Annotated in this window: 54 protein-coding genes, 2 tRNA genes and 1 pseudogene (2 of these 57 only partly in view); 33 read left to right on the forward strand and 24 right to left on the reverse strand. The window is 31.4% G+C overall.

Features of this window, described 5'->3' with window-relative positions; genetic code table 11:
• The 3 genes from ABD011_RS15005 to ABD011_RS15015 all read right to left on the reverse strand — a co-directional run.
• On the reverse strand, positions 1-1,950 hold the 5' portion of the coding sequence (locus ABD011_RS15005; protein WP_343799577.1) for a serine hydrolase. It extends 78 nt beyond the left edge of the window; the window shows 1,950 of its 2,028 coding nt (coding positions 1-1,950); its start codon is at positions 1,948-1,950; the stop codon falls past the left edge of the window.
• 35 nt (positions 1,951-1,985) lie between these two features.
• The gene (locus ABD011_RS15010) at positions 1,986-2,798 is read right to left on the reverse strand and encodes a hypothetical protein (protein ID WP_343799579.1); all 813 of its coding nucleotides are present in this window, start codon (positions 2,796-2,798) and stop codon (positions 1,986-1,988) included.
• 301 nt (positions 2,799-3,099) lie between these two features.
• On the reverse strand, positions 3,100-3,867 hold the full coding sequence (locus ABD011_RS15015; RefSeq protein WP_343799581.1) for a DUF6597 domain-containing transcriptional factor: 768 nt from the start codon (positions 3,865-3,867) through the stop codon (positions 3,100-3,102).
• 269 nt (positions 3,868-4,136) lie between these two features.
• On the opposite strand from ABD011_RS15015, the gene ABD011_RS15020 reads away from it, so the two are divergent.
• The gene (locus ABD011_RS15020) at positions 4,137-5,048 is read left to right on the forward strand and encodes a PAS domain S-box protein (RefSeq protein WP_343799583.1); all 912 of its coding nucleotides are present in this window, start codon (positions 4,137-4,139) and stop codon (positions 5,046-5,048) included.
• 3 nt (positions 5,049-5,051) lie between these two features.
• On the opposite strand, the gene ABD011_RS15025 is transcribed toward ABD011_RS15020, so the two are convergent.
• From ABD011_RS15025 to ABD011_RS15040, 4 genes are read right to left on the reverse strand one after another with little or no spacing between them, the layout of a single operon-like run.
• Positions 5,052-5,399 carry a hypothetical protein gene (locus ABD011_RS15025; RefSeq protein ID WP_343799585.1) on the reverse strand — a complete coding sequence of 116 codons (348 nt, stop codon included), beginning with the start codon at positions 5,397-5,399 and terminating at the stop codon, positions 5,052-5,054.
• 60 nt (positions 5,400-5,459) lie between these two features.
• Positions 5,460-6,038, reverse strand: a complete 579-nt coding sequence (locus ABD011_RS15030) for an RNA polymerase sigma factor (protein WP_343799587.1) — start codon at positions 6,036-6,038, stop codon at positions 5,460-5,462.
• The gene (locus tag ABD011_RS15035) at positions 6,025-6,357 is read right to left on the reverse strand and encodes a DUF6249 domain-containing protein (RefSeq protein WP_343799589.1); all 333 of its coding nucleotides are present in this window, start codon (positions 6,355-6,357) and stop codon (positions 6,025-6,027) included. Before ABD011_RS15035 ends, ABD011_RS15030 begins: the two co-directional genes overlap by 14 nt.
• 28 nt (positions 6,358-6,385) lie before the next feature.
• Positions 6,386-7,411, reverse strand: a complete 1,026-nt coding sequence (locus tag ABD011_RS15040; protein WP_343799663.1) for a serine hydrolase domain-containing protein — start codon at positions 7,409-7,411, stop codon at positions 6,386-6,388.
• Positions 7,412-7,794: 383 nt separating this feature from the next.
• On the opposite strand from ABD011_RS15040, the gene ABD011_RS15045 reads away from it, so the two are divergent.
• The 14 genes from ABD011_RS15045 to ABD011_RS15110 all read left to right on the forward strand — a co-directional run bounded on the left by ABD011_RS15045 (position 7,795) and on the right by ABD011_RS15110 (position 24,495).
• Positions 7,795-8,559 (forward strand): LytTR family transcriptional regulator DNA-binding domain-containing protein, encoded by a 765-nt coding sequence (locus ABD011_RS15045; RefSeq protein ID WP_343799591.1) that lies wholly within the window; start codon positions 7,795-7,797, stop codon positions 8,557-8,559.
• A 105-nt stretch (positions 8,560-8,664) separates the two neighbouring features.
• Positions 8,665-9,369: an MBL fold metallo-hydrolase gene (locus ABD011_RS15050; RefSeq protein ID WP_343799593.1), complete on the forward strand. Its 705-nt coding sequence runs from the start codon at positions 8,665-8,667 to the stop codon at positions 9,367-9,369.
• 632 nt (positions 9,370-10,001) lie between these two features.
• A complete protein-coding gene (locus ABD011_RS15055) occupies positions 10,002-10,511 on the forward strand; it encodes a hypothetical protein (protein ID WP_343799595.1) in 510 nt (169 codons plus the stop codon).
• 121 nt (positions 10,512-10,632) lie between these two features.
• Positions 10,633-10,896, forward strand: coding sequence for a helix-turn-helix transcriptional regulator (locus ABD011_RS15060; protein WP_343799597.1), 264 nt, complete (start codon positions 10,633-10,635; stop codon positions 10,894-10,896).
• 1 nt (position 10,897) lies between these two features.
• A complete protein-coding gene (locus ABD011_RS15065; RefSeq protein ID WP_343799599.1) occupies positions 10,898-12,166 on the forward strand; it encodes a type II toxin-antitoxin system HipA family toxin in 1,269 nt (422 codons plus the stop codon).
• A 5-nt stretch (positions 12,167-12,171) separates the two neighbouring features.
• On the forward strand, positions 12,172-13,821 hold the full coding sequence (locus ABD011_RS15070) for a class I SAM-dependent DNA methyltransferase (protein WP_343799600.1): 1,650 nt from the start codon (positions 12,172-12,174) through the stop codon (positions 13,819-13,821).
• Complete coding sequence (locus tag ABD011_RS15075; RefSeq protein ID WP_343799602.1) at positions 13,808-15,232, forward strand: restriction endonuclease subunit S; 1,425 nt, start codon at positions 13,808-13,810, stop codon at positions 15,230-15,232. Before ABD011_RS15070 ends, ABD011_RS15075 begins: the two co-directional genes overlap by 14 nt.
• The gene (locus tag ABD011_RS15080) at positions 15,219-16,898 is read left to right on the forward strand and encodes a restriction system-associated AAA family ATPase (RefSeq protein WP_343799604.1); all 1,680 of its coding nucleotides are present in this window, start codon (positions 15,219-15,221) and stop codon (positions 16,896-16,898) included. Before ABD011_RS15075 ends, ABD011_RS15080 begins: the two co-directional genes overlap by 14 nt.
• Positions 16,891-17,943, forward strand: a complete 1,053-nt coding sequence (locus ABD011_RS15085) for a hypothetical protein (protein WP_343799607.1) — start codon at positions 16,891-16,893, stop codon at positions 17,941-17,943. The genes ABD011_RS15080 and ABD011_RS15085 overlap by 8 nt, the downstream gene beginning before the upstream one ends.
• Positions 17,944-17,947: 4 nt before the next feature.
• On the forward strand, positions 17,948-18,739 hold the full coding sequence (locus tag ABD011_RS15090; protein WP_343799609.1) for an HNH endonuclease: 792 nt from the start codon (positions 17,948-17,950) through the stop codon (positions 18,737-18,739).
• 4 nt (positions 18,740-18,743) lie between these two features.
• The gene (locus ABD011_RS15095; protein ID WP_343799611.1) at positions 18,744-20,030 is read left to right on the forward strand and encodes a hypothetical protein; all 1,287 of its coding nucleotides are present in this window, start codon (positions 18,744-18,746) and stop codon (positions 20,028-20,030) included.
• Between the two features lie 9 nt (positions 20,031-20,039).
• Positions 20,040-21,641, forward strand: a complete 1,602-nt coding sequence (locus ABD011_RS15100; protein WP_343799613.1) for a hypothetical protein — start codon at positions 20,040-20,042, stop codon at positions 21,639-21,641.
• On the forward strand, positions 21,625-23,292 hold the full coding sequence (locus ABD011_RS15105) for a hypothetical protein (protein ID WP_343799615.1): 1,668 nt from the start codon (positions 21,625-21,627) through the stop codon (positions 23,290-23,292). Before ABD011_RS15100 ends, ABD011_RS15105 begins: the two co-directional genes overlap by 17 nt.
• Before the next feature lie 726 nt (positions 23,293-24,018).
• The gene (locus ABD011_RS15110) at positions 24,019-24,495 is read left to right on the forward strand and encodes a hypothetical protein (RefSeq protein ID WP_343799617.1); all 477 of its coding nucleotides are present in this window, start codon (positions 24,019-24,021) and stop codon (positions 24,493-24,495) included.
• An 88-nt stretch (positions 24,496-24,583) separates the two neighbouring features.
• Here ABD011_RS15110 and ABD011_RS15115 read toward each other — a convergent pair whose 3' ends face one another.
• Complete coding sequence (locus tag ABD011_RS15115; protein WP_343799619.1) at positions 24,584-25,093, reverse strand: hypothetical protein; 510 nt, start codon at positions 25,091-25,093, stop codon at positions 24,584-24,586.
• 188 nt (positions 25,094-25,281) lie between these two features.
• Here ABD011_RS15115 and ABD011_RS15120 point away from each other — a divergent pair, with 188 nt between their 5' ends.
• On the forward strand, positions 25,282-26,205 hold the full coding sequence (locus tag ABD011_RS15120; RefSeq protein ID WP_343799621.1) for a hypothetical protein: 924 nt from the start codon (positions 25,282-25,284) through the stop codon (positions 26,203-26,205).
• A 224-nt stretch (positions 26,206-26,429) separates the two neighbouring features.
• Positions 26,430-27,203 (forward strand): annotated as a pseudogene (locus ABD011_RS15780) (recombinase family protein); the annotation flags it as partial.
• A gap of 733 nt (positions 27,204-27,936) precedes the next feature.
• Here ABD011_RS15780 and ABD011_RS15125 read toward each other — a convergent pair.
• The 3 genes from ABD011_RS15125 to mutS form a co-directional block, all read right to left on the reverse strand.
• Positions 27,937-28,020, reverse strand: a tRNA-Leu gene (locus ABD011_RS15125).
• Positions 28,021-28,043: 23 nt separating this feature from the next.
• Positions 28,044-28,115, reverse strand: a tRNA-Gly gene (locus tag ABD011_RS15130).
• A gap of 102 nt (positions 28,116-28,217) precedes the next feature.
• Positions 28,218-30,830, reverse strand: a complete 2,613-nt coding sequence (mutS, locus tag ABD011_RS15135; RefSeq protein WP_343799623.1) for a DNA mismatch repair protein MutS — start codon at positions 30,828-30,830, stop codon at positions 28,218-28,220.
• A 299-nt stretch (positions 30,831-31,129) separates the two neighbouring features.
• On the opposite strand from mutS, the gene ABD011_RS15140 reads away from it, so the two are divergent.
• Positions 31,130-31,666 (forward strand): RNA methyltransferase, encoded by a 537-nt coding sequence (locus ABD011_RS15140; protein WP_343799625.1) that lies wholly within the window; start codon positions 31,130-31,132, stop codon positions 31,664-31,666.
• A gap of 63 nt (positions 31,667-31,729) precedes the next feature.
• Positions 31,730-32,503: a hypothetical protein gene (locus ABD011_RS15145; protein WP_343799627.1), complete on the forward strand. Its 774-nt coding sequence runs from the start codon at positions 31,730-31,732 to the stop codon at positions 32,501-32,503.
• A gap of 131 nt (positions 32,504-32,634) precedes the next feature.
• On the opposite strand, the gene ABD011_RS15150 is transcribed toward ABD011_RS15145, so the two are convergent.
• Positions 32,635-33,018, reverse strand: coding sequence for a GyrI-like domain-containing protein (locus ABD011_RS15150; protein ID WP_343799629.1), 384 nt, complete (start codon positions 33,016-33,018; stop codon positions 32,635-32,637).
• Complete coding sequence (gene folK / locus ABD011_RS15155) at positions 33,008-34,141, reverse strand: 2-amino-4-hydroxy-6-hydroxymethyldihydropteridine diphosphokinase (protein WP_343799631.1); 1,134 nt, start codon at positions 34,139-34,141, stop codon at positions 33,008-33,010. Before folK ends, ABD011_RS15150 begins: the two co-directional genes overlap by 11 nt.
• Positions 34,142-34,213: 72 nt before the next feature.
• On the opposite strand from folK, the gene ABD011_RS15160 reads away from it, so the two are divergent.
• The 3 genes from ABD011_RS15160 to rpsU all read left to right on the forward strand — a co-directional run bounded on the left by ABD011_RS15160 (position 34,214) and on the right by rpsU (position 38,078).
• A complete protein-coding gene (locus tag ABD011_RS15160) occupies positions 34,214-34,918 on the forward strand; it encodes a queuosine precursor transporter (RefSeq protein WP_134200765.1) in 705 nt (234 codons plus the stop codon).
• A gap of 216 nt (positions 34,919-35,134) precedes the next feature.
• Positions 35,135-37,783: an AsmA family protein gene (locus ABD011_RS15165; protein ID WP_343799634.1), complete on the forward strand. Its 2,649-nt coding sequence runs from the start codon at positions 35,135-35,137 to the stop codon at positions 37,781-37,783.
• A gap of 100 nt (positions 37,784-37,883) precedes the next feature.
• Complete coding sequence (gene rpsU, locus ABD011_RS15170; protein ID WP_129761159.1) at positions 37,884-38,078, forward strand: 30S ribosomal protein S21; 195 nt, start codon at positions 37,884-37,886, stop codon at positions 38,076-38,078.
• Positions 38,079-38,089: 11 nt separating this feature from the next.
• Here rpsU and ABD011_RS15175 read toward each other — a convergent pair whose 3' ends face one another.
• On the reverse strand, positions 38,090-38,881 hold the full coding sequence (locus ABD011_RS15175; protein WP_129761160.1) for a DUF2797 domain-containing protein: 792 nt from the start codon (positions 38,879-38,881) through the stop codon (positions 38,090-38,092).
• 42 nt (positions 38,882-38,923) lie between these two features.
• Between ABD011_RS15175 and ABD011_RS15180 the strand changes: the two genes are divergently transcribed.
• The gene (locus ABD011_RS15180) at positions 38,924-40,444 is read left to right on the forward strand and encodes a GH3 auxin-responsive promoter family protein (RefSeq protein ID WP_343799636.1); all 1,521 of its coding nucleotides are present in this window, start codon (positions 38,924-38,926) and stop codon (positions 40,442-40,444) included.
• A 289-nt stretch (positions 40,445-40,733) separates the two neighbouring features.
• Here the strand turns inward: ABD011_RS15180 and clpX are convergent, their stop codons facing one another.
• From clpX to ABD011_RS15205, 5 genes are all read right to left on the reverse strand, one after another.
• Positions 40,734-41,966, reverse strand: a complete 1,233-nt coding sequence (gene clpX / locus ABD011_RS15185; protein ID WP_129761162.1) for an ATP-dependent Clp protease ATP-binding subunit ClpX — start codon at positions 41,964-41,966, stop codon at positions 40,734-40,736.
• A gap of 34 nt (positions 41,967-42,000) precedes the next feature.
• Positions 42,001-42,678 carry an ATP-dependent Clp endopeptidase proteolytic subunit ClpP gene (clpP, locus tag ABD011_RS15190; RefSeq protein WP_129761163.1) on the reverse strand — a complete coding sequence of 226 codons (678 nt, stop codon included), beginning with the start codon at positions 42,676-42,678 and terminating at the stop codon, positions 42,001-42,003.
• Positions 42,679-42,765: 87 nt separating this feature from the next.
• Complete coding sequence (tig, locus tag ABD011_RS15195; RefSeq protein WP_262733532.1) at positions 42,766-44,088, reverse strand: trigger factor; 1,323 nt, start codon at positions 44,086-44,088, stop codon at positions 42,766-42,768.
• Between the two features lie 81 nt (positions 44,089-44,169).
• Positions 44,170-44,523 (reverse strand): phage holin family protein, encoded by a 354-nt coding sequence (locus ABD011_RS15200; protein ID WP_129761165.1) that lies wholly within the window; start codon positions 44,521-44,523, stop codon positions 44,170-44,172.
• A 62-nt stretch (positions 44,524-44,585) separates the two neighbouring features.
• Complete coding sequence (locus ABD011_RS15205) at positions 44,586-44,813, reverse strand: helix-turn-helix domain-containing protein (protein ID WP_343799639.1); 228 nt, start codon at positions 44,811-44,813, stop codon at positions 44,586-44,588.
• Between the two features lie 103 nt (positions 44,814-44,916).
• Between ABD011_RS15205 and ABD011_RS15210 the strand changes: the two genes are divergently transcribed.
• Together ABD011_RS15210 and ABD011_RS15785 are read left to right on the forward strand one after the other, a co-directional pair.
• Positions 44,917-45,357, forward strand: a complete 441-nt coding sequence (locus tag ABD011_RS15210) for a hypothetical protein (protein ID WP_343799641.1) — start codon at positions 44,917-44,919, stop codon at positions 45,355-45,357.
• A gap of 2 nt (positions 45,358-45,359) precedes the next feature.
• The gene (locus ABD011_RS15785; protein ID WP_418744789.1) at positions 45,360-45,779 is read left to right on the forward strand and encodes an RDD family protein; all 420 of its coding nucleotides are present in this window, start codon (positions 45,360-45,362) and stop codon (positions 45,777-45,779) included.
• 43 nt (positions 45,780-45,822) lie between these two features.
• Here ABD011_RS15785 and ABD011_RS15215 read toward each other — a convergent pair whose 3' ends face one another.
• Complete coding sequence (locus ABD011_RS15215) at positions 45,823-46,590, reverse strand: alpha/beta fold hydrolase (RefSeq protein ID WP_343799643.1); 768 nt, start codon at positions 46,588-46,590, stop codon at positions 45,823-45,825.
• A gap of 58 nt (positions 46,591-46,648) precedes the next feature.
• On the reverse strand, positions 46,649-47,362 hold the full coding sequence (locus ABD011_RS15220; RefSeq protein WP_343799645.1) for a pyridoxine 5'-phosphate synthase: 714 nt from the start codon (positions 47,360-47,362) through the stop codon (positions 46,649-46,651).
• A gap of 91 nt (positions 47,363-47,453) precedes the next feature.
• Between ABD011_RS15220 and ABD011_RS15225 the strand changes: the two genes are divergently transcribed.
• The 8 genes from ABD011_RS15225 (at position 47,454) to murI (ending at position 55,633) form a co-directional block, all read left to right on the forward strand.
• Positions 47,454-48,110 (forward strand): CBS domain-containing protein, encoded by a 657-nt coding sequence (locus tag ABD011_RS15225; RefSeq protein WP_129761168.1) that lies wholly within the window; start codon positions 47,454-47,456, stop codon positions 48,108-48,110.
• A 3-nt stretch (positions 48,111-48,113) separates the two neighbouring features.
• A complete protein-coding gene (locus tag ABD011_RS15230) occupies positions 48,114-48,992 on the forward strand; it encodes an NAD kinase (protein ID WP_131508852.1) in 879 nt (292 codons plus the stop codon).
• Positions 48,993-49,080: 88 nt separating this feature from the next.
• A complete protein-coding gene (porG, locus tag ABD011_RS15235; protein ID WP_129761170.1) occupies positions 49,081-49,770 on the forward strand; it encodes a type IX secretion system protein PorG in 690 nt (229 codons plus the stop codon).
• Between the two features lies 1 nt (position 49,771).
• The gene (gene uppS / locus ABD011_RS15240; RefSeq protein WP_343799665.1) at positions 49,772-50,512 is read left to right on the forward strand and encodes an undecaprenyl pyrophosphate synthase; all 741 of its coding nucleotides are present in this window, start codon (positions 49,772-49,774) and stop codon (positions 50,510-50,512) included.
• A 10-nt stretch (positions 50,513-50,522) separates the two neighbouring features.
• Complete coding sequence (gene bamA, locus ABD011_RS15245; protein WP_238155824.1) at positions 50,523-53,066, forward strand: outer membrane protein assembly factor BamA; 2,544 nt, start codon at positions 50,523-50,525, stop codon at positions 53,064-53,066.
• A gap of 169 nt (positions 53,067-53,235) precedes the next feature.
• On the forward strand, positions 53,236-54,243 hold the full coding sequence (locus ABD011_RS15250) for an OmpH family outer membrane protein (protein ID WP_131508849.1): 1,008 nt from the start codon (positions 53,236-53,238) through the stop codon (positions 54,241-54,243).
• Between the two features lie 36 nt (positions 54,244-54,279).
• The gene (locus ABD011_RS15255; RefSeq protein WP_129761173.1) at positions 54,280-54,789 is read left to right on the forward strand and encodes an OmpH/Skp family outer membrane protein; all 510 of its coding nucleotides are present in this window, start codon (positions 54,280-54,282) and stop codon (positions 54,787-54,789) included.
• Positions 54,790-54,853: 64 nt separating this feature from the next.
• Positions 54,854-55,633: a glutamate racemase gene (gene murI, locus ABD011_RS15260; protein WP_343799651.1), complete on the forward strand. Its 780-nt coding sequence runs from the start codon at positions 54,854-54,856 to the stop codon at positions 55,631-55,633.
• On the opposite strand, the gene ABD011_RS15265 is transcribed toward murI, so the two are convergent.
• The 3 genes in view from ABD011_RS15265 to ABD011_RS15275 are tightly spaced (at most 45 nt apart) and all read right to left on the reverse strand, a layout consistent with a single transcriptional unit that may run on beyond the window.
• Positions 55,630-56,148, reverse strand: coding sequence for a gamma carbonic anhydrase family protein (locus ABD011_RS15265; RefSeq protein WP_129761175.1), 519 nt, complete (start codon positions 56,146-56,148; stop codon positions 55,630-55,632). The two genes, murI and ABD011_RS15265, sit on opposite strands and share 4 nt — an antisense overlap.
• Positions 56,149-56,154: 6 nt before the next feature.
• Positions 56,155-56,889 carry a LytR/AlgR family response regulator transcription factor gene (locus ABD011_RS15270; protein ID WP_131508847.1) on the reverse strand — a complete coding sequence of 245 codons (735 nt, stop codon included), beginning with the start codon at positions 56,887-56,889 and terminating at the stop codon, positions 56,155-56,157.
• Positions 56,890-56,934: 45 nt separating this feature from the next.
• Positions 56,935-57,671 carry the final stretch of a histidine kinase gene (locus ABD011_RS15275; RefSeq protein WP_343799653.1) on the reverse strand. It continues 1,432 nt past the right edge of the window, so only the last 737 of its 2,169 coding nucleotides appear in the window; its start codon lies off the right edge, out of view; it ends in the stop codon at positions 56,935-56,937.

Raw genomic sequence — 57,671 nt, forward strand, 5'->3', positions numbered from 1 at the left:
ATTCGTCAGTAAAGCTATGGCTAGGTTGCGTTCAGGATAGAGCAACAATAAAGAACTTGAAGATGGTAACTCTCCTAAATGATAATATACTTTCTCGTCATCTTTGTTTTGACCGATATACCAGCCCAAACCATAGTTAACAGGTTTATTTTTTCCATCTAACTGATTATGGAACATCTCTTTTTTAATTGTTTCATCAAAAATATTGTCATTGATTATTGATGCACCAAACTTTACCAAATCATCCGTTGTTGAAAGTAATCCTCCAGTTGCGTAAGAATAACTTAAATCATACGGTATGGCTTCTTCACCGTCTGGATAATAGAATTTACTCTTATTGGGCATTATACTATCCTTAACTTCGCCAAAAGTATTTTGCATATTTAATGGTTTCCATATATTATGATGCATATAATCTAAATAGTTCTTTTTAGATATATTTTCAATAGCTGCACCTAATAGTGTATAGTTAAATGAAGAGTATAAAAATTTAGATCCTGGTTTTACAACCAATGGATCGTTTTTAAAAATTTCAAGAGCTTCTGATAAACTGTTGTAATGCTTCTGAACAAATATCTCATCTAAACTTTTTCCATAATAATCGCGTATACCTGCTAAATGGCTTGCTACTTGTTTGACAGTAATGGGATGTTCTTTAATTGGAAATTCAGGAACATACTCTTGAATGTTTGCGTTTAAATCCAATAACCCCTTGGAGTAAAGCTGCATAATAGCTGCTGCTGTCATTGTTTTGGATACGCTGGCTATTCGAAATTGAGTTTGATTATTGACTTCTTCCTTTAATTCAACATCGGAATAGCCATAGCCGTTTGAAAAAATGTTATTACTGTTTTTAGAGATTGATAATTGCAAGCCTGTTAGGTTATATTTTTCTTTAAACTCGATTGCCCAATTTTCAATTTGATTCGTTAAATCTTTACCATCAGTGATTTGAGACTTACTACTTTCATTAACCTCTGTAGGGTAATTAGACAAGGTGACTTTAGCCGATAGTATTCCCGATGATCTTTTCCATTCCCCAAAACTATTTGAACGGTAGTAACAAGCAAAATCTTCACGATCCTTTTTAGATTTTGTTACTCCAAATACTGTACCTGCTACAACAGTGCTAACTTGAGGAATTGAGATTTTTTCGTTATTAACTACGACTGTGTCATAAGAAACGCGATTGGGATACTCTTTCATGTATTCTTCATATTTACTAGTAATATACTCACGGTCTTCAGCGTTTAAAATCCATTCAAAAACAAGAAAAAAGGAGCTATCCGTAATATTATGTGGCTCCTTTAATTCAAAATCTAGCCAGCCTTTCTTTATATCAGATATTTTTATAATTTGTTCTTTAATTAAATCTTTACCTGGCTTATTAGTTTGGCTATCTACAGACATTACTCGAAATCTGACTTTAAATTCTGGTGAAAGATTCTTTGCTATATATAATGATGCACTGGTAATAAATTTTAAATCAGAATTCTCTTTAACAATCATTAAAGCCATTGCGCTACCAGCTTTATCCTTATCATAGTGTAGTTGCCCGGATAACAATAAACTTTTACTATTACCATAAGCTTCAAATTGTTTTTTACTCTTTTTAAAAGTCAACTCTACGGCATCTAGTTTGGTAATATCCTCATTAAGTTGAACTACTGTACTCAATTTATCTGAAAACGATGAAACATTGATTGTTTGAGAAACAAAACCGAGTGATGAAAAGGTTATTGATGATGTTAAATTTTCTTCTGGAATTTGAATTTCAAAGCTACCGTCCTCGTTAGAAATTGTACCTACTTCAGTATTAAAAATTCCAATATTTGCATAAGGTATTGCTTCATTTGTGTTAGCATTTATTATTTTTCCTGTAAGCTTTATTTGAGCGTTACTGATTGTTATAAAAACAAATAATGCTAAAAAAGTTAAAAAGTTATTCATATTTTTTTTTGTTTCTATTGGATTTCAAATTATACTTATTCTATTGCTCTATATCTTATTCGCCAAAGCATCGGTTCATAGGTTTCAACATTATACCACACAACCTCAATTGTTTCGGGAAGGTTAAACTCGTTATATTGATAGACCCATTTTGTTCCACTCTCGACATTTTTGGTCATATTGCTTTGGGAGATATTCTTTGCAAAAGTTGCTTCATTACCAAAATATGGTAATGGTTCAAATGGCAACATATCATTAATTCCAAAGTATGGTTTTAATGCATTGTCATATTCATAGTCAAAGTACCTATCTTCAGTTTGACCTCCATCTTCTGGCAAACTGTTTCCAGAACCTAAAAGTTTAACTTGTTCCACATTTTCTGTACTATTATAAAAGAGTGTTACATACTCCAAATCATTATCGTCAATAAGACCTTTCATTTTTCCATCTGGATAGTACACATAATTCTTACTACCCACTAGATTACCATTTTTGAAGGTTTCAGCCTTAATCATTTTACCCTTCATGTTATAATAAATTTTTGTTGAATGACTAAACTGTGGAAAAGAATAATCTGTATAAATTATTCTAGACACTCGATTATTCTCATATTCAAATTCGTAATCTGAACTTTTATTATTAACTGGGTCAGTATCTTTACGCATAATCAATTGATTATTTTCATTGTAAAAATATTCAGCCAGTAAATTGTTGTTATAATCATATACCTTATCCACCAAAAATTGATTTTGGATTGGCCGTAGATTATTATCGTCATTACTTTCACAGCCTGCAAAACATAAAACAATTACTATGATCATTTTACATAATTTGATTTTTTTCTTCATATCAATTCGTTTTAGAGTTAAAAAAATAATCTTAAATAATATTTTTAAAATCGTAAAAGGACATTTCCAAGGATTAAATCTTGCAATGCCCTTTTCTGCTACTAATTAAAGGGAGAAATCATATATTAATTACACTGTTTACTTCGTCCTTTTTTTTTTTACTTAAAACAGTTACTTATTGTGAAAATCAAATTCCTAAAATTTCGTTCTTTATGGCTAATTTTAGAACGAAATGTTATACAATTTTTTACCGCAAACATAAATAGCAGATTATCTTAAAACTTGTAAAAAAAGGACATTTTTAAAATTGCTCACTTAACTTGTAAAAATCTTTAGGACTAAAACCTGTAAAAGTCTTAAAGTCGTGATTAAGATGCGCCTGATCAAAATATCCATTTAAATGAGCAGCTTCTGTCAAAGTTGACCAATTGGTATTGCTTTTAATTACTGATTCAAAACGTACTATTCTATTATACAGTTTTGGGGTAAAGCCAGAAAACTCTTTAAACCGCCTTTTAAATTGTTTTTCTGACAAACAAAATTGACTGGATAACTCATTAATTTTTTTATTACCCCCGCATTTTTTAATTAGCTTAATTGCTTCGGTTATAATCTTATCATCATTTCTCTTGTTCTTTAAAAGTTTTATAAAATAGTTAGATAGAATATTTATACGTTCTCTTGTATTAGACGCTAATGCTATCTTTTCAGTAAGCATATCGCCTTCCTTACCTAACAATGTATTTAGTGATATAAACTCTTTATTGAGTTCGGATGCTGGTAAATTAAACAACAGAGGCAGTGCAAATGAATTTAACGATACTCCAAAAAGATGGTAATATCCTTTAACTGAAAAATGATTTGGCTCATTGGTTTGACCTTGCACAGCAGTGAATAATAACTCTGAATGTTTTTTGTTATCTTGAAATGCAAAGGTTATTTCTGTTAGGCTGTTTGCAACCACCCAATAAGTTTGATTGGCCTGTTTACTTAAATCCAATGTACATACCCAAAAGTAACTGACTATATCTTTTAGTTCGTTAGGTGGTGGGATAATATTATAATGCATTATTCAAATTTTGATATTTCATATTGTAAAATTAGATGTCTATTTTTTCCTTTTCAAAGATTCTTTTTCAAACCGTTAACAAACCGTTAGCAAGTGATAAAATTCTTATTACTCGTAATGCATCACTTACAAAGTATTGGGTAAAAAATACATTAAGCAATACCAAAACTTATGATTAACTTTGCTTTGACCAAAAAGATAAGTTTCATTTAAGATTCTTATTTTGATAGTACTTATTAGAGTTACTCTCATATTTCCACAAATAGCCAATGCATTACAAAACACAGGGACAAGAAACCGAGGCTTTATTAAAGTTAATTGACAATAATAAAAAATTAGATAGTTCTGCTTTATCCAAATTGTTAACAGAACATCGTATTGATAAGTTAAAGTTAATAGCTGAACATACTATTGATGTTGTCTGTTTACATCACCCTGCTGATGGAAGATATTTATATGCTAGTCCTTCTACAGAAAAAATAATGGGTTATACTACTGAAGATTTGGAAGGCAAAGTGCCCTATGATTTTATCCATCCGGATCACTTCGTAATCCTTCAAAAGAATATTTCGGCCTCTACAGAAGGGCTTTCTACTAAACCAGAAAAACTTGAGCTTCTTTTTAAAACAAAACATGAAGGTTATCAATGGTTTGAAGGTTATACCATTCCTTTATATAATCAAAAGGGTGAAGTTGTTTTGGTTTTGAGCTGTACGCGAAATATTCAAGAACGTAAACTGGTAGAAATAGAAAGGCAAAAAAGAGAAATTATTCAGCAAAACTTACTATTATCTTCGGCATTGTTTGAAAAGAAAAAAGCCATTGTAGATAAGATAGAACATAAAATACTCGAATTAGAGCCTAATTTGAGAAAAGAATTGAGAAGTGTTTTAGCCCATATTCAAGAAACTTTAAATCTTGATGAAAGTTGGGACGATTTCTTGATTCATTTTAAACAGATACATCCAGATTTTTATAAAAACATTTCCAAAGCTCACCCTCAATTATCTAAAAAAGACATCAAACATCTTGCTTTTATAAAACTTGGTATGACTTCATCAGATATTGCTAACGCTTTGTTAATGAAAAAAGAAAGTTTGAGAGTTAGTAGAAACCGGTTAAAACATAAGTTAGGGTTAAATCCTTCTCAAAATCTATATGATTTTGTTCAAGATTTTTGATATCTAGCTCTTTTCTTGAAAGTTTGCTAATTGTTGTGTTTTCAAAATATGGTTTGTTCCCAATAATAAAAACAAAGTAGTTACAACCAATAAGGGCATTTTACTTATTTTCAATTGAACATTGAACATGTTTAGTTTTGGTGAAAAATCAAAAAATATCAATAAAAAACAGATTATACCGATTCCAATTGTTCCTATCATAGCAAAGCGAAACATTTGAATATATTGGACATCTGGAAGGCGTTCTGTAGCTTTTTCAGCTTCTAATTTAAGCATTAATTTTTCTGTAAAATCTTCTGATGTATTGATTGTACTTTTTTGGATCATTTTTTTTGCGATGTCTTCTTTCATTTTTATTACCCTATTTTATTTTTTGTCCGTTTATTGATTGATGACGATTTAAAAATCGATTTATAGCAAATCTTTTAATTGATTACCCAGCAAGCCTTTTAGCACGATTTCCATATTCTTTCTTCCACGGTGTAAATCCACTTTAATCTTTGAAGAAGTAAAATTGGTTATCTGTTGAACTTCCTTTAAGCTCATATCACAAAGATAAAATAACCTTAATACTAGTGCTTCATCTGCCTTTAATCTATCTAAAGCTAAAATCACGTATTTTTTTTGTTCCTCTTCCTTAAGATAATGGATTGCTGTTTTGTCATTTGCTAATGATTCAGTAGAGTTTAAGTCATCCAAATCCGAATAGCTTTTATTTCGTTTTAATTCATTGTACGCTGTGTTCACAACAATACGGTACAACCAACTTGAAAAGGCAGATTGATGTTTAAAACTATTTGCTTTTTGAAAAACCTTTAGAAAAGCATTTTGAAGTACATCTTCAGCTTTTTCTTTATCTTTTAAAATTGAGCAAGCCAAAGAAAGGGACACATCCTTATATTTATTTACCAATTGTCTAAATGCTTGTGTGTCGCCTTTCTTTACGCTTTCAATAAGTGCTGCGTCTATGTCGTTTTTATTTGTCGCCAAACTTATTTCTTAAAAAATGTGCAACCACTAAACCTATGGCACCACAAATAAGAATTGTACCCCAAACTAATAAATCGGTTGAATCTTCTGTAAGGTCCATTGTGGTAAAAATGGTAGAAACCATTAGTCCAACTCCCAAGCCACCTACTATGCAACCTATGTCTATATATTGGGCTTTTTTAGAATTTGAAGGTGTAGCGAGGCCTTTTTCAATCATAGCCTTCTTGATCAAGTATGTATATTTTGCAATAATAAATACTACAATAACTACTCCTGACATTAAGAATAATGCGCCAAGTGCTTCTTGATAATTTTCCATGTCTTTGTATTTTTTTATTAAAATTAATTTAAAACTGTGGTCCCAAAACTTTCGATAAGTTTGTTAAGAAAGGGATCATCTTATCACTATTAGTATATACCACTAATCCATAATCCTTTTCAGGGATAAACATTGCATAAGCCTGAAAGTCGTGGTTATTACCTGTATGCATATGCATTGTATAACCCTCTGTTATTTTTTGAGTAAATCCTAATCCCCAGCCAGTTTGTCCTACCTCTTGTTTTAATGGATTATCATCCTTAAAATGCGTATGCTCTTTTAGCATTTCATTAAACGTTTTTTCTTGAAGTCCTTCTTTTTTTAACATAGCAATAATAAATTTTGCATACTCATTTGCTTCACTATGAAGACTTGCGTAAGAGAAAAAAGTAGTTCCATCTCCCGACCCAGCTCGTGGACTATCGTCTATAGGCTTTCCTTCTTTATCATGTCCAAACACCTTGTGTTTTGCTACATAATCATCCCAAACAAAAGTTGAATGTGGCATTTTTAAAGGTACCGTCACTTCGTTTTGAAATAATTCATTTAAGTCTGCTTTATAGCCAACCCCGTTTTGCATCCCAATAATGGCTGCCAAATATTGATAGGCTTCCCCAGAATACATAAAATCTGTTCCTGGCTTAAATGCCAATTTTATAGGTTGGCCATTAGAATGGTTTGGAAAACCTGTTTGATGCGCTAAAACCATTCGAGCGGTTATCAATTTTGCTTTTTCTTGAGATTCAGGAACAATACCTGGGTGTGGAAGATATTCATAAAGTGGTTTGTCTAAATCCAACTTCCCCTTCTCAACCATTTTCATTACAAAATAAGCAAAAATTGGTTTTGATAAGGATGCTGCTTCAAAAATGCTATGGTCATCTACTGCTATTTTGGTTTCCATATTACTCACTCCCATTGCTTCATGATAAACAACTTTGTTATCATTGATTACAGCTATGGAAATAGCAGGGATATTTTCGGATTCCATTATTTCCTTGATTTCAGAGGTAAGTTTGGCCGCTTTAATAGTTTTATCATCTACAGTTGTTATTGTTTCCTTTTGCGCACAGGCAAATAATGTTGTTAAACAACAGACTATTGTAAGTGTTAAATAAATTGGTGTGTTTTTAAAAGTCATCTTATTCTTGATTTATATGATTATAATTTTGTTCGATGTGAATTCACAATTATAAGACAAGATGACTTAAAAAAAGGTTGCAGAAATAATCCAAATTGATTGTATCAATCCATTATTGAAAAAAATTATAGGCTTATTAAATGATTTTGAGTAATCAAAATAATATAAGTTAACCAGTTTTTATAGTTTTGTTTCCAACAATTTAGCGTTTAAATTACCAAAAGCATTAACTCATAAAAACACATTCAGAAAATATTTTGAATTTCTTTAATAATCAGGTCCATTTTGTGTCATCCTTGAGGATTAAACTTGTTATTAGTATAATCATTGGAGTTTTTTTATCGTTTGTGATTATTTTTCTTGAACCTTTTAACACGAATGAATATAAATCTAGTTTTAGAACACTATTACTCATTGGATTTGGTTTTTTATTGTCTTTAGTTTATGTAATTCAAAGTGTTTTTGAAAACATCTGGTATCGTAGATTCAATAAAGTTTGGAAAGTCTATCATGAAATAGTTTCTATATTAGTTTTTTTTGTTGTTTCGGGAAGTGTTATATTTCTGTATAACACTAAAGTTATCAATGGTTTAGATTATTCCATCGAAGCTCATTGGTGGTATTACAAAAATATTGTCTTTGTTTTTATTCCCATTCTTACACCACCATTATTTTACTTACGAAACAAATTAGGGGAACGTATTTTGCCTATAGATAAAAGTATAGTTATCGTAACAGGAGAAAACAAAAAAGATTTTCTAAAACTTGAAAAAAAGAAATTACTCTACATTAAAGCAGTTCAAAACTATATTGAGATATGTTTTTTAGAAAATGACACAAAAGTATCTACAAAAATGTTCAGACAGACGCTTTCTAACGCACACAAACAACTACCCTATTTAGAAAAATGTCATAGGTCTTATCTTTTGAATATAGGTAATATTAAAAAAATAAAAGGTAATTCTCAAAATGCAAAAGTATCTTTTAATAATGTTGAGCAAATGATACCACTTTCAAAAACATATTATAATAAAATAAAAAGTAAATTATTCATTGAGTAAAAGCACAACCTATTCATTAATCAAAATAAGGCTCATTTCGTCACTTTTACTTGAATAGCATACGGTTTGTTATTTTATTTGAAAATCAAATTTAAAACATCTGTTATGTACGACTATCAAAAAACAAAAACCAAATTACTAACTATATCTTTAATTTTTATATCATTCTTTGGGTTTAGTCAATCAAAGGAAATTAACATCGAATTCATTGGTAACTGTGGATTGTATATGACTGATGGATTAACTAATATCTATACTGATTTCCCATATAAATCTGGAGCACATAATTATATGGAGTTCGACGAATCTGAATTGGATAGTGTAAAAGAAAATTCTATATTTATTTTTACTCATAAACACTCTGACCACTACTCAAAAAAGAACTTAAAAAAGATAATTAAAGAAAAAGGAGGAGAACAATTTGGAGTTTCTAACATTTCAGATTTAGAAAAATTGAATAATACAATAAATGATTTTGAGATTAAAGCATTTAAAACTGAACACAAAGTATTTGGAGTTTCATTTAAACACTATTCATTTTTAATATCTTGGCACGGTAAAAGGATATACTTATCTGGAGACACAACTAATCCTGAAACAATGGGGAAAGTTAAAAATATTGATTGGGCTTTTGTCCCTTATTGGATTTTAAACAACGCAAAAGAACAGGGAATCTCAATTGATGTAAAAATGTATTTTATTTATCATTTGTACCCCGAGCAAATTCCAAGTGCGAAAGCACAATTGAAAGAGGTTGAGAACATGCATCCGTTAACAGATCAAGGAGAAATACTCACTCTAAAATATTAAACTAAAAAAAATTGAGTTGGGATTAAATCTTTGAAAAACCAAATAAACAACTTTCTAGAACCATCGTGGTTTTATTGTTGAAACCAAGATACGTCCAAGTTTGGATTCAGAAAAAATCATAAATTGGATATTTTTATTTATATCATGAGAAATTTTTTAAAAATAATATTTTTTGTTTTTGGATTTGCTTTTATTTTTATCGCATATTCAAGTATTATGTTTTCCATCTCAAAGCTCTTATCTGATTCTAATACTGTATTTTACACATTACTGATTCCCAACTTCTTTATAACTATGTTCACTATTATGAAAATGGATGAAACCCGTCATGAAAAGAAATCTATTATAATTATTCTATCTATTATATTCCTGATATTAAATGTCAGATTTTTCTTGTTTAATTTTCATTATATTTTTTAACTGCTTTTAATAATATTTGTTATAAAAGCAAAAAACAAGAACCTGTGTTACTGTCAACTCCAAAGCGAAAGAACTCGAAAAGCTATATAGAGCAGCCGAGTTTATTCCAGAATGCGCCAACTATTCAATTTAACTGCTTTTGATAAAGATAGTGTAGATAAACGAAGTTAATTTAATTAATTTTAACGGTATCAATCATTTTATAAAGCGTTATGAAAGAGTTTGCTTATTCAGTTTATTTAAGCGAAATAGTTTTTCAGGTAAAAATTGCTCAACAAGCGGCAAGCCGTTTACCTGTCGATCCTGGGAATTTTGACCACATTGAAGTTTGGTGTTCAATTCAATCTATTCTTGGGGCAACTGCAAATGTTTCTAAAATACTTTGGCCCAGTTTAAAAAAAAGCCAAGGAAGAGGTGAAGAGTTAAGAAAACTGCTGGGTGTTGATGAAAACAGTGTTATTGCTGATAGAGGTATACGAAATCATTTTGAACATTATGACGAACGCATAGAACGTTTGTTTCAAGGCAAATCAAGTGTTAGTTTTATTGATCTAGCTTTCAACCCTTTTAAACCACAAAAGTGGGAAACGCCAAAATATTATCAAAGGGCGTATAATCAAGTTGATAGAATAGTGACATTTCAAAACGAAACTCTTGATTTAAAAGAAGTTCTTATAGCTCTTGAAAGCATTAAAACAAAATGCAGTGCTTATGTCCTATAAAGTTTATTGCTTTTGAAAAAGAAAGTGTTGAAATGAGAGTGTAACTTCAAATAATTAAATAACCATTATATTGGTTTTTTTAAACTAAAAACACTATATTTGACTGTTTTAATGGTTTTTTATGTTAGATATAGTTACAATAAAAGATGTAAAAGTAAAGTTAGGAGAAATTTGCAAACAACAACGTAAAATTCACGAATTATCACGTGAAGATTTAGCTGATGCATTGGATGTTTCTAGAACAACTATTCAAAATTTTGAAAACGGTAATAATGCAACATTAGATACCGTATTGAAAATTACGAATCATTTTGACCTGTTAGAACCCCTTTATAAATCATTAAAGGATTTAGAAGATACTAATAATTTAAATTCATTGTATTAGTATGTCTAAAAATAATATAATAGAAGTCATAATATTTGGTCAAGAGATAGGAAAACTGGGCTATGATATAGACAAAAGAGCGTCCTATTTTCAATACAACCCAGACTTTTTAGAATCGAACCAATACACGAATATATTTCCCTATATATTTAAGCGAATAAAACCAATACAGGTATTTAAAAAGTTTGAAGGAGAAACATTTAGGGGCTTACCACCAATGATTGCCGATTCTTTACCTGATATGTTTGGTAACATTATCTTTAAGGAATGGTTTGAGACCAAAAATAAAGAATTCAAAAAAATAACCCCACTTGAGCAATTAACCTATGTGTCCAATCGTGGTATGGGTGCTATAGAATACCATCCAACGGCTGAAATACCAAAATCATCAACAATTAATATTGATGAAATTGTTGAAGTATTGAATAAAGTGTTGGATTTAAAAAATGAAACGGCAGCAGAAGAATTGAACGATGCAGCACTGTTAAATATATTCAAAATAGGTACCTCTGCAGGAGGCGCACGTCCTAAAATTTTAATCTCTGAACATAAAAAGACAGGCAAAATTATTCCTGGAGATATTGAATATAGTGAAGACTATAGCCATTATTTGGTCAAATTAAGTATGAATGAAGAATGGGGCTATAACAAAGAAAAGGTGGAATACGCCTACTATCTAATGGCTCAAGAGGCAGGAATCCAAATGATGCCTTCAAAATTAATTGAAAACAAACACTTTGCAACCCTTCGTTACGATAGGCAAAATGGTGAAAAACAACATGTTCTAACAGCGACTGGTTTAACAGGATGGGATTTCAAAAAACCAGACAATGCTAGTTATGAAAACGTATTCAAATTAGCTTTAGATATTAAAGTACCCTACAAGGATATTCAAGAATTGTTCAAGCGGATGGTGTTTAATCTGGTTTTTGCGAACATCGATGATCACTTAAAGAACCACAGCTTTATATACGATAAAGAAACCAATGCTTGGGGTTTGGCACCAGCCTATGATTTAACATATCCGTTAAATATTAATTTCAATTACAATAATATTTCTAGAGCGCTGTCTATAAACGATAAAAGAGCAGATATATCTTTAGAGGATATAATGACAATTGCAGAGACTTATGCAATTAAAAATCCTAAAGGAATTATCAAAGAAGTGCAAACTGTAATAGATAGTTGGGATGCTATTACCAAAGATTTGGAGATCCCTGAAAAGGTGAGAAATGAAATTAAAAAAGAATTTACGAAACTAACAAACTAATTAAAATGTTAACAACCGAAATAAAAAATAAGGTACAGAATTTATGGGATAGACTATGGGCTGGAGGTCTTGCTAACCCTATTACAGCTATAGAACAAATTTCGTATCTGCTTTTTATGAAAAGATTAGAGGTCTTTAATCCTAAAACTAAAAAAGAATTCAAATGGTCTACTTATCACGAATATGAGGGGGAGAAACTTGTCACTCAAGTTAAAGATAAAGTGTTTGAATATATCAAACATGAATTGGCTGAAAAGGATGAACCTTTTGCGAAAGCCATGAAAGACTCGGTGTTTTTAATTAATACACCCTCTTTATTAAAGGATGCAATTGAATTTATTGATTCAATTTATAAAGAAATTGAAAAACAAGAAAAAAATAACAACCAATATTTTCAGGATATACAGGGTGATGTCTATGAGTATCTTTTAAGGCATACAAGTGAAGCAGGTAAAAATGGACAATTTAGAACGCCTCGTCACATCATTCAAATGATGGCAGAAATATTAGATCCAGATACAGACGGTAAAATTTGTGATTTAGCCTGTGGTTCAGCTGGATTTTTAGTTGGTGCTTATCAATACATAATAACGAAATACTCAAAGAAAAAAGTAAAAGACGAAAATGGTCTTGAAAAAGGAATTGATGGTACAAACTTAAGTAATAACCAGAAAAATGATTTAAAGAAAAACATTTTTTACGGATTTGATGTAGACCAAACAATGGTAAGAATAGGAATGATGAATATGATGATGCATGGTATTACCCATCCTAACATAACACATTTGGATACTCTATCCACTAGGTATGAAAAATTTGAACAAGAACAAAACATTGATAATATTCATAATGAGGTTATAATTAAAGGTAGTGTAAAAATTCTTAAGACATCTGAAGCGGATAAGAGTTCTAAAAATAATGACGATAGTTCGTCAGAAAAGTACAAGTATATACTAGCAAACCCGCCATTTACTGGAAAAATTAACAGTGAAACTGTATCAGATAATTTAGATAGGATATATCCAATTACAGAGAATAAGAAAACACAGAAGAAAGGTAGACAAAAAACGGTGCAATCAGAACTTCTATTTTTAGAAAGAATGATTTATATGTTAGAAGTTGGAGGTAGAGCATGTGTAATTGTTCCTGAAGGACTTTTGTTTAATTCATCATCATACCATGTTAAAACTAGAAAGATGTTGATGCAAGATTGTGATTTGCAGGGTGTAATTTCACTGCCTGGTGGTGTTTTTCAACCATATACAGGAGTAAAAACGTCTATATTAATTTTTGAAAAAAGAAAATTAAGAAGCGATGTGTTTCAGGATACTCATGTTTGGTTTTATGAAATGAAATCTGATGGGTATTCTTTAGATACTAATCGAAAAAAATTGAAAGAAAACCCATTACCTAAAACCATTAATAATTGGAGAAACAGATTCAAAAGGAATCAAAGCAATAGAAAATTACAACATTTTTCAATTCCATTTAATGAAATAGAGAGTAATAAGTTTGAAATTAATTTTAATAAATATAAAAAATTTGAATACGAGGCTGAAGAGTACCGCTTGCCAAAGGATATTATTGAAGAACTCGTTGTTTTGGAAGACGAGATTATTAAAAGCCTAAACAATTTGGATTATGAAAAAATATAAACTCACTGATATTTTTGAGATTCAAATTGGCAAAACACCTAGCAGGTCAAATAAGTATTACTGGGGTGATGGAAGTCAGTGGTTATCTATAAAAGATTTGAATAATTTAGAAGAAGGTAAATACATAGCTAAATCAAAAGAAAGTATAACTAATGCTGCCATATCAGACACAAATATTAAAATAGTTCCTCCAGGAACATTACTTTATAGCTTTAAATTGAGTATTGGAAAGGTAGCTATTACTAAAAACTCAATTTATACTAATGAAGCAATAGCAGCTTTCTTACCAAAAAAGAATGTCAATGTAAATATTGATTATCTATTCTATTTATTAAAAAGTACTGATGTTAGCAAACTAGCTCATGATGCTGCCAAAGGGAAATCACTTAACAAGCGAACGCTAGAAAAGATAGTTATTTCGCTACCATCTTATGAGGTACAAAGAAAAAAAGCCGATTTACTTAATCAAGTTCAAAATTCAATTAATAACAGATTAAAAACTATAGAATTATTAGAAGAATATTTCAAATCAGTTTTTCTTGAAATGTTTGGTGATCCAATTATAGATAACAAAGGAATAGGAAAGAAACCTTTATCCTTTTTTGGAGAATGGAAAAGTGGTGGAACTCCTCCTCGATCTGAAGAAAAATATTTTAAAGGTGATATACCTTGGTTTTCTTCAGGCGAGTTAAATCATACATATATCTATGATAGCAAAGAGCATATTACGGATGAGGCTATTGAAAAAACTAGCGCTCAAAAAATAGATAAAGGCAGTCTGTTGTTAGGGATGTATGATACCGCTGCATTGAAAGCTAGCATTACTACAGTTGATTGTTCATGTAACCAGGCCGTAGCTTTTGCTAAATTAAATGAAAAAGTTTGTGTACCAATTTTTATTTATTACAACATAATTTTTGGGAGAGACTTTTTTTTAAATAGAAGAGAAGGCGCGAAACAAAAAAACCTTAATCTAACCAAAATTAAAGAAACAGAAGTACTATACCCTAAAATATCAGAACAGCTAAAGTTTGTTGAAAAATTTGATTTATTTCAAAATCAATTAAGCAATTATCGAAAGTCTCTATCTCTCCTTCAAGAGCTATTTCAATCATTACTATACCAAACGTTTAATCAAATAGATAAAAAAGAAGATGAAATAGATATTTTATTAAATGATGAATTTGAGTTAGAGAGGCTTCTGGAGGAAATAAAAAATGCAAATGAAATTGAAACAACAACTCAATATGATATTTTAAAAGATAGATTGTTTCAGGTACTTGAACGGACAGAAGAAAGAAATTTAGAAAATATGGATTTTAAAAAAGGGATTGTTCAAGTTTTAGATAAAAGCAATGTCAAATTAGAATATAATAAGCTTTATAAATTAAATAATAATGAAGTTAGTTAGATTTAAATTATACTCTAAATTTAGAAGTCTTCCTAAAGATTTTGAGCTCATATTTAGAAATGAACGCGATTTAGAGATTAGTAAACTTAATGAGTTTCATCCATATTGCTTTGCGGGCTTGAATGGTAGTGGTAAGTCCAATGTACTTGAGGCATTATCTCTAATTTTCTTCTATTTGGAATGCTCATTTTCAAAATATCTTCCAGATAAATTTAAAGATTCATTTGAAAAAAAAGATTTTCCATTTGGTTTCGATCTGGAATATTTAATTTTCTTAAAATCGAATAGTTCACCTATTAATATTCGAATAATTAAACCTGAAAATAGACCAGTTGAGTTTTATAGAAAATCTGAAGAAGACAAACAGATAATTAAAGTAAGTACAATACCAATAAGAGAGGGAATAAACAAAAAGAATGCAGTTGCAAAGCAATATTTGCCAGATATTATTATAGGTTACTCTTCTGGTGAAAATGAAATATTGAGCTTACCTTTTTATAAAACTAAATTTGCACATTTTGATAATTATATGCAGTCATTAATGAATGATGAAGTTTATGATGGTAATCCATTAACAAGCCTCGTGTATATAGATTATAGTATGAGTCAAGCAGTTTTGTTAGCTAATTTTTTAATGAACAATCAAGATGATGATAATGATATTTTGTTTTCTATTAAGAAGGAATTGAATATTGAAAAACTTCACAGTTTCAGAATAGTTATAAAAGATTTTGAGGTTAAATCTAAAATTGTAAGCTCTAGAAAAAAACCAAAATTCTTATTATCTCAACTAAAGGATAAGAAATCATCTTTAATAGATAAATTAACTGCTTGTTCAACATGTTCATATCAAAATGGAAATGAATTAATTTTAGATTATTTTGTTAACTCTTCAACATCAAAAGCCTTTCAAAGACATTTTGATAACCCTTATCACCTTTTTAAAGAGCTACAAACATTGTCGGAGCTTAATCTACATTTTGTAGAAGATGAAATTAAAAATGAAATTTATGAGACAGACAGTATGTATGTTTCAGAGAAGCTTCCAAGACCAAAAGGAGAAGAATTGGCTTTTTATTTCAATAATTTTTTGATAAAGAAAAAGGATGTTGAGAAACCTATGCTGGTAAAAAATTTATCTGATGGAGAACATCAATTTTTACACACTATTGGAATATGTTTAATGCTTAAAGATAAGACAGCTCTTTTACTTTTAGATGAACCCGAAACACACTTCAATCCTGATTGGCGATCCAAATTTGTTAGTATTCTTAAAGACAGTTTAGAGAGAGGTAAGAGTAATAACTTGTTAAGGGATATTTTAATCACATCTCATTCACCTTTTATAATATCTGATTGTTTTCCTGACAAAGTAATTGTGTTTGAAAAAGGAGAGAAACCATTAAATGCAGTGGATATGAAATTCAACACTTTTGGCACATCTGTTAACATAGTACTTGAAGAAATATTTAATAAGAAAGAGAGTATCCCCGATTATTCATTATCTGAATTAAATAAAATAAGAGGAAGAAATTTCGAATCTTTAGAAGATATTCAAAAAGCTAAACAAGATGCGAGAAAGCTAGGAGAGTCGCCAGAAAAGGTATTTTTGTTTAGGGATTTAATATTAGCAGAAGAAAAAATAAAAAACAAGAAAAATGATTAAATCCTATAAGTTTATTGAAACAACGCATAGTAAGCTACACAAAAATGTCATTGCATTTTTTGATAGGATTGAAAATGAAACTGGAGTTTATTCAAGTTCTTTTTTTGATAAAGATTTTTATAATAAAATTGTTAAACACCATCCGAATATTTTAGAAGAACCATTAAAAAAAATTCATAATGAATTAAGAACCTGGTTGCAAAAAGATAGAACTGATTTTTGTGAAAAGATTAGAATGAGTAATGATATTAAAAAAATATGTAACAGAGAGGTAGTCCCAACGCTTCTAAATAACACTCCAGATAAATTAAAAGCCATAATCAAAAAATTGTTTTATGACCTATATGTTCAAGTATTAAGTGGAGATAATGTTAAGAATGAATATGGTAGTTTACAACAACACTTCGAAGAGTTTAAATCTCCAAATAAAATATTTAAATGTCCAACATGTGGTTTAATGCCATCAAAATCTAAAACAGAAAGAAAGGATGATTATGATCATTATTTAGCCAAAGATAAATTTCCTTTTTCTTCAGTTAATTTTAGAAATTTGGTGCCAATTTGTACAGATTGTAACTCCTCAAATGTTAAAGGAAATAGAGATGTTTTAAAAATCAATGGTAAACGAAAAATATTTTACCCATTTGATGAAACACATACCGGTATTAAGGTAGAATGTCAATTGAATAATGACAATGATAATGTTAAAGAAGATGACTTGGATTTCTCATTTGAATACACAACAGACGATAATAGAAATGAAGAAATAGAATCTTGGAAGGTTATTTTTAAAATAGATGACCGCTATAAAAAACGTTCAAAAGGTAAAGCTCAATCTTGGTATCAACATTATTGGCAATTCATATCAAAACCAAAATATAAAGGATTAGATATTAATCTAAAAAAAGAATTATATAAGGATTTTTGTTTAACTGATCCTGATATTGAATTTATAAAGCTACCAGTTATTAAGGCAGTTGAAAAATCATCTTTTGCTAAAGCTTTATTAGAATCAAAACTTTACTCAATGGAATTTAATCATTAATTTAATGAGCAAAGTAAACCAACATCAACGAGCAGCAAAAGCATGGGAGGTATTAATAAAAGTTGCAGAAAAGAAAGACTTTGTTAGATACAAGGAACTCGGTGATAAAATTGGTATACACCATAGAGTTGTTAGGTTTGTACTTGCGGTTATTCAAGATTATTGTTTGGAGAATAACTTACCACCACTTACAATTCTTATAGGTGATGAAAATGGAATGCCAGGTAAAGGTTTTACAGCTTGGGATAGAGACAATATTAACCAGGGAAAAGAGGAAGTCTATAATTACAATTGGTCATCACTACAAAATCCCTTTAGATTTGCATTGAAGGGAGAAAGCGAAGAGGATTTAATTACTACGCTTCTTGAGAAACCAGAAAAATCTAAAGAGGTCTATCAAAAAGTAAAAGCACGAGGAATGGCCCAAATCATATTCCGAAAGGCGCTACTAAAGGCATATAAAAGTAGATGTGCAATTTGTGGTTTGAGTTATGACATCGTTCTACAAGCTGCACACATAATACCTTGGTCTAAATGTAATCTTGGACAAAAAATGGATGTGTGTAATGGCTTGCTTTTATGTGCAAATCATCATTGTTTATTTGACAAAGGACACATTAAAATAGACAGTGATTATAATTTAATTATTAATCCAAAACTCAAGCAAATAACAAATCTAGATAAAAATTCAACTAGGAATTTTAATAATCAAAAAATAAGATTGCCTAAAAATAATCTTTGGTGGCCAAATTCAAAATATTTGGCAAGTCATCGAGAAACTAAACCTACATCATAATAGAATGTCTAAAATCAAGAAAAAATTTTATCATCATTTTTGGCATAACCCATCTTGCCAAAATTTATTTCTACTATCAAAAGAAGAACTGCTGGAGACAAAAACTTTTGGTACAGGTAAGAATACATTTACCTTTTCTACGAATAGAATTATTATTTCTAATGTCCAAGAAGGTAACGATGATGTAATGGAAACAGTAAAGTCAAGAAGTGAAATATATAATATTGATTTAGACAGTTCAATAGGCGAAAAAATTGAATATTTCAAACCAATTTTAGAGCAGTTTTTTGATAGTCGTTTCAAAAAATCTTTAGATAAATTGTCAAATGATGTAGAAAAAAAAGGATGGAAGCTTTTTATGAAAGTGGTCAAAATTCTAATTAATGAAGACTCGCGTGAGTCTAATATTATTAAACTATTACAACAATACGGCTTTATCGGTAAGCATATAAATAGTTTCAAGGAAGCAGAATCCAGTTTTGAAAAAATGTTAATTCCCTCAAAAGGTAATGAGTTAATCAATGAAAAAACAATAAGTACGTTTTTTGAAGGCATAAAATTTATCAAAGAATACTATGTAAACAGCTCATATAAAAATTTATATAATACAAATCAAATACTTGTAAATACATTAAATAGCGAAGATAATTTTACTTCAAGGGTTGAGCTATTTGGCAAATTGTATGACGCCAAAATATTAGAACCTAGTGCTGATGATGCTTTTATGGAATGTACGCATTGCGATCCATTAACTTATAGAGGCGTTTTTCAGTTACGTTTAAATCCCAAAAAATTAAAGAGCCTCAAGTGTCCAGTTTGTGCAAAAGAACTAACCTATTTTGTTCCTTATGAATTACATGAAGATATTTATAGCATAGTTAGAGAAAAAGACGGTCTGTTATTAAATGCCTTATGCAATAAATTAGATACTCATAAAATTAAATATCAATTGAATCCAACATTCTTAAAAAACATAGAAATCGATTGCTTATTTAAAACAGAAGAGTCAATATTTATTGTTGAAGCTAAAATGTATAAAATCAATACGTCAAAGGCTAAATTAAAAAGTAAAATACGGAAGCATTTTGGAAAGTTAGTCAAAGACATTACCCGATTAATTGAACTCGAACAGTTTAAAAATCAACCGATAAAACCAATACTTTTACTAAACATTCCAGACAAAGAGTTATTGACAGAAGTTAATCATGAGCTGAAAACAAAGAATCGTGATGCTATTTCACGACAAGTAAATATCATAAATTTAAGTTTATTAAAGTTTAAAGAAGAATAAGAGTTCGATATGAGTATAAGTGATAAATCGTTTTTAGAACGCTTAAATGAGAACCCGGATTACTTTGAATTTTGGCAAGACTTCCATGAATTTTGTATGGATATAAAAATTAATGATAAAGAATACTTTGTCAATTCACTACCAATTATCTTCAAAAAGATTAAAAATGATGGGGCTGGATATGCAATATATCAGGGTTTAAGAAAACTTGCAGTAGAAAAACCATCAGAAGCTATTCAAATTATTGAGCTTATAGAAGAAAAAAATAATAATGAATACCTAAACTTCATTTCTTCTTTGTTAGGTGGGCTATCCCAGAGTAAATCTAAATATACCTATAAAGATAAAATCCTCACACTTATTAAAAGCGAGGAAGAAGCTAAAATAAATAGCGGAGTTAATGCAGCATATCAAGTGGTTATTAGCAATAAGCAAGAAGAATTAAAATTCATAAATGAAGTTAGTCAGAATATTATTCAGACCATTGAAAAAGGAAATATAGAGGATTTGGGTATTATAACTAGATTTTATAATAAACATTTAAACAGTATAAATGATGCAAAAAAAATGGTTGTTCAGTTACTGAATACCAAAAAAGTAGAGGTGCAAAGCGAGGTAGCTAGATCAATCAATGCTGAATTTAATTTTGATGAAGACCCAATACATTTTAAAACTTGTTTAAAATTATTAACACATACTGATTCAAAATACATAGGTATTTACAACACAATCAACTTTAGATTGAAAGATACTATAAAAGAACAGCCAGAGTTAGTTACTGAATTTGTTAATCTATGGATTTTAAATAATAAACGGAACCTTAAAGGAATAACTGTTTTAAAAGAGATAATTGAGGAATTGTATGCATCAGACCCTCATACCATTGAAAGTCTTTTTTTAGAATGGTTAAATTCGGATAAAAGTATTTACAAAGATGCTTTACAGTTTGTTATTAGCGATTTAAGTAATCATATAAATGCTGTTGGGCTTCCAAAAGATAAATTAGAAAAGTTTACCGAGACGGATGCCCTTTATGTTGTCTTTATGATTGTAGGGAACATATTAGACCGTAAATACGCTTCAGAAATGCTCTATAATATTTTAGAGGTACATTTTAATAATGAGCGTATTAGAAATCATATAGCAACACTTTACGCTAAATATTTAATAATTAACTATTATTCTGTTACTGATATTTTAAAAGAAAAAAGAAAAATAGCTAACCCAATAATAACTTCAATAATAGATCAAATAATTGAAGTGTCGGAACAATATTATAAACAAGTAACCGAATTGGAAGTGGTAAATGAATTTGAGCCTTCCGACAAGAGAATGACTTATTTTTTAAAGCAGCAAAATAAGCAAATGCAAGAACTTATGGATGCAACAGAAAATAAGAGAAACTCATTTTTAGATTTTGCAACCAAGATTAGTTTGAAGGCAGGCAAATCATTCTTTTCAAAATACAACGGTCAGTATACTGAAGAGAGAGAAATGCAAAACTTTAGAAGTAGTGTTGAGGTAGCAAGATTACAATATATTGATGAAATAGGTCAAATAAAATCAAGAATAATGTGGCAAAATATGAAGAGAAATGAACTTCCTAACTAGTGAGTATATAGCACTTCTTAAAGAAGATGGTGAACTTGATGCTTTACTTATTGATGTTTTAATTAGTAAAGGGGTAACACCCATTTCTAAACCTCAAAAAGGGAGACAATATGGTGTCGATATAGCTGCGATAGGTAAAGATGTAGATGGAAAGGAAAAATTATTTTTAATCACAGTAAAGCAAGGAAATATTACCAGACAAATTTGGGATACTGGACCTACAAGTGTACGTCAATCTTTAAATGATATAAGAGAAACTTATATTAATATATCACTCACGAGAAGTCAAAAAAAACTTCCCAAGAAAATAGTAGTAGCAACAAATGGTGAGTTAGAACAAACTGTGCAGACAAGCTGGGGGCAATATACTGAAACTTACAAGGCCAAAAAATTAGAGTACCTATTTTGGGGTATTGATGACATTTCTAAAATGGTTTCTGAAAATTTGTTGTCAGAAAGACTTTTTAATGCCGAAATGCGATTGTTATTAAAAAAGACATTAGCATTTTTAGAACTTAAGGACTATGATTTAAACCACTTTGTCAAACTAGTAGACCTAATACTAGACAAACCAATTAAAACAAAAAAACCTCTTTTAAAACGATTAAAGTTATTACAAATTTGTTTAAATATTGTATTTAAATGGGCTGAAGATAGTGGTTACATTAAATCAGCTATATATGCAGCTGATAAAACCATATTAAAATCATTTGATTGGTTAAATACCCAAAATCATTTTGAAAAGAAATATATTCAGATAGAGTTTTATAATATTCATGTATTAAGACGGAAAATTGGAATAGCTTACTTTAATAAAGTAAATGACCATTATTATGTAGAACATAGCATACAACGTTACTCAAAAAATCAAATTGAGTATGGACTAACGCTGTGGCAAGAAATAGGTGTTTTAGGAAGTATTGGTTTAACAGAAATAAAACACTATCTATACCATTTTAATCTTGAGGACAAAAGTTTAGCAAAAATATATGAAGATTCAGTTATAACTATAGCTCAAGCACTTATTTCCTTTATAAAAGCTAATCCACCTTCTCATTATCCTTTATATGATGAACATTTAATAGATATTGAACCAGCAATGAGATTTCTTTATTTATCTGGCTTCAAAGAAGATTGTAAAAAATGGTTACGAATGATAATTGTAGGCATTCACGACGCTAAAATTCTTAAAGACTTTTTTCCTCTATTTAATACTAATTATGAAAACATGGTTGAGTATTATTTAGGCACAAAAAAGCAAAGAGAACAATCATCAATGCTGCTAGCATTTTTAGCAGATTGGTCAGTGATACTAAACTCTAAAGAAGCTTATAATGATTTACATAATATTTTAGAGTTATTTGATAATAAACTTAATCTTCAAATTTGGTTTCCAAAAAAAGAAACTGAAGATATTTATTCAGATAAGGGTTACAGTTTAAAATCGGGAAAGGTGAAGCATTCCATAATGCTTTACGAATCAATTGATGACTATAAAAAAGAGATTCAAGAAGAGTTAGAGCTCTTTTCAGCAGAAAAAGATTTTATTGTTGTTAAGTCTGGTTTCGATTTTATTTTATCAATATCTAGTTTACACCATAGAGATTTACCATTCCCTTTTCTTTGGAGAAGACTTATTAAAACAGAATAGAATTCCCCACAAACCAAAACCCAGTTTATTACTATCGCAACAATCCTCTGTCTTTTGGTTTGTTCCGCTCCCCAACGCTCATGTAGTTTTTGGCTGCTAACCCGCACACAGCACATTGCTTGTTTTGTTTAGAGGAACTATTTGTAAAAATAGGTACAACAAAAAAGCAAAGAGCAGTTTCCAACCCTCACACCAAAAACTACCCCAAGTCATGTTATGTGCGGGTAAGTATAAAAGCAGCAGCAAATTAACACCATACAACACCAAAGCTGTGGTTATAACGCCTTATGTAAAATACTTGTTAGCCTTTATGCTCAAATTAGGACTGAAACTATAATAGTCGGTATTAATGAACACTTCTAAAATAAAAAGAATGATGCGAACTAAATACCAGAAATACAAAGGGATACTTTGATGATGCAATATGGGTTAAAGTCAAATACCTATTCGAGAATTTTTCTCAAGATTCTTGAAAAGGATATGACTTTATTGGCTTTAGCAAACAACCAAAATTTAAGCGAAACATTTAATTTGGGAAAAGGAAATGTGTTAAATTCAAAATTTGCAATAGCATTTTTAACTTGAACTAGATCTCATATACTCTAGAAAAAATTGTTGATGAAATAGGTATAATAATTACTATTCTCCCTAAACCGTATAAGTTGTTCCTCCGGTTCCGATTCAGACGGTTGTCAAACCATTTTCTGCACTAATGGTGGTACTTTTGTGGATTGCGAATGCCAATGTCCTGATGGTTATTCAGGAAACGATTGCTCTACTCAAGTAACGCCCAGCAAAGTAATCATTAACAAAGCTATTGTAAAGGTATTTCCAAACACTGATAATGGTGATAATTGGGATGTTGGCATACCCAATGCTGAAGATGCCTTGCCTGATGTTTATATCACTGTACAAAATTCTGATCTTAACTTAATTTTTGATAGCCCTAGCTTTTATGAGAATGCATTATCTGGAAGTGGAACATTCTATGAATTCAGTTTTAACCCCAATCTTGAAATCACAGACTATGATGATCCCTATTTAATCAGTATTTGGGATTATGATCCCTCCGATACTGATGACTTTATGACTAGTTATGGTTTCTTTGCTTATACATCAAACAATAACTTCCCTAATGTAATTACTGTTGTTAGTCAATCCGATGAAATATTGATTGATTTAGAAGTAACCTATCAGTGGTAATATTCTATAAAGCACTTAGAGAAGTATTACAATCTTAGCTAGGTGCTTTTTATGTCTTTAGAATTGATTTCCTGTATCCTGTTCTTCATCATTTTTTAAAGAGTACAGGTGCAACAATCAGTGCCAATCCCGAAAGTACAATAGAGCCTACAGATCCCATAAGTAGTTTTGTATCAACATTTTTCTTTTCAATAGGCTGATTTGATTTGATTGTTTCATTCAATCTATACATCTCCATGTTAACCGTTTTAAGCTCTTCCCTTAAATCGAATATCGTTTTGTTCAATTTAAACTGTTCCCCTACAAATTTTCGATTGGCTCGTTGTTCCATATCTATTCTGTTATTTGCATTTTCCAGTTCCAAGGTCAGTTTCCTGTTCTCCCTGTTTACTTTTTCAAGCTCCTTTTGAAGCGCCTGTTCTCTTGGAAATGCTTTTCCAATAAAATCGTAATAAGGCATATAGGCATGCACTACGCTTGCTACAAATTCAGATCTTGTTACATTTTTTTCGTTTGCTAATTGCTGCAGCTTGATTTTATCTTCCTGCGTGGTCTTAAAACTTAGGGTTCTGTCCCTTGCTCCTACAATGTTTTCCATAATTTAAGAGTTTTTTTGTTAAGGTATACCTCTTGTACACAGCTAGTAAACCTAGTGTAAACTTTAGGTATACTTATTAATATTGCTTGTAATAATAATCAAATATAGTTCATTTGTGTCGTTTTTTCTAAATGTTTTTAGATTCATTTGTATCAAATTTGTATATTTGAAATATCAAAACATAAAAAATGACAGAACAGGAACTTGTACACATCGGTAATTTAATCTATAGTGAGATTGAGATTAACCCAAGTAAAATTGGTGTGTCAAGTAGACAAATAAACTATTGGATCAGTAAAGGGCTTATTCCTTTTGCTTCTTCAGCAGCAAACAATCAAAAAGACAAAAAAACAAACAAAGGCAAATGGGTGCGGTTAAATGCTTCTCAAGCTGTATGGGCTTGTCTTATTCAAGAGCTTTTTAAATTGAATGTATCCAAGAAAAGGGTACAGGACATCGCTGAAGATATTTGGCAAAAATCAAGGGAGGAAAAATATGCAGATGAAGTTTTTAAAAGACATATTGAAAAGAATCCCCTTAAGTTGTCAAAGCAAAGCATTGAACAATTGGAACATATTTTACAGGATGAGATGCTTATGGAATATTACTACCGTACCATCATCAATCCGTTTACCGATTTAATTAAATCCGCATTCACAAGAAAGGACCTACCCTACTCCTTTATTTATGTTCCCGATACTGGTGAACATGGGTTTAGATACAATGGAAATGATCTTTTAATGGACCTAAATAGTCTTTATCTGCAGCATACCGTAATTTCAATTCCTTTTTTACCCATACTCTCCAGAATCATCAACACTGAATTTAGCGACAGAAAGAAAAAAGACCTCAACTATTTAAATGAAATTGAAAAGCAGATTCGGGATATTGTGGTCTTTAAAAAACCGAAGGTAGTAGAGATTGCTTTTGAAGAAGACAGCATTAAAACCATTGTAGTAACGGAAGAGCATAAGAGCAGGGAAAAACTTGCTGAATATATCCTTCTAAACAAAATAAAGAAGGGTTCAAAGCTACTTATTGACATCCGATCAAACGACAACTATAAGATTACATTGATTAAAAAAGAAGAATCACTTAATACTTTGAAATAATTATGAAACGAAACGTAGAACACAATCAGTCCCTGAAAATACAGCCTGGTTTTATCACTTACAGAGATGGACCAGAAATCAAAATTGTTCGAAGAAGCAAAACAACTATTAAACGATAATGAAACAGAACCGTATTCTGATTCTGAAATCAACGAAATCATTTCTATTTTAGAACTCTACTCCGATATCATATACCTTAACCTGACACAAAATTCCAAACACAAATGAAAAACGCCATTCTATACACTAGAGTCTCTACAGATGAGCAAGCCGACAAAGGGTTTTCACTAAGAGACCAGGAACAGAAACTGTTGAATTACTGTAGCTCCAACGATATAAATGTCATAGCGATTTTCCGTGATGACCATTCAGCTAAGTCCTTCAACCGACCTGAGTTTAAAAAACTGTTTGGGTTTATTAAAAAAAACAGATCAAAAGTAGACCTGCTATTATTTACCAAGTGGGATCGGTTTTCCAGAAACACCAAAGAATCCTACAACAGGATTAAAGACTTTTACGATCTTGGTGTTATTGTCAATGCTATAGAACAGCCTTTGGACCTTTCGGTTCCTGAACAGGGGCTGATGCTAGCGGTCTACCTATCCATTCCAGAGGTAGAAAACCACAGACGTTCATTGAATGTGATATCAGGTATGAGGCGGGCGTTTAAGGAAGGTAGGTATGTTGTCTCTCCACCCAAGGGCTATGATATGGGAAGGGATGGACTGAACAAACCTATTTTGGTTCCTAATAAGGAGGCCAAATTCATAAAACAAACCTTTGAACTCCTTGGCAAGGGAATATATTCCCAGCAGGAAGTATTGGACAGGCTCAAAAAAAGTGGTTTTAAAACCAGTAAGGCCGCTTTTGGACGGATCGTTAGAAATCCTATCTACAAAGGACATATCATACTGAAAGCCTTTCAGGATGAACCTGAACAGCTGATCAAGGCCATCCACGAACCTTTAGTATCTGAGCGTTTGTTTGATAAGGTGCAGGATATCATTAACGGCAAATCCAAGCAGTATAGGGTCTCGCACAAAAAATTAAATGACAAGTTTCCCCTTAAAGGGTTTGTACTCTGCCCAAACTGTTTGAAACCACTAAAAGCAAGCACTTCAAAAGGAAGGTCAAAATACTATTCCTATTACCATTGTTACAAACCTTGTGGCACACGTTATAAAGCTGAAGATGTTGACAAGTGGTTCAATTCGTTTTTAAGTGGTATTTCCCTGAACAAAAACGCACAGAAACTATTGACAAAACTGATCGAACAGCGTATTAAAGCGCAAACGAAAAATGAAAGGTTAAGCCCAAAACACTATACAGAGGTTGAGTCTCTTGAACAAAAATTGATTCGCTTACAGGATTTATACCTAGATGGAGAATTTAGCTCCACTGAATATCAAAATGTCAAAAATCGTATCCAATCCAGACTCAATGAGCTTAAAGATATTCAACTGGCTTTTCAAAAATCCAAAGAAGTAATGGATATCTATAAAAACGGACTTAAAAAACTCGAATCCTTTAACAAACAATTCACCCTTAGTAACTTAGACCAAAAACGACAGCTCATAGGTTCGATTTTCCCTGAAAAGTTCCGATTTGAGGACAACAAAGTTCGAACCGAGGATATCAATCCGATCCTTCTTAAGATTGCCAGTGTTAATGAGGGTTTGAAAAGGAATAAAAAAAGGGACAAATCAAAAAAATCTGATTTGTCCCTGGAAGTACTGAAGGCGGGACTTGAACCCGCACGACCTAATGGTCATTGGATTTTAAGTCCAACGTGTCTACCAATTCCACCACTTCAGCATGGTATTTTTTTCAAGGTTTAGAGCGAAAGACGGGATTTGAACCCGCGACCCTCACCTTGGCAAGGTGATGCTCTACCCCTGAGCTACTTTCGCAATATAGCAATTATTTAAAAGAACGTTTGTTATAATTGCGAGGGCAAATTTAAAACTTTTCTCAGAAACTCAAAGCCTTTTTGCAAAAAAAAAGAAACTTTTTTATGCACGCTTCTTTTTCAGCAACATACGTTTTATCTCATTTAGTTTCATAAGCGCCTCAACAGGTGTTAAGGTATCAATATCAGTATTGACAATTTCTTCTTTAATCTGCTCTAAAAGAGGGTCATCTAAATTAAAAAAGCTTAACTGCATTTCGTTATCCAACGATTTCACCTTATCAGTTAACTCTTCACTAGAATGCGATTTTTCTAGTTGTTTTAATATTTTATTTGCTCTGTGAATAACTTGCTGAGGCATTCCTGCCATTTTTGCAACGTGTATTCCAAAACTATGTTCGCTACCTCCTTCAACCAGTTTTCGTAAAAACAATACATTATCTTTCAACTCTTTTACCGAAACATTAAAATTCTTAATACGTTCAAAAGTTTCGGTCATTTCATTAAGTTCGTGATAGTGGGTTGCAAATAATGTTTTTGCTTTACTAGGATGCTCATGTAAATACTCACTAATTGCCCATGCAATTGAAATACCATCGTAAGTACTGGTTCCTCTACCTATTTCATCTAATAATACCAAACTACGTTCAGAAATATTATTTAAGATAGAAGCCGTCTCGTTCATTTCTACCATAAAAGTAGATTCTCCCATAGAGATATTATCACTTGCTCCTACTCGTGTAAATATTTTATCAACCAATCCTATGTTTGCTGATTCAGCTGGCACAAAACTTCCTATTTGAGCAAGTAAAACAATTAAAGCTGTTTGCCTTAATATGGCTGATTTACCTGACATGTTTGGCCCTGTAATCATAATGATTTGTTGAGCTTCTCTATCTAAAAACACATCATTAGCAATATAAGGCTCTCCATGAGGCAACTGTTTTTCAATAACAGGATGCCTACCATTTTTTATATCTAAAGCAAAAGTATCATCTATTTGAGGCTGAACGTAATTGTTTTCTGATGCTAACTGTGCAAAACCAGACAAACAATCTAATTGAGCGATTAAAGCTGCGTTTTTTTGAACCGGTTGAATAAACAATCCTATCCAACTTACTAATTCGGCAAACAATTGTTGCTCTATCGCTAAAATACGTTCTTCAGCACCTAATATTTTGGCTTCATACTCTTTAAGCTCTTCTGTAATGTAGCGTTCTGCATTTACTAGAGTTTGTTTACGTATCCAGTCTTGAGGAACTTTGTCTTTATGCGTATTTCTAACCTCAATGTAGTAGCCAAATACATTGTTTGATGCTATTTTTAAAGAAGTAATTCCTGTGCGTTCACTTTCGCGCTCAAGCATGTTATCTAGGTATTCTTTCCCAGACGTAGATAAATCTCTAAGTTCTTTTAATTCTGAAGAAAAATCTGAAGAAATCGTATTTCCTTTTAAAATATTTACAGGAGCATCTTCATTAAGCGTTGACTTTATACGTTGCCTCAGCTCTTCACAGGCCTCCAATTGATTTCCTATATGTTGCAATGCCTTATTTTCAGCTTGCATTGTTACTGCTTTTATAGGCACAATGGCTTCAAGTGCATTTTTAAGCTGCACCACTTCTCTAGGTGAAATTTTAGTGGTTGCCACTTTAGATATCAATCGCTCTACATCGCCTATTTGTTTTACATACGACTGTATTTTGGCAAGTATAGCAAGTTCTTTTAAAAAATAGTTTACTACTTCATGTCGTTGCCTTATTTTATCAATATTCACCAATGGCAACGCTAACCAACGCTTTAACAAACGTCCTCCCATTGGAGAGATGGTTTTATCTATAACATCTACTAAAGTTACCGCCTGAGCATTGGTTGACTGATAAAGTTCTAGGTTTTTTATGGTAAATCGATCCATCCACACATGTTCGTTTTGCGTTATGCGTTGAATGGATGTTATATGCTGTAATTTATGATGCTGAGTTTCTCCTAAATAATGAAGCACAGCTCCTGAAGCAACAATACCTTCAAACAAATCTTGTACCCCAAAACCTTTTAATGATTTGGTTTCAAAATGCTTTAACAGTGTTTCATTGGCATAATCGTCTTGAAAGACCCAATCTTCTAAATAAAACGTATGAAAATTATCACCAAAAACTGTTTTAAACTCTTGACGTTTTGGCTTAGCAACCAACACTTCGCTAGGTTTAAAATTTTGAAGTAGTTTATCTACATACTCTGTATTGCCTTGAGAAATTAAAAACTCACCTGTTGACACATCTAAAAACGACACACCAATACTATTTCGACCAAAACATACAGCAGCCAAAAAGTTATTGGTCTTGGAGTGTAAAATATCATCGTTTAGAGCTACTCCAGGAGTTACAAGCTCAGTAACACCACGTTTTACAATAGTTTTGGTTTGTTTTGGGTCTTCCAGCTGGTCGCAAATAGCAACACGCTCTCCAGCCTTAACCAGTTTTGGCAAATAAGTATTCATGGAGTGATGCGGAAAACCAGCTAATTCTATTTCGCTTTCACTACCTGCACCTCGTTTGGTTAAGATAATGTCTAGAATTTTTGCAGCCTTAACAGCGTCTTCTCCAAAAGTTTCATAAAAATCACCAACTCTAAACAACAGCAACGCATCAGGATATTTTGCCTTTATAGCGTTGTATTGTTTCATCAAAGGCGTTTCTTTTTTAGCTTTTTTTGCCAATGGTAAAATGGTTTTTAAATGTTATTTTTGTTCGTATAATTCTCGATACATTTTGAATTACATTCAAAACACTCAAATTGACGTTCTTTTAATTTTATGTCAGTTTGAGTGATTTTCAAAACATTGAAAATTGTATCGAAAACACCTAAAATTAAAGGATTGCTAATGTACTTATATTTTAAGGGTTTTTAAAACCTTGTAACTATAAGTTATTTACAATTATAGCGAGATTTTAACAAGGCTAAGTGCAACTAAATAGAAGGTTTTTTGCTTACGCGGAAACAAAACATAAATTTTTGATGCGAAAACTAAAAAATAGCGAACTAGACAGACTAAGTGTAGACGAATTTAAAGACAGTAAAAAAACACCTATCATTATTGTGTTAGACAACATACGAAGTTTAAACAATATTGGCTCAGTATTTAGAACTAGTGACGCGTTTTTAATTGAAAAAATATATCTCTGTGGTATTACAGCAACTCCACCACATAAAGACATCCATAAAACAGCTTTAGGGAGTACAGACACTGTACAATGGGAGCATGTTAAAGACACGCTTTCACTTATAGAAAAACTGCAATCTGAAGGTGTAAAAGTTTGTGCTATTGAACAAGCTGAACATGCCACTATGCTTAACACCTTTCAACCTGAAGCTAACACTACTTACGCTTTGGTTTTTGGCAACGAAGTAAAAGGTGTTGCTCAAAATGTGGTTAGCAAAAGTGATGTTGTTATTGAAATTCCTCAATATGGCACCAAACACTCTTTAAACATTTCGGTAAGTTGTGGTGTTGTGGTTTGGGATGTGTTTTCAAAGCTAAAGAAGCTAAATTAAAGTTGCGAAACACAATATCTGATATGATTTTAAGTTCAATTTTTAATTGACAAAATATTTACTATGAAAAGAACATCTCTCTTTATTTACCTCGCTCTTTTTATTAATTTTAGTTTTTCTCAAAACAATTCTTCTGAAATCAAAATCAAGAGTATTACTAAAACTGAAACTTACACAAACACTTCTTCCGATGGGAAAAAGTATGTTTTCACATCAGAAATTAATCAAACAACATATAATAGGGAGGGAAAAAAAATATCAAATATTAGAAACACGTACTTTAACGGCAAACCTTACAAAACTCTAATTACAGATTATCAATATGACGATAACGGAAGAATAAAACTTGAAAATAATTTTGTCGTCGAAGATTCTTTAAAATATTTTACCAATTATGATTACCGAAATAATCAGCTAGAAAAAAAAAGTTTTCGATTTATTGAAAATGAAAAAGAAAATGAATTTTTTGAAGCTTACACTTATAATAAAAATCATAAACTGATAAGCAGCCTATATTTTTATTCGAAAAAAGATATAGACTCCGATTTTTATCAAACAAATCTCAAAGTTAAAAGCTTATACAATAAAAATGAAAAATGTGTAGAAATGGATTGGACTAAGTCTGATAGCTCATACAAGTACAACAAATACAAGTATAAGTGGAATAGAAAAAATTTGATCACAAAGGAAAAAGAGTATGATAAAAATGGAAGTTTTATTAAAACAACTTCATATAAATACTCATTTGACCAACACAATAATTGGATAGTAAAAAAACTTTATGTAAAAAAAGAGCTTGTTAAAACTTTCTACAGAGAAATAGAATACTACGAATAAAGGCTCTAAGCATTACTAAATCCAAAACACTACCTTAACCTGATAGGAATCCATACTTCTTCTTCATTTTCAACATTCATAGGATTGTAACTTGCTGGCAATTTTTCAAAATGCGGTCTGTAGTCCAACTCTTAATTATGTTTTGGCAACCAATCGTTTAATACAAACTGCCATACTTTAGGGAAATTTGCCAATGTTCCCTTGTAGTTAATTACTAAGTAATCACCTCCTTTTAAAACTAACGTTTCCATACCATTTGGTACATTGTTAAAATTAGCTACTTCAACTGCAAACCATTTATCAAAAGTAGCTTGAGGTGTTATTACTTTAAAATCTTGTTGTTTATAATCCTGTATCGAAAACGTATGTTCTCCCACCCTATTTAAAACTTCATTCTTCCTAGGCATAAATGTTCTAGCTAGCTTACTCATTTCCATAGACATACTTTGAAATGTTACCGAAGCTTTCATACCAATAACCAAAACATCTTTTGCTGTTATAACCTTACAATCCATTAGAAATCTGCTCTAAAACCCATAAATAATCTTCTCTACTGCTCACAAAATCCTTATCTGAAATATCAATAATCTTTACGTTGAGCTCAGTTTGGTTTTTTAAAAACTCTAAATATCCAGCATTAATTTTTTCGAGATAGTCGTTATCTATATTCTGCTCATAATCTCTACCTCTCTTTTTTATGTTTTCTTGTAAGCGTTTTGTGTTTTGATACAAATACACATACAATTCAGGTTTTGCAATGTCCTTATACATTAAGTAAAACAACTTTCGGTAGAGTTTAAATTCGTCTTCAGGCAACGTGATTTTTGAAAAAATCAACGATTTATAAATATCATAATCGCTAACTATAAAATCTTTAAAGAGATCTAGCTGAGAAAGATCGTCACTTATTTGTTGGTATCGATCTGCTAAAAAAGACATTTCCAAAGTAAAGGCATAGCGTTGCGCATCTTCGTAAAACTTTGGTAAAAACGGATTATCAGCAAAACGCTCTAAAATAAGTTTAGCATTGAAATCTTGAGCAATTTGAGTAGACAAACTGGTTTTTCCTGCTCCAATATTTCCTTCAATAGCAATATAGTTGTAACCTGACAACTTGTATTGCTTTATTGGGTTTTTCAACCAAATATTAATGGTTTCAATAGCGCTTTTATCGTCACAGTCTTGCAGTAATTCGGTAATACTTTTTTGATAAACAGGATGTTGATATTTTGGCGCAATATCAAATAAAGGCTGCAACACAAACTTACGTTTATGCAACTCTTTATGAGGTACAACAAGGTCTTTGCTTTCAATTATTTCGTCATTAAAAAACAAGACATCCAAATCGATAGTTCGTGCTTCGTATCCAGAATTTTCAGTACGTTGACGTCCTAATTGTGTTTCAATTTGCAACAATTGCTGTAACACATCTTGAGCCTCAAGAGACGTTTCAATAAGCAAACATGTGTTTAAAAAGTCGTCGCTTTCAAAGCCTAAAGCAGGTGTATTGTATACTTTCGAAATAATATTTACCTTTCCTATTTGCTTAAAAATAAGATCTACAGCATCTTGCAGATGTTTTAATCTATCTCCTTTATTGCTCCCTAATGCGATGTAAACTTTGTTGGTATTGCTCATAACAGGCTTCAAAATAAGTAAAAGAAATTTTAATAGTTTATATTTACTAAACCTATTTATTCACAATTTAAAATGACGTTAAAAGACAAACTTGCTTCACAACGAATTTACCTGCTCCTAGCTGCTTTGTTTATAACCTCCTTGGTGGTTTCTAATTTAATTTTTCAGAAGTTTTTTTATTGGTATCCTGTAGATGTTTCGGTTTTTGGAACAAAGCTTTTTGAAATTTCGGTTGGTATTTTACCCTATCCTGTTACGTTTTTAATTACTGACCTTATCAGTGAAATCTATGGGAAAAAGAGAGCTAACCAAGTTGTAGTTACTGGTATTTTTGCTTCGGTATTTTCGTTATTAATAATTTTTGCTGCCAACTCTGTTCCTGCTACTTCTTGGTCTTATGTTGACGATGCATTATTCTCAAAAGTATTCGGGAATTCTGCCATTGCTGTCTGCGCTAGTATGATGGCATATCTATTTGCTCAGTTTATAGATATTCAAATTTATCATTTCTGGAAACGCCTTACTAAAGGCAGACACTTATGGTTGAGAAACAATTTTTCTACTTGGTTTTCTCAATTTGTCGATACCTTTACAGTATTAATGCTTCTTTGTTCATTTGATATTATTCCTTGGGAAAACTTCAAAGGCTTATTGGTTGCTGGCTTTTTGTTTAAAGTACTCGTCGCTTTATTTGACACTCCATTTTTATACCTTGGCGTATACTTGTTTAAAAGAAGGTTTAAGCTTAAAACCAATGAAGAACTTCAACTGCTCTAAAAATGTTAAAGTTTATTTAACCTTTTGACTTATTAAGTTTACGCGTGTCTAACTTAAAGATTGTTAAATTTGCTTTGCATCAACCAATCTGCTATTTTATACGTATATACTTACACAAACCAACTTATGACATGTCCAGTTTTTAAAGATTACAAATTATCAATAATAACATTGAGGCATTGCATATAACCAACAACAAACACTAAAAATCATCTGATGAAAAAAGCATTAAAAATATTAGGTATAGTAATTCTTATAGTATTTCTACTCCTGTTAGCCATTCCATTTGCGTTTCAATCTCAAATAAAGGATATGGTAAAAAACTTTATCAACCAAAACTTAAATGCCCATGTTGAGTTTAGCGATGTTAGCCTGAGTTTGATAAGGAGTTTTCCTCAAGCTCATGTAAATGTTGATGATTTGGTGATTACCAATTTTGAACCGTTTAAAGACGAAACCTTTGCTACTGCAAAGAATATTTCGTTTACAATGTCAGTAAAAGAACTTTTCAAAAAAGCCGATGAAGACCCAATTGTGGTTAATTCTATAACTGTCGATGAAGCTTTATTGACGCTAAAAACCGATAAATTTGGAAACACAAACTACGATTTAGCAAAAAAAGACGACGCAACAAATAACACTGACTCTTCAACTGAAAGCTCTAGTTTTTCGTTTGACATTGAAGATTATAGTATTAACAGTAGTGCATTAACTTATTTAGATGAAGGTGCCAATACCGAAATTTATGTTACTGAACTTAACCATAGCGGAAAAGGAACATTTTCAGCTGAAACTTCTGAATTAGACACTAAAACCGAAGCTAATGTGAGTTTAAGTATGGATAGCACAAAATACTTAAATAATAACCACATTAAGTTAGATGCCTTAATTGGCTTAGACCTCAACAACCAAAAGTACACATTTAAGGACAACAAAGGTTACATTAACCAGCTACCACTTGAGTTTAAAGGGTATGTTCAAATGGTAGACGAAGGTCAAGAAATTGATATTACTTTTGAAAATCCGCAATCGTCATTCAAGGATTTCTTAGCTGTAATCCCTGAAACCTACTCCAAAAACATTGATGATGTAGAAACCTCTGGAGATTTTAAAGTTTCTGGTGTTATTAAAGGTTTGGTTTCAGAAACCACCATACCAACATTAGATATTAGTATTTTATCTAACAACGCATCGTTTAAGTATCCTGATTTACCAAAACGTGTTGAAAACATTACCATTGACACAGCTATAAAAAACACAACAGGAAATGTTGATGATACTTTTGTAGCTATAAACACCTTGAATTTTAAAATAGACCAAGACGTGTTTAAATCTTCGGCAACTATAAAAAACATTACAAAAAACATGTTGGTAAATGCTAATCTTGATGGAACCTTAAACCTGAACAACATCACTAAAGCATACCCAATTGAGTTAGAAAATGAGTTAAGTGGTATTTTAAAAGGAAACCTAAATACTGCTTTTGATATGGAAGCGATTGAAAAAAACCAGTACGAACGCATAAAAAACAACGGTTCGGTAACGGTTTCTGATTTTATATTTTCTTCAGAAGATATTGTAAACCCAATTCATATTTCAAAAGCCGATGTTACTTTTAACCCAGGAACTGTAAGCCTTAACAATTTTAATGCAAAAACTGGAGAAAGCGACCTAAATGCTACAGGAACTATTAAAAACCTTATTGGATTTTTACTAAGCGACAAAAAACTACAAGGAAACTTTAATGTAAATTCTAACTATTTTGCAGTTAGTGATTTTATGGTTGCTAGTTCTGAAACAGAAGACACCAATAAAACTACTCCAGCTTCTGAATCATTAAAAATACCTGACTTTTTAGATTGCACCATAAACGCTAATGCTAAAACTGTTGTTTATGATAACTTAAACCTTAAAGATGTAAAAGGTGCTTTAGTGATAAAAGACCAAGAAGCAAAACTGCAAAACCTAACCTCATCCATTTTTGATGGTATTTTGGCAGTAACTGGAAACGTTTCTACCAAAGCAGATATACCAACTTTTAATCTTAGTTTAGGTGCAGATAGTTTTGACATTTCAAAATCATTTAAAGATTTACACTTGTTGCAAAGCTTAGCTCCAATTGCAAAAGCATTGCAAGGAAAACTTAATACTACTATTAATTTAGCTGGTAGTCTTGACAACGAGTTTTCGCCAAAATTAAGTTCTATTTCAGGTGATGCTTTTGCAGAATTGCTGACCACTAAAATAGACCCAAAGGAAGGCGAATTGTTAAGTAAGCTAGAAGGCGCTCTAAATTTTGTAGACTTCAGTAAACTTAACCTTAATGATATTAAAGCTCAGTTAAAATTTGAAAATGGTAATGTCACTGTTAAACCATTTAAACTATCCTATCAAGATATAGGTATTGAGGTTTCTGGTTCGCATAGTTTTGAAAAAACCATGTCGTATAACGCAGTGTTTAATGTACCTGCAAAATATTTAGGAAGTGATGTAAACAGACTTATTGGAAAAATAAATGACAACGACGTTAACAAAATCACTATTCCTGTTACTGCAAACATTACTGGTTCTTATACGAGTCCGAAAGTTTCTACCGATTTAACAAGTGGTGTTTCTAATCTTACAAAACAACTTATTGAGATTGAAAAGCAAAAATTACTTAACTCTGGAAAAGATAAAGTGAATGACTTACTTGGAAATCTTTTAGGTGGTGATAAAAATACCACTAACGAAACAACAAAAGACTCAACAGCTACTAAAACAGACACTACCACTACAAAAGACCCTGTTAAAGAAGGCGTTAAGAGCCTTTTAAATGGACTAATAAAAAACCGAAAGAAAACCGACAGTACCAAACAGCAGTAGTTTTTTAAGGTGTTTTTTAATTTTTATTGAAAGAAACAAGTATTTTCTTGCGTAACTCAATAAAAAAGTTAAGTTATAGGTTCACATTTAAACACAAAGAATGATAAAAATTGTACTAAAAGAAGGAGAAAGTATAGAGCGTGCTTTAAAACGCTACAAGCGTAAACACAGAAATGTAAAGATTATGCAAAACCTAAGAGATGGTCAATTCTTTACAAAGCCTTCTGTAAAACGCAGACGCGAAATTCAAAAAGCCTCTTACATTCAGCATTTAAGAGATCAAGAAGAATATTAGTAGATACTAGCTTAAACGCTAATACCTACAAATAACCCTTCATTACTTCTTATATTGAAAACGGTTTGGTCTTCAAAAATAAGATACTGTCCTTTTATACCCTTTAAAGTTCCTGTATAGCTTTTAGCTTTTAAAAGATTTAAGCTCTTTGGCTTTTCAGGGTATTTAATTACAGGAAAATCTAAATTGGTTTCAGTATTACTTTCGATAAAATAATCTTTGGCTTCATCAGGAATGTATTGTTTTAATCGCTCACGCCATTCTACTAAGTTTTCATCAACTATTTCGTTTTTTAACATGGTTCGCCAATTGGTTTTATCACTTACATGGTCCTTTAAAGCGACTTCGGTAATACCTGCTAAATAACGATTAGGTACTTCAACGATTTCAATAGCTTCATGAGCGCCTTGATCAATCCATCGTGTTGGCACTTGCGATTTTCTAGTAACTCCAACCTTTACATTACTTGAATTTGCCAAATACACTATATGCGGTTGCAATTGCACTTTTTTCTCATACTCCAAGTCTCTATCTTCTTTATCTAAATGTGCAGTACTTAATTCTGGTCGCATAATCCAATCAGCCGCTTGTGGAATATCAAAAAAGCAGCTTTTACAAAACCCTTGTCTATAAATAGGTTTATCTAAACCACAATTTAAACATTGGTATTTTATAAATTGAATGGTAATAGTTTTATCCAACAACTGGTTCATATTCAAAAAGTCAGATTCAAATACCAAATAATATTGAATAGGATTAGCATATTCGCTTTCCATTTTTGTTAACACACCTTGGTAGGTCATAAAAAAAAGTATTATTTTTAGTTCAATAAATATAATGCAAATATGCCAATTCCTTTAGTAAATTCCATTGCTTCATGGTTTTTAAAAAAGCGATTTCATCAAATTGAACTGTTTTTAAAATACCCTAACGAAGTCCAAAACGAGTTGCTTTTAGAACTTGTTACTATGGCTAAAGACACCGAAATAGGGAAGAAATACGACTTTGAGTCAATTAAAAATTACAGCACTTTTGCTGAAAGAATTCCGGTTTCAACCTACGAGGATTATCATCAAGTTATTGAACGTTCCAGAAATGGTGAGCATAATATTTTTTGGCCTAGTCCTATAAAGTGGTTTGCTAAATCTAGCGGAACTACCAATGCTAAAAGTAAATTTATACCTGTTAGTTACGAATCTTTAGAAGATTGCCACTATGCTGCGAGTAAAGATTTACTTTGCATGTACCTCAACAATAACGAAGAATCTCAACTTTTTACAGGGAAAAGTCTAAGACTTGGAGGTAGTAAAGAACTTTATAAAGAAAACGGAACTGTTTTTGGCGACCTTTCTGCTATATTAATTGACAACATGCCTTTTTGGGCTGAATTTAGCAGTACACCTAGTAGCAAAGTATCTTTAATGAGTGATTGGGAAGTAAAAATGCAAGCCATTGTTGACGAAACCATAAATGAAAATGTAACAAGTCTTGCTGGTGTACCTTCGTGGATGCTTGTGCTACTTAACAACATTTTAGAAACCACAGGAAAAAAGAACATTTTTGAAATTTGGCCAAATCTAGAAGTTTATTTTCATGGAGGCGTGAGTTTTGTACCATATAGAGATCAATATAAAAGCATACTTCCAAATAAAAATTTTAAATACTACGAAATCTACAATGCTTCTGAAGGCTTTTTTGCTATTCAGGACCAAAATAATTCAAGCGAGTTACTATTAATGTTGGACTACGGAATTTTTTATGAGTTCATACCAATGGATACTTACGGAACTTCTCAAGAAAAAATAATTCCGCTAAGCGAAGTTGAAAAAGACAAAAACTACGCAGTTATTATTACTACCAATGCAGGATTATGGCGTTATAAAATTGGCGATACGGTTAAATTTACATCTATAAACCCATACAGAGTTAAGGTTTCTGGAAGAACAAAACATCATATTAATGTCTTTGGTGAAGAATTAATTATTGAAAATGCAGAAGATGCACTTAAAAAAGTATGTAGAAAAACCAAAGCTGAAATTGTTGATTATACAGCTGCTCCTATTTTTATGAAAGGCAAAGAAAAAGGAGCTCATGAGTGGCTAATTGAATTTAAAACGCCTCCTAAAGACATTGATTATTTTAACGAACTCTTTGACAATGCACTTAAAGCATTAAACTCTGACTACGAAGCTAAACGTTACAACAACATGACGCTTAATAAACCGCAAATACATGTAGCGCGTCAAAGTTTATTTTACGATTGGTTAAAACAACATAATAAGTTAGGAGGCCAACACAAAGTTCCTAGACTTTCAAACACTAGAGAATACATTGATGAATTACTTTCTTTGAATGGCACTTCTTAGACGAACGGTAAGTCGATGCGAATAAATCCGATAAACGACAATGTTAAAAACATCATAACGAATTTTTAGAGACCTTTATCCAAAACCTACTAAAAGTAGTTTTTATCTTACATTAATGCTGTTATATTTACACCTCGATAATCAAAAACCCCTTTTTAAAATTTTGATTAACTAATAGCACACAAAGCAAGATCAATTATATCAAAATAGATAAAAAAATTGTATTGCAATTATTAATTACCAAATAATCCGAATAAAAAAACCACTCTTTCGAGTGGCTTTTTATTTTTTAGGAAACTGCTTTTAGTTTCTTTAATGTTGTTTTGGTGAGCTTATCTTCGGCATAACTTTTTGTAACGTTAAGTTTCTTTTCTGTACCACTAGGCAACTCAAACATTGCATCGGTTAAAATTTCTTCACATAACGATCTTAAACCACGAGCTCCTAATTTATACTCAATAGCTTTTTCAACTATATAGTCTAAAGCACCATCAGTAATTGTAAATTCAATTTCATCCATTTCAAACAGTTTTTTATACTGTTTAATAATAGCGTTTTTAGGCTCAGTTAAAATAGCTCTTAATGTTTTAGCGTCTAAAGGATCCATATACGTAAGCACTGGAAGACGACCTATAATTTCAGGGATTAAGCCAAAGTCTTTTAAATCTTTTGGAATAATGTATTGCAATAAATTATCAGAATCTAAAGTTACACCTTCTTGTACTGCCTTATAACCAATAGCAGCTAAGTTGAGACGCTTTGAGATTTTCTTTTCAATACCATCAAAAGCTCCTCCTGCTATAAATAATATGTGTTCTGTATTTACTTCAATAAACTTTTGGTCTGGATGCTTACGACCTCCTTTTGGTGGCACATTAACAACTGTTCCTTCTAATAATTTTAATAAAGCTTGCTGCACTCCTTCTCCTGAGACATCTCTAGTTATTGATGGGTTATCGCTTTTACGAGCAATCTTATCTATTTCATCAATAAACACAATACCTTTTTCAGCTTTCTCAAGATTGTAATCAGCAGCTTGCAATAATCGTGTTAAAATACTTTCAACATCTTCTCCAACATAACCTGCTTCGGTTAACACTGTAGCATCAACAATTGCCAATGGTACATTAAGCATTTTTGCAACTGTTTTAGCCATTAAGGTTTTTCCTGTTCCTGTTTGACCAACCATAACGATATTTGACTTTTGAATTTCAATATCATCGTCACTTGGTGGTTGCAATAAACGCTTGTAATGGTTGTATACTGCAACAGACATTACCTTTTTGGTATATTCTTGTCCAATGATGTATTCATCTAAAAACGACTTGATTTGCTGAGGTTTTTTCAACATCAATTCAGATGATAACTCAGCATTGTTGTTTTGTTTAGATTCTTCTAGTACAATGCCATGAGCTTGCTCAATACACCTATCGCATATATGCGCATCCAATCCTGCTATTAACAGATTGGTTTCTGGCTTTTTCCTACCACAAAATGAACATTCTAATTCTTCCTTTGCCATGTGCTATTAATTTTCTTAAACTATTATGAAATGATTATTTGGTTGAACCTAATACTTCGTCAATCATTCCATACTCTTTAGCCTTATCAGCTTTCATCCAGTAATCACGATCACTATCTTCGTAAATTTTGTCGTAATCTTGACCTGAATGCTTACTAATAATTTTATAAAGTTCTTCTTTTAAGGTTAAAATCTCACGCGCTGTAATTTCAATATCACTTGCTTGACCTTGCGCACCTCCTAATGGTTGGTGAATCATCACTCTTGAGTGTGTTAACCCACTACGCTTACCTTTTTCTCCAGCACACAATAATACTGCTCCCATTGATGCTGCCATACCTGTACATATTGTAGCTACATCTGGTTTAATAAGCTGCATAGTATCATAAATACCTAAACCTGCATATACGCTTCCTCCTGGTGAATTGATATATATTTGAATGTCTTTAGAAGCATCTGTACTTTCTAAGAACAATAATTGCGCTTGAATAATATTTGCTACTTGATCGTTGATAGCTGTACCCATAAAGATGATACGATCCATCATTAAACGAGAAAACACATCAAAAATTGCGATATTCATTTGACGCTCTTCAATAATATTAGGCGTTAAGTTTGTAGGATACATACTACTAATTATCTTATTGTAATATGTGCTGCTAATACCTTGGTCTTTTATTGCGAATTTTTCAAATTCTTTTCCGAAATCCATATATTTTTTCAATAAATTATTTAGTAAAAAAAAAGCGTAAAACCTCACAGTTTTACGCTATAAATATAATCATTTATTCTGTAATGCTTAACTGTAAAATTCTTTTACAAAATCATCGTAAGTTATCTCTTTTACTTTAAGATTTGCTTCTTCTTTGTAAAGGTTTAACAGTTTTTGACTCATTAACTGCTCAGACAAGCGTTTAACCTCATCTTGATTTGATAAAATACGAGCAGCAATATCATCTAGTTCTTTATCTGATGGATCCATTTGACCAAATTGCGCCATTTGCACTTTAATCATTTCTCTTGCATGTGCTTTAAGATCATCAAACGTTACTTGAAGGTTGTGCTTTTCAATAAGTTTACCTTCTATTAATTGGTAACGCATGCTTTTTTCAGACTTTTCATACTCTTCTTTAGCTTGGTCTGCATCCATTTGCTCTTCACCTGCAGTTTGCATCCATTTTTGCAAGAAAGACGCTGGTAAATCAAACTTAGTATTTTCAACTAAATACTCAGTAACATCGTTAAGTAATTTTTGATCACCTTGTTGTGCAAATTGCTTTTCAGAATCTACTTTTATTTTCTCTTTTAATTCAGTTACTGATGTTACTACATCTTTACCAAATAATTTATCAAATAACTCTTGGTCTAAATCAGCCAACTCACGAGTATTAATTTCGTTGATTGTAAATGTTACCTCAATGTCCAATCCGTGAGCATCATCATGAGATACTTTTAAGAAGTGCATTAAATCGTGGTCGTCATTAAACAATCCTTTTGTTTTTAAAGTAATAACATCACCAACTTTAGAACCTACAAATTTCTTTTCGGTTGCTTTACCTTTAAACTTATCTAAAGTAATAGTTGCTGTATTGTTGATTTCTTTCTCTTCGTTTACAAATACACCTGTAATTTCAGAATCTTTAGCAACAGTATCTTGAGATACTAATTTACCATACTGCTTTCTGATATGCTCAACTTGGTCGTCTAACATTTTATCATTAGCAACAATATTGTATTGTGTAATTGCTTTTTTAGATTTTAAGTTTACTTCAAACTCAGGTGCTAAACCTAATTCAAACTCAAAAGAAAAATTATCAGCATCCCAATCCAAATCGTCTTGTGGTTTTGGTAATGGGTTACCTAAAACGTCTAGTTTTTCTTCAGTTAAATACTTGTTTAAAGCATCTTGTAAAAGCTTGTTAACTTCATCTACCAAAACTGCTTTTCCGTATTGCTTCTTCACCATTGTCATTGGCACATGTCCTTTTCTAAATCCAGGAATGTTAGCCGACTTACGGTAATCTGAAAGGATTTTTTCTACCTTATCGCTGTAATCTTCTTTAGCGATATCTACTTTCACAACAGCATTTAATGCATCAATGTTTTCTCTTGTAATATTCATTATAGAATCAAATAAAAATTGGGTTGCAAAAGTACATATTTTTTACAACCCAACAAAGTTTTTAAGATGTTGAAATTCAGACTATTTTTTATCCTCTTTTAAAATAGAATGTAGTATAGATTGAAGTATCGACAAAAGTATACTAAATAGAATGGCTGTCCATATACTATTTACCGCGAAACCATCAATGAGTTTATCTGCTAAAAGCACTATTAACGCGTTAATAATGAGTAAAAACAAGCCTAAGGTCACCACTGTTATTGGTAAAGTTAGAATAACTAAAATTGGCTTTACCAAAAGGTTTAAAACCGCCAAAACAACAGCCACAATAAGTGCTGTTACAAATTGGTTTCCTGTTAAATCTACTCCTGGTAAAAAGTACGCCAAGACAAAAACTGCCACAGCAGTTAATAATAATCTAAATAAGAGATTCATAATTATATGTTTTTACTAAAGTTACGAAACATAATTATTTTAACTTCAAATCTCCTCTGATTTCATTTAAAAAAATTTTGTAAAGGCTCATCCAATGCTTTTGCAATCTTATGAAGTGTTATTATAGTAATGTTTCTTTCTCCTCTCTCAATGTTATTATAACTACTTTTATCAAAATAACACCTATATGCTACCTCATTTTGACGAAGACCCTTTCTTAACCTTATTGCTTTTATATTATCGCCTAAAGTTTTTAGAATTTGTCTTTGTTTTTCCTTATCGTCAATCACACTACAATCTTCACTAAAAAAACAAAAAAAAAGTTATAATATATTTCAACTTTTAATTTTTTTATTATATTTAGCATTGAATAGAAACTTAAATACTTATTTTATGAAAAAAACATTTTATCTATTAGCATTAATGATAACTTTTAATGCTTGTCAAAAGGACGAAGCTTCACTTGAACAAGAAGCTATTTTTGTTAAAGACTTAAATGAATTAATGGACTCAAACAAAGAAAATGAGACATCAAGAGGCTATCCATGGAATGGATGTAAAGATTATGACGTTAAATTTACGACACTTTTTGGCATTGAGGTTGAATTTACTGTAACTCATTGTTGTGTTCAAGGTGTTTGCGCTACAACCGAAGTGTGGAATTTAGCTGATGGTCTTTTTCGCTCAAATGATTTTCCTGATGAATTTAACATAGTTAACTCAGAAAGCTTTATATTTGAAGGGTATTCTGTTAAAATTAAAGAAGGAATATATCAGGTTGACGATGAAGGTAATATTGTAGATATAGTTTATGAAGCTGTTAAATTAGAATAAAAATGAATATTAAAAACATATATATTTCAAGACTTTTTGCATTTATAATTGACATGGCAATAGTTAAGTTTGGTTTTAACTTAATTAATGGTTACATATTTAGTCTGTCTTATGAATTGACCGAAGTTAATATATTGAATAATGTATTTAGCTTTAGTTTTAGTCTATTGGTATTTGTTTTCTTTACTTATTTAATTCTTTTTGATTTTCTCAACAATGGTTTAACTTTTGGGAAAATGATTTTGAGAATAAAGGTGTTAAATGACCAAAATTCAAACTTAGAAATAAAAGAAGCTTTAAAAAGAAGTTTTTACAAATTCCTAACTGTCCTTTTTATACCTATCTCATTTATTTTATTCCTTGCAAAGGATAACTTTTTGTTTCAAGATTATTACACTAAAACAAAAACAGTATTCAAATAAAAAAGTGATTAAACTATAACCCTATGCTAAAAACCATGTAGGGTTATAGTTTTACAAAACTCAAAACGACATCAAAAAAATCATCTGGGTTTTCGGCATGCAACCAATGTCCAGCATTAGCAATTGTTACAATGTTTACATTAGAAAAATGCTGTTTTATGATAGTTTCATCTTGTAAAGCGATGTATTCAGATTTGTCTCCTCTTAAAAAAAGCGTCTCTTTTTCAAACTTTGCATGAAGCGGTAATGCTTCGCCAACTTCTGAAACATTCTCTTTTAACACTTGAAGATTCATGCGTAATGCTAACTGACCTTTTTCTTTCCAATATAAGTTTTTAAGCAAAAACTGACGTGTTCCAAAATCAGACACATAGTTTGCTAGCTGTTTATCGGCTGCTCCTCTACTTTTAATTTCAGAAAAATCTAAACTGCTTAATCCTTCTAAAATAGCATCGTGATGTATTGGGTAAAATCTAGGAGAAATGTCTGCAACTATTAATTTTGAAACCAAATTTGGGTTTTGTGTTGCAAATAGCATTGCTGTTTTTCCTCCCATTGAATGCCCTAACACAATTGCTTCAGAAAGATCATACGCTTCAAAATAATGACGCAAATCTTCTGATAGGGTTTCATAATCGAAATTGTCATCATGAAAACTATGACCATGATTTCGTTGGTCTACAAGGTGAACTTCAAATCCTTCTTCGCTAAATTTTTTACCAAGCGTTTTCCAGTTGTCACTCATTCCTAAAAATCCATGAAGAATAACAAAGGGTTTTCCTTGACCTAATATATTGGAGTGTAATTTCATATTTTCGTTTTTATAATGAGAGGTCTCGCCTACGCTAAAACCGACAAAAAAGTTATAATTACTTAAGTCTTTGCAAATACATTTGCACCACGTTTTCTATTCCTAAGTAAAGACTTTCAGCAATTAATGCATGTCCAATAGACACCTCTAACAGGTTTGGTATGTTATCTTTAAAAAACTTAATGTTTTCTAATGACAAATCGTGTCCTGCATTAATACCTAAATTTAATTCATTTGCTAAAACTGCACATTCGGTATAAGGCTGTATTGCTTGTTCGTTACCTAAACTATATTGATGCGCAAAAGCTTCGGTATATAACTCAATTCTATCAGTACCTGTAGCTTTAGCACCTTCAATTTGCTTTAGCTCAGGATCTACAAAAATTGATGTTCGTATTCCGTTGTTTTTAAATTCTTTGATAACATCTACTAAAAACTCTTTGTGCTTAATAGTGTCCCAACCTGCATTTGAAGTTATAGCATCTTCAGCATCAGGAACCAAAGTAACTTGTGTAGGCTTTACTTCTAAAACGATATCTATAAATTTTTGGATTGGGTTTCCTTCAATATTATACTCAGTATGCACCACTGGTTTTAAATCATAAACATCTTGATAACGAATGTGTCTTTCATCTGGTCTTGGATGAATTGTTACTCCTTGAGAGCCAAAACGCTGTACGTCTTTAGCAAACTGAACCACATTAGGGACATCGCCTCCTCTAGAGTTTCGTAACGTAGCAATCTTATTAATATTTACACTTAACTTTGTCATTGACTTTATTTTTTGGACTAGCAAAAATACAAACTACTTAGTGCTTTTTGTAGTTATTTTTAATTAATTTGCAATAAGAAAATTTGCAAAAATGCCATTACAACAATACATCATAAACGATATTAAACCTTTAAACATTCATGACAAAGTGAGTGATTTTAAGTTATTGTTTAATGAACTAACCTACTCTCATATTCCTGTAGAAAATGATGGTGTTTATTTGGGTTGTGTTTCTGAAACTGATGTACATTGTTTTGACAACAGCAAAGAAATATCAGAATTCAACTATGCTATTGAAGGTTTTTTTGTTAGGTCTTTTACTACTTGGTTAGACGTTTTAGAGGCTTTTGCTCAAAATTCGTGTAATATTATGCCTGTACTTAATGAGCAGAACACCTATTTAGGATATTACGAGCTAAATGACATTATTGGCTTGTTTAACGAAACTCCTTTTTTTGCTGAACCAGGTGGAATTTTAATTATTGAAAAAGGCATAAACGATTATTCATTTAGTGAAATAAGCCAAATTATTGAATCTAATGATGCTAAACTTTTAGGTGCTTTTATTTCTAAAATTGAAAGTGATGTGGCTCAAATTACTCTAAAAATTGGAAACGCTGGCTTAAATGATGTGATGCAAACCTTTAGAAGGTACAGCTACAATATAGTTTCTGGACATGAAGAAGACACTTATATTGAAAACCTTAAAGAGCGTTCAGAATATTTAAAAAAATACCTCAATATATAGTCAATGAAAATAGCTGTTTACGGTCAATATTATCATAACAATACACAATCGAGTATTGAAACCTTGTTTGGCTTTCTGTCTAAAAAAGAAGTTGAGGTATATATTGAAAAAGATTTCTTCAACATTCTAAAAGAAGAAAACGAAAAAGACATAAAAGCGTTTAAGATTTTTAAAACCTTAGATAACAGTTACGATCTTTTAATAAGTATTGGTGGTGACGGAACCATTTTACGTGCTATAACCCATGTAAGAGATCTTTCAATCCCAATAGTAGGTATTAATACAGGTCGCTTAGGTTTTTTGGCTACTATTCAAACAAATGAAATTGAACATGCTATTGACGAAATATTAAATGGCAACTATAAAATTTCTGAAAGAACATTATTAAGCGTTACCACTTTACCAGAAAACAAAGATTTAGTGGAAACTAATTTTGCATTAAATGAAATAGCAGTAAGTAGAAAAAACACAACTTCTATGATTACTGTTGAAACACATTTAGACGATGAGTACTTAACATCTTATTGGGCTGATGGTTTAATAATTTCAACACCTACAGGCTCTACTGGATATTCACTAAGTTGTGGAGGACCAGTAATAACACCTGGAGCAAACAATTTGGTAATAACACCTATTGCGCCTCATAATTTAAACGCAAGACCTTTTGTTATACCTGACACCACTGACATACAATTAAAAATTGACGGAAGAGAAGACCACTATTTAATTTCGTTAGATTCAAGAATTGCAACACTTCACAATTCAACAATTGTTACCATAAAAAAAGCCGACTTTAAAATAAAAATGGTTGAACTGCTTGATGAAAGCTTTATTGATACACTCAGAAAAAAGATGCTTTGGGGAGAAGACAAGCGTAATTAAACAATAAAACCTCATAATTACTGTTTATCTGTAATACAAATTGTTATAGGCTAATCAATTTACTATATTTGCAAACTTTTAAAAATTTATGAGGTATTTAACCATAATTTTATTTAGTATTATTTTCTCGCAAACGGCTCAATCTCAAATCTATGAAATTGGCGTGTTTGGAGGAGGAAGTAATTTTATTGGAGACGTTGGTAAAACTAATTATATCTCACCAAACCAAAGTGCTTTTGGAGCTATTTTAAAATGGAACCGAAGCCCAAGACACTCATGGAGAGTATCAGTAATTTATGCTGGTTTGGAAGGTATCGATGCTAAATCTGACGACCCAAGACGACAAGAACGCGATTATTCCTTTGATAATAATATATTTGAAATTTCAGCAGGAATGGAGTTTACGTTTTTTGATTTTAATTTGCATGAATACGATAATAAAACCACACCATATTTATATACAGGAATTACATCTGGAAGACATAGCAACTTTTATTTTGACAATAATGGAGAAATAGTTGGAGAAGGCACTTACAGTTGGGCTTTTGGTATACCTATGGTTTTGGGCGTAAAAACAACCTTAACAGATCACCTTATTTTAGGTGCAGAAATTGGTGCACGCTATACGTTTTCAGATGAGTTAGATGGAAGTGTTCCTGATTTTGACAACGAACACCCACTATCTTTTGGAAACACCAATAGTAACGACTGGTATGTTTTTACTGGTTTTACGTTAACATATACTTTTGGTAGAAGACCTTGTTACTGCGATTTTTAGTATGAGTTTAAAAGAAAAAATACTTACAGATAAGCTTCCTAAGCACATTGCCATAATTATGGACGGTAATGGTCGTTGGGCAAAACAAAAAGGAATGCTTAGAGTAATTGGTCATGAAAACGGTACTAAATCAGTAAGAGAAGTTGTTGAAGCCAGTGCTGAGTTAGGCATAAACTGCTTAACCCTATATGCTTTTTCTACTGAAAACTGGAACAGACCAAAAGTTGAGGTTCAAACCTTAATGAAGTTATTAGTGAAATCCTTAAAAAAGGAAATCAAAACACTTCAAGACAACAACATAAAGCTAAACGCTATCGGAAATCTTAATGATTTGCCAAAAAAAGCACATAACGAACTGTTAGATGTTATAGAAAAAACCAAAAATAATTCTAGAATGACATTAACTCTAGCCCTTAGCTATGGCGCTAGAGAAGAAATAACGAGTGTTATTAAAGATTTAGCAAATAAAGTTAAAAATAATATAATTTCTTCTGAAAATATTGACGAATCAATTATAAATAAGCATCTTTACACGCAAAATTTACCTGACGTAGATTTATTGATTCGAACCAGCGGTGAGCAAAGAATCAGTAATTTTCTTCTTTGGCAAATTGCTTATGCCGAATTGTATTTTACCGATATACTTTGGCCTGATTTTAAAAAACAAGATTTTTACGAAGCTTTGATTAATTATCAAAATAGAGAACGACGATTTGGAAAAACAAGTGAACAAATTAGCTAAAAAACTACCCTTGAAAACCTTTACTAATATATTTTTTATTGCACTTTTCTTTCTTTTTTCAAGTGTAGCAATAGCGCAAGAGCCAACTTACAACACAGGTCAAAAGTACATAATTGGAGATATTACCGTAACTGGTAATACTAGTTTTGGTTCTCAAACCATTATTTCATTTTCAAGATTAAATAAAGGTGATGAAATTGTAATTCCTGGTGAAAAAATAAGTAACGCTATTAAAAGGTTATGGGGTTCTAATTTGTTTAGCAGTATTGATATTTACCTTGTAAGACTAGAAGGAAACACTGCTTATTTAGAAATAAACTTAGAAGACTTACCTGAGCTTAACGAAGTAACTATTGATGGTATTAAAAAATCTAAAAAAGAAGCTGTTATTACTGAAAACAAGCTTACCAAAGGTGCTAAGGTTACTGAAAACTTAATTACTACAACAAGAAATTACCTTACCAATAAATACAAGAAAAACGGTTTCTTAAACACAAAAGTTACTGTAAACACTAAAGAAGTAATTGACTCTATTCAAAAAAGTAGAGTTGACATGTCAATAAAAATTGATAAAGGTGAAAAGGTAAAAATCAAAAAAATCAACTTCATAGGTAATGAAAAAATAGCTGATAAAAAGCTAAGAAAAGCCATGAAGAATACTAAGCAAAAAAACCCAATACGTATATTAAAACGTTCTAAATACATTCAAGAAGATTACAAAGAAGACCTTGTAAGTATTATAGATAAGTATAAAGAAAACGGTTATAGAGATGCTCGTATACTATCTGACTCTATAATTATTAATGATGACAAAACCATCTCTCTAAATATAAATGTAGAAGAAGGAGAACAGTACAAATTTGGTAAAATAACCTTTGTTGGTAACAGTGTATATACTGACCAGCAATTAGCAAGTGTGCTTAAGATAAAAGAAGGTTCTACATACAATGGTGTTGAATTAAGAAAACGTATTGCTGACGATACTAAACCTGATGCTATTGATTTAACAAACCTATATCAAAATAATGGTTACCTATTCTCAACAATAAACCCTGTTGAAGTAAGTGCTGATGGTAACGTTATTGATATGGAAATTAGAATCTCTGAAGGTAAACCAGCATATTTTAATAACGTTTCAGTATCTGGAAACGACAAAACAAACGACCATGTAGTTTATCGTGAACTTAGAACTAAACCAGGTCAACTTTACAGCAAGCAAAATGTAATTAGAACTATTAGAGAGCTTGGTCAATTAGGATTTTTTGATGCTCAACAACTAGTTCCTAACATGAAAAATTTTAATACTGTAGATGGCACTGTTGATATTGAATATGAAGTTGTAGAGAGAGGATCAAGTCAAATAGAGCTACAAGGTGGTTATGGTGGTGGAGGCTTCATTGGTACTTTAGGATTGTCTTTCAATAATTTCTCAATGAAAGACATCTTTAAAAAAGATGCCTACAAACCTGTACCAATGGGAGATGGTCAAAGTTTAGCTTTAAGACTACAAGCAAGTAGATTTTTCCAAACCTATAGTTTTTCATTTTCTGAGCCTTGGTTAGGTGGTAAACGTCCTTTACAGCTATCAACCTCAATATCTCATACTAAACAGTTTTTATATAATGCAGTGACAAGAGATGCTGATAAAGACAGACGTTTTAACATTACAGGAGTTTCAGTGGGTCTGTCAAAACGTTTAACATTCCCTGATGATTATTTCCATTTATCTCAAGCAATCAGCTTTCAGCATTATAACCTGAAAAATTACAACACAGGATTATTTACATTTGGTGACGGTTATTCAAACAACTTAGCCTATACTGTTGGTTTAAGCAGAAATAACACAACTGCTGACCCAATATATCCAATGGGAGGTTCAAATTTTGCAGTTTCTGCTAAACTATCTTTACCATATTCTTTGTTTAACAATGTAGACTATAAAGCCTTAAAAGAAGAAAGAGATGGCTTAGATCCAACTGATGAAGATGATTCAGTTAGAATTAGTGAAATTGACCAGCAGCGTTATAATTGGTTAGAGTTTTATAAAGTAAAGTTTAAAGGAGATTGGTATACAAGAATCGTTGATAAACTAGTAATAAAGTCTGGTTTAGAATTTGGTTTCTTAGGAGCATATAATAATGATAGAGGTGTTATTCCATTTGAACGCTTTTTCTTAGGAGGAGACGGTTTAGGTAACTACTCTTTAGACGGAAGAGAAGTTGTTCAGCTTAGAGGTTACCCTAACCAATCATTATCATCTACTGATGGAGGAACTATCTACAATAAGTTTTCTATGGAAATACGTTATCCAATCACATTGGGTGCACAGGCTAAAATTTATGGATTAGGATTTATTGAAGGTGGTGCTTCTTTTGATAACTTTAGAGATTATAACCCTTTTAACATTAACAGATCTGCAGGTTTTGGTCTAAGAATATTTATGCCAGCATTTGGATTATTAGGTATTGATTTCGGACACGGGTTTGATGCTCTTCCAGGAGAAACTACTAAAAATGGATGGGAAACCCACTTTATTATTGGACAGCAATTTTAACTTTGGCACGATATTTTCTAATATCCTTTTGAAGGTTTTAACTAGAGTGTTAAAATTTTTAAGAATATATTTCGTTAATTTGAATAATATTAGTTTAAATGACGGAATAACAAATAAAATCTGTCATTTTAAGTTTATAGATGCTTTCAATAAATCAAAAATATAACAGATGAAAAATAAAGTTCTTTTTTTACTGGCAATTATAGGTCTTATAAGCCTTAATTCTAATGCGCAACGTGGTGTTAGAATTGGCTATATAGACACCGAATACATTTTACAAAACGTCCCTGAGTACCAAGATGCAACGTTACAACTAGACAAAAAGGTTCAACAATGGAAAACCGAAATTGACCAACGTCTTAATGTGATTGAGCAAAAAAAGACTCAGCTTAATAATGAGCGTGTGCTTTTAACAAAAGAACTGTATGAAGAACGTTTAGAAGATATTACTTTTGAAGAAAATGAAATATTAGATTACCAACAAAAACGTTTTGGTCCAAATGGTGATTTAATGATTCAAAAGCGACAGTTAATTCAGCCTATTCAAGATCAAATTTTTGCAGCTGTACAAGAAATAGCTGCTAATAGAAAGTATGATTTTGTATTTGACAAATCAGCTGATGTAGTTATGCTTTATTCTGCTGAACGTTTTGATATTAGTGAACTTGTAATAAGAAGTATTACACGTTCTGCAAAAAGAACTCAAGCTCAAAACAAAGCTGAACGAAGAGCTGCTGAAGATGAAGATGTAGTTCCTGAAATAAATGAAGAGCTAGAAGCAAGAGAAAAAGCACTTGAAGAGAAAAAAGCTGCTCGTGAAAAAGCAATTGAAGATCGAAGAGCAGAGCAAATGGCTAGAAGGGATTCAATAAAAGCTGCAGCACAAGCTAAAAGAGAAAAAATGCTAGAAGAACGCGCTAAAGCAAAAGCTAAAAACGATAGTATTAAAAACAGTAAAAAAGAAGGTGTAAAGACTGATGGAGATACAACTGGTAAAACAGCTGCTGAAATTGCCGAAGAGAAAAGACAACAAAAAATAGCAGATAGAGAAGCTAGAAAAAAGGCATTAGAAGAAAGAAGAAAAAAAATAATAGCCGATAGAGAAAAAGCTAAAAAAGAACGAGAGGAACAGAAAAAAGAAAAAGACTCTGTACCTAGTGACAATGATAATAACTAAAAGCAAACAATAATTATAACACGTAATACTTTAAAAATGAAACAATTTAAGACCCTTTTATTTGCAGCTATACTTTTTTTAGGAGCTACATCTTTTTCAGTAGCGCAAAGTAAAGTTGCTCATATTAACACAAATGAGTTAATTAAAGATATGCCAGAAATGAAAGCTGCTAAAGCTGAAATTGAAAAGCTTACTAAAACTTATGAGGCTGAGATAAAAACAATGGCAACAGAACTTCAAAACAAAATGAAGCAATACAATGCTGAAGCTGAAACTAAAACTGAAGAAGAGAACATGAAAAGAGCTGAAGAAGTTCAAACTATGGAGCAAGGTATTCGTCAGTACCAAGGGCAAGCTCAAAAAGATCTTGCTGAAAAAGAGGCTGCATTGTTAAAGCCAATTTTCACTAAAGCTAAAGAAGCTATTGAAAAAGTTGCTGCTGCTCAAGGTTTTGATTATGTACTAGACGCTAGTGAAGGTGGTGGCGTATTAGTATCTAAAGGAAAAAATCTTTTACCTGACGTAAAGAAAGAGTTAGGATTTTAATAATCACTAATAAAAACACAAAGAAAGCCGCTTTTATAAAAGCGGCTTTTTTATTTTTGTAATAATGAGTACACAGCCTATAGGTATATTTGATTCTGGTGTTGGTGGCACCTCTATATGGAAAGAGATAAATTTGCTCTTGCCTAATGAAAACACTGTATATCTAGCTGATAGTAAAAACGCTCCTTATGGCTTAAAAACCAAGTCTGAAATTATAGATTTAAGTATAAAAAACACTGAGTACTTACTTAAAAAAAACTGCAAAATAATTGTAGTAGCTTGCAATACAGCTACTACAAATGCTATTAAAGTTTTAAGAGAAAACTACCAAATACCTTTTATTGGTATTGAACCTGCAATAAAACCTGCATCTTTAAATACACAAACAAAAGCTATAGGTATTTTAGCTACAAAAGGAACACTTTCAAGCGAGTTATTTCATAAAACCACAAACTTATACAGTAGCGGCATAACCATTATTGAACAAGTAGGAAATGGTCTTGTAGAGCTTATTGAACGAGGTGAAATACAATCAGAGGCTATGAAATCGCTTTTAAAAACTTACCTACAGCCAATGATTGAAGCTAATATAGATTACTTGGTTTTAGGTTGTACACATTATCCTTATCTTATGCCTTTACTGCTTGAGATACTTCCTAAGCATGTAAAAATTATAGACTCTGGTGAGGCTGTTGCACGACAAACAAAATTTATTTTAGAGACCAAACAGTTACTCAATAAAATCCCTATTTCGGCTAACTATGAGTTTTATAGTAATGCAGATACAAGTGTTATGAAAACACTTTTAAATGGTGATTATACTGTTGAGCAATTAGACTTTTAATCTTCTTTAAACCAACTAGAATACTTTACATAATTATTGGCTATTCTATCAATTTCTCCTGAAATTAATTCTTTACTAATGTCTTTAACTTTTTTAGCTGGTACACCTGCATAAATGCTTCCTGCTTCTACTCTAGTGTTTTGAGTTACTACTGCTCCTGCTGCAATAATACTATTGCTTTCCACAACACAGTCGTCCATAACAATACTTCCCATACCAATAAGTACGTTATCATGAATGGTACATCCATGAACAATAGCATTATGACCAATGGATACATTATTTCCTATAGTGGTTGGTGACTTTTGGTAGGTTGCATGTATTACAGCTCCATCTTGCACATTTACTTTATTACCCATTTTTATAAAATGAACATCGCCACGTATAACAGCATTAAACCACACACTACATTGATTACCCATAGTAACTTCTCCAACAATAGTCGCGTTTTCTGCGATGTAGCAATCGCTTGGTATTTGAGGTTGTTTTCCTTTTACTGGTTTTATGATTGGCATAACTTCTTATTTAAAATATGATAACAATTCAGACTTTTTAGATGCTGAAACCATTATTTGCTTTCCGTTACTAAGTATAACGCTACCTCCTTTTCCTTTTACATATTTGGTAACCTCGTTGACATTTACCAAATAGCTTTTATGCACTCTAGCAAAACTACTATCACTTAATGCATCTTCAAAATACTTTAAAGTTTTACTCACTAATTTCTTTTTATCAGTATTCAAATAGATTTCGGTATAGTTATCATCAGCTTTACAGTATAAAATATCTGCTGTATTCAAAACTTCAAATCCATCTTGTTGCGGAATGGTTATTTTTCCATTGACGCTATTTGTTTTAGGAACTAAAACTTGGTCTTGTAGTGCTTCTTCCTTGGTTTTAATTTCAGTAACATAATCTACCGCTTTTATAAGTTCATCTATTGAAATAGGCTTCATTAAATAATACGAAGCATGAGCATTTAAAGCTTCAATTGCATAATGGTTGTATGCTGTTACAAAAACGGTTTCAAAATCTATATCACCAACTTTATCTAATAAGTCAAAAGCATTACCATAAGGCATTTCAACATCAAGAAACACTAAATCTAAGTCATTATTTCTTATGAGTACCAAAGCTTCATCAACATTTGCTGCTTCACCCAATACGTCTACATTTGGGCAATACTTTTTTAAGTAATTTTTTAAAATATCTCTACTGGTTTCTTCGTCTTCTACTATAATTGATTTTAGTTTCATATTGTATATGTTGGAAGTTTAAAATTAGAAGTAAATCTTCTAGTTTCAATCTTTTTTTAAAGTTACAACTACTTTTGTTCCTGCATCTTCAGCATCTTGAAAATCGTCAATAAAAACATCAACTTTATCTTTGTACATAGCATTTAAAATAGCAACTCGCTTCTTAATATTACCCATACCTTTTGAGTTTTGTTTTTGTTGATGCTCTGTCTTTAAAGCTTTTGAACGCTCACGTCCTATACCATCATCGGCTATTGTAATAGTGATTTCGTCATTGCTTTTAGGTGAAATTGTAATACTTAAATGTCCTTTTTCTGTTTTATACCTTAGTCCATGCCATACTGCATTTTCAATATAAGGTTGCAATAACATTGGAGGGATTTGATAATCGTGAACATTAATGGCTTCATCTACATTGATACTGTAATCGAACTTATCTTTAAATCTAAAATGCTCTAGCTTTGTATATAGCTGTAACAATTCTATTTCTTTTTCTAACGGAATAAAGTCTTCTTCACTATTCTCCAAAACAGCTCTCATAAGATGTGAAAAATCTGATAAATACTTGTTAGCAGTACGTTCATCATTTGAAGCTATAAAACTATTTACCGAGTTTAGTGCATTAAAAATAAAATGCGGATTCATTTGACTTCGCAACGATTTTAAAGCAAGTAAGTTATTTGCTAATCGTTGTTGCTTGATGTACTTAAACATAAAATAAGCCGTTACCAACAGCAATACCAAACCACCAATTAATGAGTAAATTATAAGTTGTTGACGCT

Source organism: Gaetbulibacter jejuensis (assembly GCF_039524015.1).
GTDB lineage: Bacteria > Bacteroidota > Bacteroidia > Flavobacteriales > Flavobacteriaceae > Gaetbulibacter_B > Gaetbulibacter_B jejuensis.

What these genes read in the sequence shown, in the direction of transcription:
- ABD011_RS15010 (WP_343799579.1), bottom strand. Translation starts at nt 2,798, where the DNA reads ATGAAGAAAAAAATCAAATTATGTAAAATGATCATAGTAATTGTTTTA.
- ABD011_RS15015 (WP_343799581.1), bottom strand. Translation starts at nt 3,867, where the DNA reads ATGCATTATAATATTATCCCACCACCTAACGAACTAAAAGATATAGTC.
- ABD011_RS15020 (WP_343799583.1), top strand. Translation starts at nt 4,137, where the DNA reads ATGCATTACAAAACACAGGGACAAGAAACCGAGGCTTTATTAAAGTTA.
- ABD011_RS15025 (WP_343799585.1), bottom strand. Translation starts at nt 5,399, where the DNA reads ATGAAAGAAGACATCGCAAAAAAAATGATCCAAAAAAGTACAATCAAT.
- ABD011_RS15035 (WP_343799589.1), bottom strand. Translation starts at nt 6,357, where the DNA reads ATGGAAAATTATCAAGAAGCACTTGGCGCATTATTCTTAATGTCAGGA.
- ABD011_RS15050 (WP_343799593.1), top strand. Translation starts at nt 8,665, where the DNA reads ATGTACGACTATCAAAAAACAAAAACCAAATTACTAACTATATCTTTA.
- ABD011_RS15055 (WP_343799595.1), top strand. Translation starts at nt 10,002, where the DNA reads ATGAAAGAGTTTGCTTATTCAGTTTATTTAAGCGAAATAGTTTTTCAG.
- ABD011_RS15060 (WP_343799597.1), top strand. Translation starts at nt 10,633, where the DNA reads ATGTTAGATATAGTTACAATAAAAGATGTAAAAGTAAAGTTAGGAGAA.
- ABD011_RS15065 (WP_343799599.1), top strand. Translation starts at nt 10,898, where the DNA reads ATGTCTAAAAATAATATAATAGAAGTCATAATATTTGGTCAAGAGATA.
- ABD011_RS15070 (WP_343799600.1), top strand. Translation starts at nt 12,172, where the DNA reads ATGTTAACAACCGAAATAAAAAATAAGGTACAGAATTTATGGGATAGA.
- ABD011_RS15075 (WP_343799602.1), top strand. Translation starts at nt 13,808, where the DNA reads ATGAAAAAATATAAACTCACTGATATTTTTGAGATTCAAATTGGCAAA.
- ABD011_RS15080 (WP_343799604.1), top strand. Translation starts at nt 15,219, where the DNA reads ATGAAGTTAGTTAGATTTAAATTATACTCTAAATTTAGAAGTCTTCCT.
- ABD011_RS15085 (WP_343799607.1), top strand. Translation starts at nt 16,891, where the DNA reads ATGATTAAATCCTATAAGTTTATTGAAACAACGCATAGTAAGCTACAC.
- ABD011_RS15090 (WP_343799609.1), top strand. Translation starts at nt 17,948, where the DNA reads ATGAGCAAAGTAAACCAACATCAACGAGCAGCAAAAGCATGGGAGGTA.
- ABD011_RS15095 (WP_343799611.1), top strand. Translation starts at nt 18,744, where the DNA reads ATGTCTAAAATCAAGAAAAAATTTTATCATCATTTTTGGCATAACCCA.
- ABD011_RS15100 (WP_343799613.1), top strand. Translation starts at nt 20,040, where the DNA reads ATGAGTATAAGTGATAAATCGTTTTTAGAACGCTTAAATGAGAACCCG.
- ABD011_RS15105 (WP_343799615.1), top strand. Translation starts at nt 21,625, where the DNA reads ATGAACTTCCTAACTAGTGAGTATATAGCACTTCTTAAAGAAGATGGT.
- ABD011_RS15115 (WP_343799619.1), bottom strand. Translation starts at nt 25,093, where the DNA reads ATGGAAAACATTGTAGGAGCAAGGGACAGAACCCTAAGTTTTAAGACC.
- ABD011_RS15120 (WP_343799621.1), top strand. Translation starts at nt 25,282, where the DNA reads ATGACAGAACAGGAACTTGTACACATCGGTAATTTAATCTATAGTGAG.
- ABD011_RS15140 (WP_343799625.1), top strand. Translation starts at nt 31,130, where the DNA reads ATGCGAAAACTAAAAAATAGCGAACTAGACAGACTAAGTGTAGACGAA.
- ABD011_RS15145 (WP_343799627.1), top strand. Translation starts at nt 31,730, where the DNA reads ATGAAAAGAACATCTCTCTTTATTTACCTCGCTCTTTTTATTAATTTT.
- ABD011_RS15150 (WP_343799629.1), bottom strand. Translation starts at nt 33,018, where the DNA reads ATGGATTGTAAGGTTATAACAGCAAAAGATGTTTTGGTTATTGGTATG.
- folK (WP_343799631.1), bottom strand. Translation starts at nt 34,141, where the DNA reads ATGAGCAATACCAACAAAGTTTACATCGCATTAGGGAGCAATAAAGGA.
- ABD011_RS15160 (WP_134200765.1), top strand. Translation starts at nt 34,214, where the DNA reads ATGACGTTAAAAGACAAACTTGCTTCACAACGAATTTACCTGCTCCTA.
- ABD011_RS15165 (WP_343799634.1), top strand. Translation starts at nt 35,135, where the DNA reads ATGAAAAAAGCATTAAAAATATTAGGTATAGTAATTCTTATAGTATTT.
- rpsU (WP_129761159.1), top strand. Translation starts at nt 37,884, where the DNA reads ATGATAAAAATTGTACTAAAAGAAGGAGAAAGTATAGAGCGTGCTTTA.
- ABD011_RS15175 (WP_129761160.1), bottom strand. Translation starts at nt 38,881, where the DNA reads ATGACCTACCAAGGTGTGTTAACAAAAATGGAAAGCGAATATGCTAAT.
- ABD011_RS15180 (WP_343799636.1), top strand. Translation starts at nt 38,924, where the DNA reads ATGCCAATTCCTTTAGTAAATTCCATTGCTTCATGGTTTTTAAAAAAG.
- clpX (WP_129761162.1), bottom strand. Translation starts at nt 41,966, where the DNA reads ATGGCAAAGGAAGAATTAGAATGTTCATTTTGTGGTAGGAAAAAGCCA.
- clpP (WP_129761163.1), bottom strand. Translation starts at nt 42,678, where the DNA reads ATGGATTTCGGAAAAGAATTTGAAAAATTCGCAATAAAAGACCAAGGT.
- tig (WP_262733532.1), bottom strand. Translation starts at nt 44,088, where the DNA reads ATGAATATTACAAGAGAAAACATTGATGCATTAAATGCTGTTGTGAAA.
- ABD011_RS15200 (WP_129761165.1), bottom strand. Translation starts at nt 44,523, where the DNA reads ATGAATCTCTTATTTAGATTATTATTAACTGCTGTGGCAGTTTTTGTC.
- ABD011_RS15210 (WP_343799641.1), top strand. Translation starts at nt 44,917, where the DNA reads ATGAAAAAAACATTTTATCTATTAGCATTAATGATAACTTTTAATGCT.
- ABD011_RS15785 (WP_418744789.1), top strand. Translation starts at nt 45,360, where the DNA reads ATGAATATTAAAAACATATATATTTCAAGACTTTTTGCATTTATAATT.
- ABD011_RS15215 (WP_343799643.1), bottom strand. Translation starts at nt 46,590, where the DNA reads ATGAAATTACACTCCAATATATTAGGTCAAGGAAAACCCTTTGTTATT.
- ABD011_RS15220 (WP_343799645.1), bottom strand. Translation starts at nt 47,362, where the DNA reads ATGACAAAGTTAAGTGTAAATATTAATAAGATTGCTACGTTACGAAAC.
- ABD011_RS15225 (WP_129761168.1), top strand. Translation starts at nt 47,454, where the DNA reads ATGCCATTACAACAATACATCATAAACGATATTAAACCTTTAAACATT.
- ABD011_RS15230 (WP_131508852.1), top strand. Translation starts at nt 48,114, where the DNA reads ATGAAAATAGCTGTTTACGGTCAATATTATCATAACAATACACAATCG.
- porG (WP_129761170.1), top strand. Translation starts at nt 49,081, where the DNA reads ATGAGGTATTTAACCATAATTTTATTTAGTATTATTTTCTCGCAAACG.
- uppS (WP_343799665.1), top strand. Translation starts at nt 49,772, where the DNA reads ATGAGTTTAAAAGAAAAAATACTTACAGATAAGCTTCCTAAGCACATT.
- ABD011_RS15250 (WP_131508849.1), top strand. Translation starts at nt 53,236, where the DNA reads ATGAAAAATAAAGTTCTTTTTTTACTGGCAATTATAGGTCTTATAAGC.
- ABD011_RS15255 (WP_129761173.1), top strand. Translation starts at nt 54,280, where the DNA reads ATGAAACAATTTAAGACCCTTTTATTTGCAGCTATACTTTTTTTAGGA.
- murI (WP_343799651.1), top strand. Translation starts at nt 54,854, where the DNA reads ATGAGTACACAGCCTATAGGTATATTTGATTCTGGTGTTGGTGGCACC.
- ABD011_RS15265 (WP_129761175.1), bottom strand. Translation starts at nt 56,148, where the DNA reads ATGCCAATCATAAAACCAGTAAAAGGAAAACAACCTCAAATACCAAGC.
- ABD011_RS15270 (WP_131508847.1), bottom strand. Translation starts at nt 56,889, where the DNA reads ATGAAACTAAAATCAATTATAGTAGAAGACGAAGAAACCAGTAGAGAT.